At 57.4% G+C, this 57671-nt stretch carries 48 protein-coding genes and 2 pseudogenes (2 of these 50 running past the window's edge); 39 read left to right on the plus strand and 11 right to left on the minus strand.

Translation table 11 applies throughout. The annotated features are described in order from the left end of the window. Both QM780_RS16185 and QM780_RS16190 read right to left on the minus strand, forming a co-directional pair. Positions 1–537, minus strand: the 5' portion of a protein-coding gene (locus QM780_RS16185; protein ID WP_415071467.1) for an NAD(P)/FAD-dependent oxidoreductase. 192 nt of this gene lie to the left of the window's left edge; only the first 537 of its 729 coding nucleotides appear in the window; the start codon lies at positions 535–537; its stop codon lies beyond the left edge, outside the window. A 22-nt stretch (positions 538–559) separates the two neighbouring features. Next, positions 560–1351: pseudogene (locus QM780_RS16190) on the minus strand (FAD-dependent oxidoreductase); the annotation flags it as partial. A gap of 211 nt (positions 1352–1562) precedes the next feature. On the opposite strand from QM780_RS16190, the gene QM780_RS16195 reads away from it, so the two are divergent. Continuing rightward, positions 1563–3017, plus strand: coding sequence for a fatty acid desaturase (locus QM780_RS16195; protein ID WP_415071468.1), 1455 nt, complete (start codon positions 1563–1565; stop codon positions 3015–3017). Positions 3018–3054: 37 nt separating this feature from the next. On the opposite strand, the gene QM780_RS16200 is transcribed toward QM780_RS16195, so the two are convergent. Beyond that, on the minus strand, positions 3055–4890 hold the full coding sequence (locus QM780_RS16200; protein ID WP_415071469.1) for a cyclic nucleotide-binding and patatin-like phospholipase domain-containing protein: 1836 nt from the start codon (positions 4888–4890) through the stop codon (positions 3055–3057). A 677-nt stretch (positions 4891–5567) separates the two neighbouring features. On the opposite strand from QM780_RS16200, the gene QM780_RS16205 reads away from it, so the two are divergent. From QM780_RS16205 to QM780_RS16220, 4 genes are all read left to right on the plus strand, one after another. Continuing rightward, positions 5568–6512: a LysR family transcriptional regulator gene (locus QM780_RS16205; protein WP_415071470.1), complete on the plus strand. Its 945-nt coding sequence runs from the start codon at positions 5568–5570 to the stop codon at positions 6510–6512. 110 nt (positions 6513–6622) lie between these two features. After that, positions 6623–7462, plus strand: coding sequence for a hypothetical protein (locus QM780_RS16210; RefSeq protein ID WP_415071471.1), 840 nt, complete (start codon positions 6623–6625; stop codon positions 7460–7462). Beyond that, positions 7459–8526 carry a putative urea ABC transporter substrate-binding protein gene (locus QM780_RS16215; protein WP_415071472.1) on the plus strand — a complete coding sequence of 356 codons (1068 nt, stop codon included), beginning with the start codon at positions 7459–7461 and terminating at the stop codon, positions 8524–8526. Before QM780_RS16210 ends, QM780_RS16215 begins: the two co-directional genes overlap by 4 nt. A 15-nt stretch (positions 8527–8541) precedes the next feature. Further along, the gene (locus QM780_RS16220) at positions 8542–9576 is read left to right on the plus strand and encodes an isopenicillin N synthase family dioxygenase (protein WP_415071473.1); all 1035 of its coding nucleotides are present in this window, start codon (positions 8542–8544) and stop codon (positions 9574–9576) included. A gap of 402 nt (positions 9577–9978) precedes the next feature. Here QM780_RS16220 and QM780_RS16225 read toward each other — a convergent pair whose 3' ends face one another. After that, positions 9979–10710 carry an HAD family hydrolase gene (locus tag QM780_RS16225; RefSeq protein ID WP_415071474.1) on the minus strand — a complete coding sequence of 244 codons (732 nt, stop codon included), beginning with the start codon at positions 10708–10710 and terminating at the stop codon, positions 9979–9981. A gap of 168 nt (positions 10711–10878) precedes the next feature. Between QM780_RS16225 and QM780_RS16230 the strand changes: the two genes are divergently transcribed. The 9 genes from QM780_RS16230 (at position 10879) to QM780_RS16270 (ending at position 19953) form a co-directional block, all read left to right on the plus strand. Then, positions 10879–13278: a GcvT family protein gene (locus QM780_RS16230; protein WP_415071475.1), complete on the plus strand. Its 2400-nt coding sequence runs from the start codon at positions 10879–10881 to the stop codon at positions 13276–13278. Then, positions 13275–14186, plus strand: coding sequence for a carbohydrate ABC transporter permease (locus QM780_RS16235; protein ID WP_415071476.1), 912 nt, complete (start codon positions 13275–13277; stop codon positions 14184–14186). The genes QM780_RS16230 and QM780_RS16235 overlap by 4 nt, the downstream gene beginning before the upstream one ends. Further along, positions 14186–15019 carry a carbohydrate ABC transporter permease gene (locus tag QM780_RS16240; RefSeq protein ID WP_415071477.1) on the plus strand — a complete coding sequence of 278 codons (834 nt, stop codon included), beginning with the start codon at positions 14186–14188 and terminating at the stop codon, positions 15017–15019. The genes QM780_RS16235 and QM780_RS16240 overlap by 1 nt, the downstream gene beginning before the upstream one ends. Position 15020: 1 nt before the next feature. Beyond that, positions 15021–15860, plus strand: a complete 840-nt coding sequence (locus tag QM780_RS16245; protein WP_415071478.1) for a DeoR/GlpR family DNA-binding transcription regulator — start codon at positions 15021–15023, stop codon at positions 15858–15860. A 173-nt stretch (positions 15861–16033) separates the two neighbouring features. Further along, positions 16034–16984 carry a phosphotransferase gene (locus tag QM780_RS16250; protein ID WP_415071479.1) on the plus strand — a complete coding sequence of 317 codons (951 nt, stop codon included), beginning with the start codon at positions 16034–16036 and terminating at the stop codon, positions 16982–16984. Positions 16985–17223: 239 nt separating this feature from the next. Next, complete coding sequence (locus QM780_RS16255; RefSeq protein WP_415071480.1) at positions 17224–18471, plus strand: extracellular solute-binding protein; 1248 nt, start codon at positions 17224–17226, stop codon at positions 18469–18471. Continuing rightward, positions 18468–18740: a hypothetical protein gene (locus QM780_RS16260; RefSeq protein ID WP_415071481.1), complete on the plus strand. Its 273-nt coding sequence runs from the start codon at positions 18468–18470 to the stop codon at positions 18738–18740. Before QM780_RS16255 ends, QM780_RS16260 begins: the two co-directional genes overlap by 4 nt. Continuing rightward, positions 18737–18898: a hypothetical protein gene (locus QM780_RS16265; RefSeq protein WP_415071482.1), complete on the plus strand. Its 162-nt coding sequence runs from the start codon at positions 18737–18739 to the stop codon at positions 18896–18898. Before QM780_RS16260 ends, QM780_RS16265 begins: the two co-directional genes overlap by 4 nt. Next, complete coding sequence (locus tag QM780_RS16270; protein ID WP_415071483.1) at positions 18895–19953, plus strand: ABC transporter ATP-binding protein; 1059 nt, start codon at positions 18895–18897, stop codon at positions 19951–19953. Before QM780_RS16265 ends, QM780_RS16270 begins: the two co-directional genes overlap by 4 nt. A gap of 321 nt (positions 19954–20274) precedes the next feature. Here QM780_RS16270 and QM780_RS16275 read toward each other — a convergent pair whose 3' ends face one another. After that, the gene (locus QM780_RS16275) at positions 20275–21816 is read right to left on the minus strand and encodes a carboxylesterase/lipase family protein (protein ID WP_415071484.1); all 1542 of its coding nucleotides are present in this window, start codon (positions 21814–21816) and stop codon (positions 20275–20277) included. A 412-nt stretch (positions 21817–22228) separates the two neighbouring features. After that, entirely contained in the window at positions 22229–22906 is a 678-nt protein-coding gene (locus tag QM780_RS16280) for a GntR family transcriptional regulator (RefSeq protein ID WP_415071485.1), read from the minus strand. 124 nt (positions 22907–23030) lie between these two features. Here QM780_RS16280 and QM780_RS16285 point away from each other — a divergent pair, with 124 nt between their 5' ends. The 16 genes and pseudogenes from QM780_RS16285 (at position 23031) to QM780_RS16360 (ending at position 44061) form a co-directional block, all read left to right on the plus strand. After that, complete coding sequence (locus QM780_RS16285) at positions 23031–23618, plus strand: amino acid synthesis family protein (protein ID WP_415071486.1); 588 nt, start codon at positions 23031–23033, stop codon at positions 23616–23618. Next, entirely contained in the window at positions 23611–25383 is a 1773-nt protein-coding gene (locus tag QM780_RS16290) for an alpha/beta fold hydrolase (RefSeq protein WP_415072067.1), read from the plus strand. Before QM780_RS16285 ends, QM780_RS16290 begins: the two co-directional genes overlap by 8 nt. 5 nt (positions 25384–25388) lie before the next feature. Further along, positions 25389–26423 carry an LLM class flavin-dependent oxidoreductase gene (locus QM780_RS16295; protein WP_415071487.1) on the plus strand — a complete coding sequence of 345 codons (1035 nt, stop codon included), beginning with the start codon at positions 25389–25391 and terminating at the stop codon, positions 26421–26423. Positions 26424–26431: 8 nt separating this feature from the next. Then, entirely contained in the window at positions 26432–27907 is a 1476-nt protein-coding gene (locus QM780_RS16300) for an aldehyde dehydrogenase (RefSeq protein ID WP_415071488.1), read from the plus strand. A 79-nt stretch (positions 27908–27986) separates the two neighbouring features. Then, complete coding sequence (locus tag QM780_RS16305) at positions 27987–29102, plus strand: ABC transporter substrate-binding protein (protein WP_415071489.1); 1116 nt, start codon at positions 27987–27989, stop codon at positions 29100–29102. A gap of 13 nt (positions 29103–29115) precedes the next feature. Continuing rightward, positions 29116–30759 carry a choline dehydrogenase gene (locus QM780_RS16310; RefSeq protein WP_415071490.1) on the plus strand — a complete coding sequence of 548 codons (1644 nt, stop codon included), beginning with the start codon at positions 29116–29118 and terminating at the stop codon, positions 30757–30759. Between the two features lie 134 nt (positions 30760–30893). Further along, positions 30894–31655 carry an ABC transporter permease gene (locus tag QM780_RS16315; protein ID WP_415071491.1) on the plus strand — a complete coding sequence of 254 codons (762 nt, stop codon included), beginning with the start codon at positions 30894–30896 and terminating at the stop codon, positions 31653–31655. After that, positions 31652–32470, plus strand: coding sequence for an ABC transporter permease (locus QM780_RS16320; RefSeq protein ID WP_415071492.1), 819 nt, complete (start codon positions 31652–31654; stop codon positions 32468–32470). Before QM780_RS16315 ends, QM780_RS16320 begins: the two co-directional genes overlap by 4 nt. Then, positions 32454–32874 (plus strand): annotated as a pseudogene (locus QM780_RS16325) (ABC transporter ATP-binding protein); the annotation flags it as partial. The gene QM780_RS16320 and the pseudogene QM780_RS16325, both read left to right, overlap by 17 nt. A 471-nt stretch (positions 32875–33345) precedes the next feature. Continuing rightward, complete coding sequence (locus tag QM780_RS16330; protein WP_415072068.1) at positions 33346–33537, plus strand: TOBE domain-containing protein; 192 nt, start codon at positions 33346–33348, stop codon at positions 33535–33537. A 4-nt stretch (positions 33538–33541) separates the two neighbouring features. Next, positions 33542–34972 carry an aldehyde dehydrogenase family protein gene (locus tag QM780_RS16335; protein ID WP_415071493.1) on the plus strand — a complete coding sequence of 477 codons (1431 nt, stop codon included), beginning with the start codon at positions 33542–33544 and terminating at the stop codon, positions 34970–34972. 374 nt (positions 34973–35346) lie between these two features. Further along, positions 35347–36954, plus strand: a complete 1608-nt coding sequence (locus tag QM780_RS16340; RefSeq protein ID WP_415071494.1) for an ABC transporter transmembrane domain-containing protein — start codon at positions 35347–35349, stop codon at positions 36952–36954. Beyond that, positions 36947–39145 carry an ATP-binding cassette domain-containing protein gene (locus QM780_RS16345; RefSeq protein ID WP_415071495.1) on the plus strand — a complete coding sequence of 733 codons (2199 nt, stop codon included), beginning with the start codon at positions 36947–36949 and terminating at the stop codon, positions 39143–39145. Before QM780_RS16340 ends, QM780_RS16345 begins: the two co-directional genes overlap by 8 nt. Positions 39146–39154: 9 nt before the next feature. Further along, positions 39155–40513, plus strand: coding sequence for an HlyD family type I secretion periplasmic adaptor subunit (locus QM780_RS16350; protein WP_415071496.1), 1359 nt, complete (start codon positions 39155–39157; stop codon positions 40511–40513). A gap of 11 nt (positions 40514–40524) precedes the next feature. Next, entirely contained in the window at positions 40525–43047 is a 2523-nt protein-coding gene (locus QM780_RS16355; protein WP_415071497.1) for a hypothetical protein, read from the plus strand. 33 nt (positions 43048–43080) lie between these two features. After that, positions 43081–44061, plus strand: a complete 981-nt coding sequence (locus QM780_RS16360; protein WP_415071498.1) for a hypothetical protein — start codon at positions 43081–43083, stop codon at positions 44059–44061. Positions 44062–44652: 591 nt separating this feature from the next. Here the strand turns inward: QM780_RS16360 and QM780_RS16365 are convergent. Both QM780_RS16365 and QM780_RS16370 read right to left on the minus strand, forming a co-directional pair. After that, entirely contained in the window at positions 44653–45399 is a 747-nt protein-coding gene (locus tag QM780_RS16365) for an SDR family NAD(P)-dependent oxidoreductase (RefSeq protein WP_415071499.1), read from the minus strand. A gap of 10 nt (positions 45400–45409) precedes the next feature. Then, positions 45410–46150 (minus strand): 3-oxoacyl-ACP reductase family protein, encoded by a 741-nt coding sequence (locus tag QM780_RS16370; RefSeq protein ID WP_415071500.1) that lies wholly within the window; start codon positions 46148–46150, stop codon positions 45410–45412. 205 nt (positions 46151–46355) lie between these two features. Between QM780_RS16370 and QM780_RS16375 the strand changes: the two genes are divergently transcribed. Next, positions 46356–47261 carry a LysR family transcriptional regulator gene (locus tag QM780_RS16375; RefSeq protein ID WP_415071501.1) on the plus strand — a complete coding sequence of 302 codons (906 nt, stop codon included), beginning with the start codon at positions 46356–46358 and terminating at the stop codon, positions 47259–47261. Between the two features lie 202 nt (positions 47262–47463). Here the strand turns inward: QM780_RS16375 and QM780_RS16380 are convergent, their stop codons facing one another. After that, on the minus strand, positions 47464–47784 hold the full coding sequence (locus QM780_RS16380; protein WP_415071502.1) for a hypothetical protein: 321 nt from the start codon (positions 47782–47784) through the stop codon (positions 47464–47466). 500 nt (positions 47785–48284) lie between these two features. On the opposite strand from QM780_RS16380, the gene QM780_RS16385 reads away from it, so the two are divergent. The 4 genes from QM780_RS16385 to QM780_RS16400 all read left to right on the plus strand — a co-directional run bounded on the left by QM780_RS16385 (position 48285) and on the right by QM780_RS16400 (position 51067). Beyond that, positions 48285–48719: a GlcG/HbpS family heme-binding protein gene (locus tag QM780_RS16385; protein ID WP_415071503.1), complete on the plus strand. Its 435-nt coding sequence runs from the start codon at positions 48285–48287 to the stop codon at positions 48717–48719. Positions 48720–48808: 89 nt separating this feature from the next. Further along, positions 48809–49687, plus strand: a complete 879-nt coding sequence (locus QM780_RS16390) for a transporter (RefSeq protein WP_415071504.1) — start codon at positions 48809–48811, stop codon at positions 49685–49687. Positions 49688–49872: 185 nt separating this feature from the next. Beyond that, positions 49873–50904: an MFS transporter gene (locus QM780_RS16395; RefSeq protein WP_415071505.1), complete on the plus strand. Its 1032-nt coding sequence runs from the start codon at positions 49873–49875 to the stop codon at positions 50902–50904. Positions 50905–50926: 22 nt separating this feature from the next. After that, complete coding sequence (locus QM780_RS16400) at positions 50927–51067, plus strand: hypothetical protein (protein WP_415071506.1); 141 nt, start codon at positions 50927–50929, stop codon at positions 51065–51067. Between the two features lie 69 nt (positions 51068–51136). Here the strand turns inward: QM780_RS16400 and QM780_RS16405 are convergent, their stop codons facing one another. Further along, positions 51137–52060, minus strand: a complete 924-nt coding sequence (locus QM780_RS16405; RefSeq protein ID WP_415071507.1) for a dihydrodipicolinate synthase family protein — start codon at positions 52058–52060, stop codon at positions 51137–51139. 256 nt (positions 52061–52316) lie between these two features. Between QM780_RS16405 and QM780_RS16410 the strand changes: the two genes are divergently transcribed. Together QM780_RS16410 and QM780_RS16415 are read left to right on the plus strand one after the other, a co-directional pair. Then, complete coding sequence (locus QM780_RS16410; protein ID WP_415071508.1) at positions 52317–53657, plus strand: LLM class flavin-dependent oxidoreductase; 1341 nt, start codon at positions 52317–52319, stop codon at positions 53655–53657. Beyond that, positions 53611–54312, plus strand: a complete 702-nt coding sequence (locus QM780_RS16415) for an enoyl-CoA hydratase/isomerase family protein (RefSeq protein ID WP_415071509.1) — start codon at positions 53611–53613, stop codon at positions 54310–54312. Before QM780_RS16410 ends, QM780_RS16415 begins: the two co-directional genes overlap by 47 nt. On the opposite strand, the gene QM780_RS16420 is transcribed toward QM780_RS16415, so the two are convergent. Next, positions 54309–54758 carry an RrF2 family transcriptional regulator gene (locus QM780_RS16420; protein WP_415071510.1) on the minus strand — a complete coding sequence of 150 codons (450 nt, stop codon included), beginning with the start codon at positions 54756–54758 and terminating at the stop codon, positions 54309–54311. The genes QM780_RS16415 and QM780_RS16420 overlap by 4 nt on opposite strands. A gap of 764 nt (positions 54759–55522) precedes the next feature. Here QM780_RS16420 and QM780_RS16425 point away from each other — a divergent pair. Next, complete coding sequence (locus QM780_RS16425; protein WP_415071511.1) at positions 55523–56683, plus strand: NAD(P)-dependent oxidoreductase; 1161 nt, start codon at positions 55523–55525, stop codon at positions 56681–56683. A gap of 72 nt (positions 56684–56755) precedes the next feature. Then, a protein-coding gene (locus QM780_RS16430) for an ABC transporter substrate-binding protein (protein WP_415071512.1) crosses the window boundary here: on the plus strand, positions 56756–57671 show its 5' portion. The gene runs 305 nt beyond the window's last position; 916 of the gene's 1221 nt are visible here — the first part of the coding sequence; its start codon is at positions 56756–56758; the stop codon falls past the right edge of the window.

Here is a 57671-nt window from a genome sequence, read left to right on the forward strand (position 1 = left end):
GATGCGACCGTTCATGAGAGTCAACGCTATGCCGTGGCCGGTGCAACCAATCGCGTAGACTGCCCTGCCGCCGTCGAGCGTACCGACTTGCGGCGTTGAGTTTGGCGTCACCGAGAATGCGCCACCCCACCGATAGTCAATTCGCAGAGATTTGAGCGCGGGAAATGTCTCGGCAAGGAAGCCTTCAAGATGCTCCCATGCCGTCGGATACGCATCGTTGTCCATATCGCCCGCATAGGGAACCAGCCCGGGTCCACCGCCGACGAGCAACCGTCCGTCGGGCGTCAGGCGATAGAAATGCATGAAGTTGCGTGCATCCTCTATGCCTTCTCGACCTGCCCAGCCGATCGCGGCGCGTTGCTTATCGGAAAGCTTCTCCGTGACGATGATGTACGCGAATGCCGGAGTTTGCTTGGCTTGCAGCGCCGGCAAAAGATGCGAATAGCCGTTCGACGCATAGACGACGCGATCCGCGACCACGGAACCGCCGTCCGTCGTAAGACGAAAGCGGCTTCCGTCGCGCCGAACTTCGCGCACTCTCGTCGACTTCGAACAGCTGAGCGCCGCTGTCCAGCGTCAGCCGCCTCAGAGCATTCAACCATTTTACAGGATTGATGAGACCGCAGCGGGGTTCATAGCAGGCGCCAAAATAGCTCTCCGAATGGACGCGTGCCTGTGTCTGTGCCCGATCGAGCCATTGAAATCCCCCGACGCCGAGGGAGTCGAAAATTTCGATCTCCTTCTGGATGCGTGCGACATAGGCGGGCGATGTCGCGACTTTCAGAAAGCCGCTGCGTTCGTAATCGCAATCGAGCGAGTGGCTTCTCAGCATATCTTCTAGAGCGCCAATGGCTTGCTCCATATAGATGTGGGCATCCCGGACGGCCTGATTGCCGTGCAACGATTTCATCAGGCCGATAGAAGCGCCAAACAAGCTCATCACGAAGCCGGCGTTGCGGCCACTTGCGCCAAATCCAGTGCGCTCGGCTTCGAGCACCGTGACGTCGAGTGCCGGGTCGGCGGACTTCAAATGGTACGCGGCGGAGAGACCCGTATAACCGCCGCCGATGATTACCACGTCGGTTTTTATGTCGGAGCGAAGCGCAGGACTTGGGCCAGGCGCCGATCGATCGGCCATCCAGTAGTTGCTAGCCCAAATGCCAGCCTGCGCGGCCATCCGCGAGTCTCCAGGATATGTGGTCCATTGCATAGCACGCCCATCTACAGCATGTCCCATAGGGTCCTCCCAGCCAATTGAGTAAAGAGCCAATAGTCGGGCACCGACATTGCAGCGGTAACGCAAGGAACAGCATCGACCGCATGAGGTCGGTAATTGGCTGTCAAACGACATTTCCTCCGCGTGCTGCGGCGTTCCGTTGTGTCGCTCCGACCTTCACTCTCAGCACTGCGATGGCGAATGACGTGCCTCTGGGAGCAGACGACTAGCCGTCTGCACCTTCACGACGTCTTGCGTAGTTCAATCTTGGGGAAGTGATATGAGCGAAGACGCGCTCCCGATAGCCGCCACGGAGTTTTCTTCATCCACCGAAACACGTTCCGGTGTGAGCAAAATAAGTTTGCTCCGCGCGATGCTGACCGCGTTTGCCTCCATCATGGCTGGATATTTTGTTCTTGCCGCTGGGATGCTTTATTGGCTGGTTGCGGGAGCCGGAGCATTGGGCGCCAAGATCGTACCTCGGTCGGTTATCAAGCGGCACCCGCTCGGTTGGCTCATCGCCACGACGGTTCTCACTTCGGTAATCTCCCAGTCTGTTCCAGGGTTCTTTCCTGACTATTCCAACCCGCGCGACATCCTTATCGAGATTAGTTTTTGGCTGTCCCTCGGTCTCCTTGCGCGAGCCTATCTGTTCTATACGGAGTGCGCCGAGACTTTCGATGGCCTCAAAGCGTCAATTGCAGAGCGTCCCATCGAGCGTTGGCTCGCGAGCGTTCTCCACCATCCGGTCGACGCGATCTTCACGCGGATCTGGGTAGCGAACTCTATTCTCATGGCTCCGATGACCGTGCTTTTAATTCTGCCCAGCACGATCAACTATTTCGTCATCATGGCTTACGCGACGACGCTGCTATTGGGCCAGTTCCCGCAGGAGATTGTCGAGCACCAGAACATCCACACGCGCGTCTTTGCTCCGAAGATAGGCGCAAGTCCGCGTATCAAGATGCTGCTCGGCGTGCTGCAATTCTATTTCGAGTATGTCTTTGCATTGCTGACCTCGCGCGTGCCGGGATTTTATCGCGTGCAGCACGTCTACGTGCATCACACGGAGGACAATGGTCCGCTCGATACGCAGACAACACTGCCTTACGACCGGACAAGCTTCTTCGATTTCAGCCTGCATGCTTTCTGGCAAAGCGTGGATCTGGTGTCAGGCTGCCTGCTCCTTCAGTACCTCATAAAAAAAGGGAAAAAGCGTCAAATTCGCGAAGTTATTCGTGGACTTGTTATTTGGTACGCATTCGTGTTCGCCGTCGCGATCTTCAATCCAGCGGCTGCCGTGTATCTCTTCATTTCACGCTTCCTTGGTGGCCCCTTCATTACTTTGATCACGTTCTATCAGCATGGCCTCGTCGACCCGAACGATCCGCACGAGGTTCATGGCCACACGATCGACTTCGTTGATGCCGAGCATGGCAATCTCGGATTCGACTATCATGTGGAACACCATCAGAAGCCGGCGCGGCACTGGAGCCACTACTACGAGCAATATCTGAAGTCTGCCGGCGAAGAGGGCGGCCACAAGGCCATCGTGATGCAAAAGGAACAATTTGGTCCGTTGGCGCTGATGGCCGCGCTGTGGCGCAAGGATTACGTTGCCATCGCCCGGCACGCTCACATCCACGACGTCCCCGACGACGATCTCCAAGCGCTAACCCGAATTGTGGACGAACGCACTCTCCCACTCGGCTCGGAAGCACGTGCCGGTACATCGGCGACCGCCGATCGCGTCATATCCCGTCTGATGGCCGCCGCCCTACCGACGTCGTTTGCAGTCTAATCGTTCTGATTTGTGCCTTTGCCAGCGGCATTTCCGGTTAGGTCTTAGACCTCATCCACGAGGCTGGGTCACGCGAAGCTATTGCCCGACGACAGTATTCATAGGCGGCGTCCATAACTTCCGTGTGCCGACGCCAATCAAGTGCGCCCATTCCGGCGGGCGTTGGCGGCACCAACAGCCAATCATCTGGTTCTAAATGGCGATCGAAACGGCCGCGATTAGCCATCAAGCTTCGAACGAGGACTGTTGCAGCGGATGGAGCCGCCGGCAAAGGTTGTCCCGAGAAAGGATTGAGCGTTCGCCAAATCAAGTCACCGCGTTTGGGAAGCGCCGCGTAGTCAACGGCGAATTTCTGTCCTTCAGCCCCGTGGAAACTCACGACGACATTAGGTCCACGCTTCAGAGCATGCATCGACTCGATTGGGACATTCGAGATCACCGAGCCGTCGACGAGCATGCGGCCATCCTCCGTATAGAATGGCGGCAGCAAGCCAGGTATTGCCGCACTCGCGCGGATGGCCTGCCACAAATGACCGGAGCGATGAACCTCGGCTTCGTAATTCGACAGATCAGCCGAAACAGCGAAATAGGGCTTCCAAAGATCCTCGATGCGCACACCGCCATATTCACGTTTGAGGTGATCATCAAAATGAGTGTGATCGAGCAGGCCGTACTTCGGTAGGGTGTAGTGCGAAAGGGCTCTTCCCTCGATAAACATCCGATGCACGCCGGCATCTATCGCAAGCGGATTGAGATCCTTCGCGAACGCTGCAGCCATCGCGGCGCCGCCGGAAGTTCCCCCCAATATATCGAACGCTATGCCCGCTTCGCGAAACGCCCGGTAAACCCCGATATGGGCCGCGCAGTACGCACCACCTCCGCAGGCCACGAAGCCCAAAGCTTCACCTGCCAGGAAACGCCAGAGGCGGCCAATGTCATCGGCACTGTTGAGCGCTACGTGATGATGCATCGCGGGCTCCCTCAGCGCGAGCCAATAGCGCGTGCCCTCCGCAAATCCGCTTTGCGCGTGGACGATCACCAGCCTCCGTGAAGCACGCGGATGCACTGACAGCGCAAAGGCTTCGAGATTTCCCAACGGAACGGTCGCTGATACGCGCTCATCGAAGGAAGAAGCGACAATCACTATCTCATCCGCTTGCCGGATCGATTTTTCGCTCCAGAGGGTCAGTTCTTCATCAGTGATAAATACGATCGTTTCGAAGCGACCTTCGAGTTCATTCAGCGCTTCGGTAAAATCCAGATCGGTATCGCAAGGGCCACCGATGACATCGGTTATCGTCGCGCTTGAGACGACCAGCGTGCCGGATCTGGCCGAAGCAGCTTGTGCAAATTCTTTTAGAAACGGCGGCGCAACAAATCCCGAAGTTGCTCCGATGACGGCAATTGTGCGCGGCCTCGGCCTCGCACGCGGTGCAACGGAACTATGGGTCGTCTCGAAGTTACGTCGTGTTTCTGCTGCTAGGCGCTCGGCGAGCGTTGCCGTGACGGCGGCCCAAGCTGCGGAGGAGTTTTCGGAAATCGCATCGAAGTCGGCGCGTGTCAGACGCACGAGAATTCCGTCTCGAATAGCTCGCACCGTCGCGGTTCTTTTGCCGCCCGCCAAAAATGCGATTTCGCCGATTGTCGAACCGCGCGAAATCTCGGCGACCGTGCCGGAATAGTCGCGGATTTCGACGGCAAAACGTCCCGATAGGACGACGTAGAGAGCGTTTGCGGGTTCGCCTTGTCGGACGACTAACTCACCGCGACGGACATGGATCGGCTGCAAGCGATCTTCGAGAAGCCGAAGCGCCGCGGCGGGAAGATCTCTGAAAATGGCGACGCTGGAAAGCGCAAACCGGTTGGACGACATCGAGGCCGAATGGAGAGCGTTTTAAATAATGATATCACGGCCGCTCGTCGGTTCTCCCAACATTGCATCGCAATATAAAAAAGAAGATGAAAATCGCCGAGCGGAAGCAGCGGGGGTGTCAAACCACCGTCCAAACCAAACATTTCGCTCACTCACACCCGAAGTCTAGGTAGAGAAATGGTCGCTAGACGATCTATCAGCTAATGAGACAATGGTTGGTGCATATCCCTATCACGGTCCACGGCCCGCAAGCCGATCAAACAGGCCGGATACACATCAGCGACTTCCTATCCTCACGCGCGTTTCTCGATTGTGTCGAGAAGCCCGCCCACACTCTCTGCGACGCGGACATCGCGGAGTGTTCGACTCTTGTTCGGGGTGGCGCGCCGGAGGTGATGAAGATGAGAACTTCCGGATCATCGTTAAGTTTGATTGATAGCTGTACTATATAGTGAGCTTAGTGCCTTCCGGCACGATGTCCCCTCTGAAGTCATCAACGGAAATAGACACGACCGGTAATTGCGGTCCGCTTGGGGCCAGCAGCCGACACGGGCCTCGACGCTCTCATGCGAACAATGGGAAAACGCCGAGACAAATGGTCTAGTCGGGGTGGGTTGGCAGGCCGCCAGCACGCGTTATGTTGAAGTGTTTCAAGCGTCGCGGGCAAGCTCAAACACATGGCCGAAGGATCACGCGTCTCGAAAAGCGGCCAGCTTTTTGCGCGAAATCTCGATTGGAACCTCGTTAAACTTTTCCTCGGCATCGTCCGCTCCGGTGGTATCAGCACGGCTGCGCGCGCGCTCAACAAGCAACAGCCGACGATCAGTGCGGGCCTGAAACGCCTTGAAGACCATGTCGGCGCTCCGCTTTTCGTTCGCACTGCCCGTGGCGTCGCTCTGACACCGGCGGGGCGCTCTTTTCTCAAGGCCGCTGAAGACATCGAAGTCTTGATCACAGGTCTGCCGGGGGAGGTCGCGCGCACTTCGGGGCATCTTCAGGGGCTCGTGACCGTGCGCGTGATCTCGGATCTCGTATCTCCCGAATTCGACCACGCGATGGTCGCTTTCCATCAGGTCAACCCCGAAGTGGAGATTCGCCTCGACATTGCTCCTTGGCGCGACGTCGTTCTGTCGGTGAAGGATGGCAGCGCCGATATCGGCATCGCCTGCGATGCGGTAACGAGCACCGATCTTTGTTACCGGCCGCTCATGCGGGAATGGCAGCAGCTCTATTGCGGCAGGGGGCATCCAGCCTTCGGTCAAAGGACATTGGAGCCCGAGGCCGCATCGGACGAAATTTTCGTTCTGACAGGTGAGGACGAGCCAGCGGAGCTTGCGAGCTTTCGGCAGCGATATGGCCTCGGCGAGCGCGCAGGCGGTTCGGCGGAGACGTTGCACGAAGTCAAGCGCCTCATTCAAATCGGCATCGGTATTGGCTTTCTGCCAACAGTGGTTGCTGCGGAGGCCGTCAACGCGGGCGAGCTATGGCCAATGCTCAAGCCGGATATCCTGCCGACATACCATGTCTACCTGGTCACGCGAGATGCCAACCTCGGAGCGCCGGCACGGGCGCTTCTCGACATGATCGACATGCATCTGAAGCCTGCGGACCCTAAAGACTAAGCTGCGCGAGCCGCCGAGCCATAGATTCCATTTATGGCTCGTATCGATATGCAACTGCTTCTGGCGTCGCCTAGCCAATGCCATCGTGCCCTATCGTAGAAGGGGCGCAGATGGTTGGAATTAAGGATACGCTTGGCCTGTGGGAGCGATCGCTTATCGCTTGGCCCGACGGACGTCAGGATACGACGACGTACGTCGCGTGGATGCAGGGGCCGAATTTATTCGCTGATCTGCGCCAGCCGCCCAATGCGCCGTCGTTCGATGGGGTTTTGTGTCTCAACGATCTTGAACCTGCTCATCTCGATTGGCTGGCCGGCCAGGAGGGGTTTGCCGGTCGCTTTGTGGTCGCTGGCGATGCCTTCGAATGGCAGCGGATAATCGATTTTCAATGCCCGAGCGATGCCGCAGACGCCGGGTATCTCGCATTCTCCGAGGGGGTGCTTGTCGAGCGAGGCAGAGATATCCCTTACATCGAGCACTGGCATCAAACTGCGCAGCGCTTTTCCCCGCACTTTGCCATCCGAATGAAGGATCAGCACGGGATTGAGGGATTTCTCGTCCGTATCGGCGATATCTTCATGTACGTCCGCAACCGAGCCGAGACGCTTCCGCATGGAGGTTCGCTCGCGGAATTGGTGGCGAAGCATTCGCTTGCGGAAGCGCGTGCGCTTCTTGATTGCGAAATTTCGTTGGGGCGCATTCACGGCGCATCCTGGTCGATCGGCCGGTCCAGCCTTCCTTTCCGGGTTAAGGCCGATCTTGCGCCATCGTTCTCGCTCGACGGAAAAAATCTGACGACCACCGACATCACCGCAACAGGGACGCCATCCGTACGACATTGGAAAATCGTCGACCTCGACGTCGGCGACGAACAACAAACGATTTCAGGGCAGGAACACGACGAAGGAGCGCTTTCCTTTTTCCGCTCAATAACAGGGAGAGCCTCATGACAATGCGTTTGCTTCTTCGTTTCGTCGTCTGCACCTTTGTTCTGCTTTTTGCCGCGCTGCCTCATCCGGCACGTGCAGAGCCGACCTTCAAGGTCGCGTGGTCGATTTACACGGGTTACCTGCCGTGGCCTTATGCGCAGCACGCCGGCATCCTGCAGAAGTGGGCGAAAAAGTACGGCATCAATATCGAGTTGGTTCAGGTCAACGATTACATCGAATTGATCAATCAGTTCACCGGTGGAAAAGCGGACGCCGTCGCTGCCACGACGATGGATGCTCTGACCATTCCCGCGGTCGGCGGAGTCGACACAACCATTCCGATCCTGGGCGACTATTCGAACGGCAACGACGGAATTGTTCTGAAGGGCGCGAATAAGACATTTGCGGACCTCAAGGGTAAGAAGATCAACCTCGTCGAGTTCTCGGTTTCGCACTACATGCTGGCCCGGGCATTCGAAACGCACCATATGAATATTGATGATGTGAAGCTGCAGAATGTTTCGGATGCGGACTTCGTGGCAGCTTTTCAGACGCCTGACGTCGATGCGGTCGTTGCATGGAACCCGGCTTTCATCGAGCTGAAGAAGCAGCCGAACGTCAGCGTCGTTTATCAGTCCACCGAAATGCCGGGAGAACTGGTCGACGCTCTGCTCGTCAATACCAAGGTGTTGAAAGACCATCCGGAGTTGGGGAAAGCACTGACTGGAGCTTGGTTCGAAACGCTCGACGTCATCAAGGGCAACGACGAGAAAAGTGCGGAAGCACGCAAGTTCATGGCCGATCTGTCGGGGACGACGGTCGAGAGCATCAACTCGCAGATCGGGACGACGGCGTTCTATTACGATCCCGCCTTCGGTGCCAAGTCGATCCGCTCGCCGGAAATGGTGACAGCAATGGACCTCGTGCGCAGCTTCTGTTTCGATCACCAGCTCATGGGTAATGGCGCCAAGTCCAAGGACGCGATTGGCATTCAGTTGCCGGGAAAGACGCTTGGCGACACGTCGAACATCAAGCTCCGGCTCGACGATACGTTCATGCAGCTTGCAGCTGATCACAAGCTTTGAGACGAGAGGACGAAAATGACCACTCCAGCAAACTTTTCCAGCATTCCGATCGTCGATATTGCGAAGCTGCGAACGGGTACGCTTGCCGAGAAAAAGGCAGTCGCGGATGAACTCGGAAAGGCAGCGCGAACGGTCGGCTTCGTCTACGTTACGGGTGCCGGTATCGACGAGTTCCTCTTCCATGGCGTCCTCGAAGCAACCAAGCGCTTCTTCGCTTTGCCTGAGAACGAGAAGATGAAGGTCTATATCGGCAACTCGCGTAACCATCGCGGCTACGTCCCGGAGGGCGAAGAAGTCTTCGCCTCCGGGACGAAGGACAAAAAGGAGGCTTACGACCTCTCGATCGATTTACCCGCCGATGACCCCGATTACGCTTCCGGGAATCCGCTCTTGGGGCCCAATCAATGGCCCGACCTGCCCGGCTTCGCAAAGGCGGTTGACGATTACTATATGGCCGTCTTCGCGCTCGGCCGGGTTCTTTTGCGCGGTTTCTCAATGGCGATCGGCGAGGAGCCGACATTCTTCGACCAGTACGTGACGAAGCCGCCGAGCCAGTTGCGACTCATCCACTACCCATTTGACGCCAGCGCCGAGGATCGGCCTGGGATCGGCGCTCACACCGACTATGAGTGCTTTACCCTGCTGCGGGCGACAGCTCCCGGGCTCGAAGTGATGAACGGTGCCGGTGACTGGATCGACGCGCCGCCTGTACCTGGCGCCTATGTCGTCAATATCGGCGACATGATGGAAATCTGGACGAACGGCGAATTTACGGCAACGTCCCATCGTGTGCGGAAGGTGTCTGAGGAGCGCTACTCGTTTCCGCTCTTCTTCGCGGCGGATTACGATACGGTCGTCGCTCCTTTGCCGCGTTTCGCAAACGGCGACAAACCTCTGAAAGCATCGCTGAAAGCGGGTGAGCACCTCTTCGCGCAGACCATGCAGAGCTTCACCTACCTGAAGGAGCGCCGCGCGCGCGGTGAGATCGTTCTGCCCGAGGGATCGGCTCCGCTATCCTCCTTTGGTCAGGAAGCACGTCAGAAATATTGACGGACTTGAATCGATGATCGCTCTTTTCAAGCCTTGGCTCGCGGGTTTCTCGCGAAAAAATGAGAACCACTGGGAAAATGGAGGTGCATCTAGAGAAAGACTTTCAGAAGTATCATTAGCCACATTCGCTTTTCTTTGAGAGGTGCGTGATCGGGTATGTCGATCGGGAGGCGTTCCATCTCTCGTACATTCCGAGTCAAAGCGGTCGATTGAGAGCCATCAAATGCCTGCCGCTTGCTTGGGTAAGCGGACGATCAACATCAAAATTGGCGTCGCGCCGTGACAGCTTGGGCGTTCCGGCGAAGCGTTCTCCGTGAAGATTAGGAATTGGTTTTTTGGGGAGGGCGATGACGAAATTCTCCATAAAAGCCTATTTACCGTAATCTTAACGATCCACAGCCTTCAGATCTGCGTTGCCGCCTTTGTTGGTAAGTTAAAAAGCGCACCGAGTTCGACGACGCTGTCGATGACAACGTCGGCATAAGGTTCGAGATCGACCTGCCGGTAAGGGCCGGAAAGAACGCCGACACGCAGACCAAATCCGGCGCGGCGGCCCATTTCCAAATCATGAATTGAGTCCCCGATGATTGCGCAGTTTTCGGGATCGAGGCCAGTGTGTTGCGCGAATGCGAGGCCCATTCCCGGTTCCGGCTTTGCGCCGTGGCCGCTGTCGCAGCCGACACAAAACTCAAACAAGTCGAGTATCCCGCTGAAGCGTCCGAGAGAGGCTTGCATGCCATCGAATGTGTCGTTTGTCGCCAATCCCAGGCGGTAGCCCGCGTCGCGCAATCGTTCGATCTCTTCGATCGAACCGTCGATTAACGTCGCATGCTCGGCCCCGCCATCCCGGAAATTGCGCGATACGACTTCGTAAAGATCGGCCGATGATCTGTTTTTCAGAACTTGAGCGAAGTGGTCAGCGATGACGGTAACATCTGAGCCGATCAGAAGTGCACCAGGCTTGACGATATCGGTCTCCGGGTCATGGCCGGATGCCCGCAACAGTTCGGCCGCGACGTCCGGGTCACCGCCTGCAGCGTCCAGCGCCATACGTCGATTGATAGGGATCCAGGTTTTATAGAAGTCCAGAATTGTGCCGTCCTTGTCGAAGAGGAGCCCTTTGATTTGCTGCATCGTTGCTTCCGCTGGTCAGAGTTCCGCCCCGGATAATCTCATCGTCTTTGATTTTGACGAGATATCTGTCAAAAAATTACACATAATTTGTAATTTTTCAACAAAAAGAGTTGCGATGTGCGTTTGTGTGAGGCATCCTGGGGTAGGTTCTCGGATTGGTGCATGCAAATGACGAGTCTTCCTTCACACGCGCGTATCGTGATTGTCGGCGGAGGCATCGTCGGCTGTTCGACGGCTTACCATCTGGCCAAGATGGGCTGCACCGAAGTCGTTCTCATCGAGAAGGGGCAGTTGACGTCGGGGACGACTTGGCACGCGGCCGGTGCCATCGGAAATCTGCGGGGCAACAGCAGTCTCACGCGCCTCGTCAAAGATTCCATCGATCTATACGAGACGCTCGAAGCAGAAACCGGCCAGGCGACGGGCTGGGTGCAGACGGGCTCGTTGCGGTTGGCTTCGTCAGATGGACGGCAAGCGGAACTTGAGCGATTGCTCACGCTGGTGCGCAGCTATGGGATAGAGGCTGATCTCATTTCACCTCAGGAGGCACAGGCGAAGCTGCCGATTATGCAAGTCGACGACGTGCGTTGTGCGCTTTGGCTGCCGAATGACGGCATGGCAAATCCCAGCGACGTCACGATGTCGATGGCAAAGGGTGCGCGCCAGAATGGCGTGAAGATCTTCGAGCGGACTCGCGTTTTGAAGATCGATGTCGTCAACAACGAAGTGCGTGGCGTCACGACGGATCAGGGAACGATCACGTGCGAAACGTTGGTCCTGTGCACCGGAATTTGGACGCGTGAACTCGCCGCTACGATTGGTGTGAGCGTTCCGCTTCAGCCGACGTACGTCCAATACGCCATTACCGAACCGATGCCCGGCTTGCCGCGGCATGCGCCCAGTCTGCGCGATCCGGATCTCGGCACATTTTTCAAGGAAGAGGTCGGAGGTCTTTCGTTCGGAGGCTATGAGCGCACGCCGGTTCCTTATCTCGAAAGCCCGGTTCTTCCGAACGAGGAGTTCAAGCTCTTTGAGGAAAACATCGAGAATTTCGAATACCTGATGGAAGGCGCGCTCCATCGTATCCCGTCACTTGCAAATGTCGGCATAAAAACCTGGATTCACGGTCTCGACAGTTTCACCCACGACGGTACGTTCATTCTTGGCGAAGCACCCGAAGTTCGAAATGTCTTCGTCGGGGCAGGATTCAACGGCTTCGGAATCGCTTCTGGCGGCGGTGCGGGCAAAGCTCTTGCATCTTGGATTCTAGAGGGCGAGCAGCCCTATGATCTTTGGTCTGCCGACATTCGTCGCTTCGGCGCCTACATGCGATCAGACCGGCAAGTTGCCGTTCGCGCGATGGAAGGCTTTGCTAATCACTATGCAAAGGGAGATCCGACGGAGATCTTCAAAGCCGGACGGCCGCTGCGCCTCAGTCCGCTTCACACGCTTTGCGAGGGGGCAGGCGCTGTCTTCGAGCCTATTCAAGCTTGGGAAGTTCCGGCGTGGTATGCGCCGCGTGGCGAGGCGATGGAGGATGCTATCGCCAACGAGCGGTCGGCGGCCGACAACGGAGTAGCTCTATTCGATCTCAGCGCAATAGCGAAGTTTCGCGTTCTCGGGGCCAACGCGACGGATGCCCTGCAAGTCATCGCGACATCCGACGTTGGGCGGGACAGCCGCGCGACTCGCACGCTCTTTCTAAGCAGTCGCGGGCATATTCAAGCCGATGTACTGGTTTTGCCGTTGAGGGCGAACGATCAGCTGGTGTGCGCGCCGGCAAATCGCGCGACCATCGTCGACGCCTATCTTCGAAGCCATTTGTTCGGTCGCGACAATGTTGTCTCCGTCGACGTGACTGCTGGTTATGCGGCCATCGGGCTTGTCGGGCCACGAACCGCAGAAGTTTTGCGCGCGACGATAGATGGCGTATTCGATGCCGTAACGGCCGCTCCATCAACAGTAGCATCCACGACATTGGCTGGCGCGCCGGTGACTTTGGTTTGCGCGCCGGAGGGGCAAGCCCTCGATTGGTTGCTTGTTGTTTCGTCCGAGTATGCCGTCGCCGTGTGGAATGCTCTCGCTGCCGCCGGATCTAAGGCCGCCGGAATTCCAGCCGGTGCGCGCGCTTTGGCACGCATCAAGCTCGAAGCGGGAACGGCCGATTGGGGCCGTGACTTCGGTGCCGACGCGACGCCTTTGGAAGCTGGACTTGCCAATCTCGTCGATTTTGAAAAATCGGATTTTGTCGGCCGCGACGCGCTGATCAGCGCGCGTGCCGCGGTGCCGAGCAAACAACTTATTCGCTTCTCCAGCGCAGATGGCGGTGCTGTCCTAAGTGGTGCTGAAGCCATTTTTTGCGACGACAAATGTGTCGGCTGGACGACGAGCGGGGGCTGGTCGAAGCGTCTTGGTCGGGCGATCGCCATTGGTTTTGTGCGCGCGACGCCAGGGAAGAGCATTAATCTTGGGGGCACCTTTGAGCTTCGCAAGGGCGGGGCAAGAATTCCTGTCCAGGTGATGTCTAGCGAAGCTTTCGATTCTCATTCGGTACGGGCTGCCGAATGAGCAATACGGCCAGCAAACGCCGGATGTTGAACGACCGATCGGTCTTCATTCTCTTTTGCATGGTGCCGGTCGTTCTGTTTCTCACTATCACTTCGCTCGTGCCGAGCGTGATGGCGATTGCGGACAGCCTCACCGACTGGCGACTGACGAGTTTTGGAAGCCACGATATTTTCGTTGGGCTTTCCAATTATCGCCGACTGCTCGGCGACGATCCGCAGTTTTGGAGCGCCGTCATCCGGACCCTCGTTTTCGTGGTCATTGTAGTTCCAGCCGAGTTGGCCCTCGGGATGGCCATCGCGCTATTTCTTGCGCGCGAATTCAAAGGGCGGCGGCTCGTTCTGACATTGCTGATGATCCCAACGATGATTGCGCCCGTCGTTGTAGCAATGACTTGGCGGTTCATGCTGATGCCGAGCTTCGGGCTGTTCACGTATGTGTTGAACACATTCGGATTGTTCAACAATACATCCGTCTTTTCCGGAGAAATCTCAGCGTTCGCCGCGATCATGCTGATCGATATCTGGGAATGGACCCCATTTATGATGCTGATCTTGCTCTCAGGGTTAAACGCGTTGCCGCAAGAGCCGGTCGAGGCGGCGGAGCTTGATGGTGCAACGCGTGCGCAGATATTCTTTCATGTTCAGCTTCCAATGTTGAAGCCGCTGATCGTCATCGCTGTCTTGTTTCGAACGATCGATGCGTCGAAGGTGTTTGACACGATCTATGTGTTGACCGGCGGCGGTCCGGGCGCGAACGCGACGGAATCCCTGACGCTGTTCGCACAGAAGACCATATTCGGGACGTGGCAGCTCGGGTATGGCGCGGCCGTATGTCAGGTGCTCGCCTTTTTGTCGATCGTAGCGGCGGCACTTTTCTATTCAGCCGTTTCGAAAAGCGAGGCTCAGTGATGTGGCGGGGGCGCGGACATCTTCGTGGCTTGGTCTTTTGGGCCATTCCGCTAGCCATCCTGCTTGTTGTGGCGATCGTCCCATATGCATGGATGTTCCTATCGAGCTTCAAGCCACGAGCAGCGATATTCGTCTCGCCGCCGACTTTTCTGTTTTCGCCGACGCTTGGCAATTATGAAACCGTTCTCTTCCGCAAGCACTTCGATGGGTACTTGCTCAACTCGCTGATCATCGGCGTGACAAGCACTGTGTTCGCCGTGTTTATCGGGACGCTTTCGGCATACGCCTTTTCGCGTTTCCGAATTCCGGCCAAGAGCCACTTGTTCTTCTGGATCCTGTCAACCCGACTTGGTCCGCCGGTCGCGTATGCGTTGCCCCTCTATCTGCTCTTTTACCAGCTCGGCCTGTTGCGCGCCGGTATTGCGATCATCATCGCCCATGCCAGCTTCAATCTCGTCCTGGTCGTATGGATGATGCGGGCGTTCTTCGATGAAGTTCCCCGGGAAGTCGAAGAAGCAGCAGAAATTGACGGGTGTGGTCCGTTCGGCGTCTTTTTTCGTGTCAGCTTGCCGATGGCTTGGCCTGGACTGATTACCGTTACGATCTTCGTTCTGCTATTTTCCTGGAACGAACTGCTCTTTTCCTTAATCCTGACGTCCGGCGGAGAGCGTACCATTACAGTGATGATCCCCACGTTGGTTTCTCAGACGAGTACCTTGTGGGGAGAAGTCGCGGCGGCATCAACGTTGCAGTCGATTCCTGTTATCATCTTCACGTTCTTCGTTCAGAAGCACCTCGTTCGAGGGCTGACGTTCGGTGCGGTGAAAGGTTAGCATGGCACACGACTCGGAAAAATCACGGAAATTGCGCGGCGCCGACCGGCTGCAGCGGATCCTTCTGACGTTACGGGCGAATTCTACGATTCGTCTGAATGAGCTTGCGGACGAGTTCGGCGTCAGCAGTGAAACCATTCGCCGCGATCTCGATAAACTCAGCAGCCAAGGTCTAATCAATCGGACGCACGGCGGTGCTTCCGTAGTCCCGCTCGGAACCGATCCAACTTTAAAGCAACGCCTGGAAATGAATAAAGGCGAGCGGGCAGGGATCGCTCGCGAAGCTATGACATTGGTTTCGCCCGGCGAGGTTTTGATGATCAGTTCCGGCGTTACGGCGTTTGGATTTGCTCAGCGCTTGGCAACAAGCGCCGTTGACGTCACCGTGCTGACACCAAGCGTAAACGTAGCGACTACGCTCAGCAGCAATCCTGCGACGCGCGTGCTGCTGATGCCAGGCGAATACTATCCTGGCGAAGCGACCGTGATCGGCCAGGAAACGACAAATTTCGTTTCTCGCTTCCGAGCAAACACTGTCTTCATCGGTGCAAGCGGTCTGACTGAAGAAGGTGCCTTTGAATCGATTCCCGGGATTACCTGGAATCTCCGTGCGATGATGGAGCGATCGGAGCGTGTGGTCCTGCTGACCGATCATACCAAGTTCGGCATGCGTCGTCTGGATCTTGTCTGTCCACTCGACGACATCGATGTCCTCGTCACCGATCGGCTGCCCGAGGGCAACTTGCTCAACGCCATCCGACGAGCAGGGGTCGAATTACGGATCGCACGCGTGGAAGGCGACGACGAAGACGTCGCTCTTTCCGCGGCTCTCTCCAGCTAATTCTTGAATATTCGTGATTGCAGGTCGCCAAATTTGCCCGGCGGCTGCGGGCTTGCGTCCTAATATCGCAAAAAATCCAACTATGTTTGTGGAATTAGTCACAAAAATTGTTGGACTAATTTTATGATTGGCGTATTCTTTGGCAGGCACAGAAATGAGGCAGGGAAATCGGCATGATCGATCCCGGCTGGTCTCAGGACCAGATCAAGGCCTACATCCTCGAACTTCCGCTATGGCGTGCGCCGCGTGCGACGCCGTTGTTGGGCGGCCTGACTAATCTTTCCTGGTTGATCGATGATAATTCGACGCGTTCGGTCGCTCGCGTGGGCTTCGATATCGTGCCGCACGATATGTACGACCGGTTCATTCGCACGGCGATCTGTGCGGCGGCGGACATTGGGGTCAATCCGAGGCTTCGCCATATCGAGCCGTCGCTTGCCGTGATGGAATATGTGCCGGGCGGTTCGCTGTCGCTCGACGACCTGAAGAACTGGGCGCAGGTCGAGCAAGTGCTCTTGCTTCTGCGAACGCTGCATCGCGGAACGTCGAAGCTTATCGGGCCGACACGTTACGTCTCTTATTTTGAAGCGGTCCGAGGTTACTGCCGACAGCTTCGTGCGCTCGGAAGCCGGATTACGCCGGAGCTTCCAGAGCATGAAAAACTCGCGGACGCCTTAGAAGCTGAAGTCTTGCCGTTTACGCCCGCTTTCACCCAGAACGATCCGCTGCCGCAAAACTTCATCCGCGACGGTTGCGGCGGTCTCAAGCTCGTCGATTGGGATCATGGCGGCGTGGGGCATCCCTTCAACGATGTAGCGGGCTTTCTGGTCAACGGCGAAATCCCGCGCGCGCTTTGGCCTGCCGCGCTGGAAGCCTACGGTATCGCGGCGGATCGGATTGCAGTCCGCCAACTTTCGATCTTCGCTGTCATAGCGACGCTGCGTGAATATCTGTGGGCTCCGCTGCAAGAGCTCGTATCGGTAGTTCCAGGTGAGAAAGTTGCGGCCGCCATGGGGAACCTCTTTCCCGGAGAAGCCGCAGACTACGTCGGCTATGGGGCCGTCAATCACCGTCGCTTCCTTCGCGTGCTGGCTCAGCATTGCCAGGAATTCGGAGGTTCGTGAGAGAGCCGCAGCAAGCGGCCGATGTCAGATCGGGAGGCACAATAACGAGGATCGGGCGCTGAAGCCCGGCACACGTCATCCGTCAACAAAGTCCAGGTGCCGTCATGCTTTCGTTCCGCAGATCCATATGTGCCGTCGTACCACTAACGTTATCGTTCTTCATGGGGATCGAATCCGCGCCAGCAAACGCGTGGGATCTCACAGAGGCCTCTAAGCCCTATTCGGGTGCTACCGTAAACATGGCATGCGAAGCATACGCGCCATGCATCGCCTATCAAAAACTCATTCCCGAGTTCCAGAAGGCGACGGGTATAACCGTTCACGTCGAAGCGGGAGACATCGGACAAATCCAGCAGCAGATTTTGACCGATGCGCTGACGGGCACTCAGATCTACGATCTCGTCCAGATCAATCCGTTCTCGACAGGCGTTTGGGGCGGGCAGAAGTTTGCAACACCTGTCCAGCCGTTTCTCGATGATGCCAAGCTAAGAGATCCCTCCTTCAAGATTGAAGATATCGTTCCGGCGCTCGTTACGCAGATGAAATACGAGGGCCAGCTGATCGCGATGCCCTATAGTTTCCTGCCGCCCTTCGGTATCTATCGCAAGGACATCGCTGCCGATAAGGAAGAACAAGCCGCCTTCAAGGCCAAGTTCGGCTACGAGACACCCTTCAACGGCGACAAGATCATCAACGTCGACGATTGGCAGAAGTGGACCGATGCAGCCTCGTTCTTCGGACGCAAAGCCGGCGAGAAACTCGCGGGGCAGACACTGGATCACCCCGTTTACGGAACAGCGGCTGCCTTCAAGCGTCATCTGACCGTCATCTTCGATTACGAGCGCATGCTGCTCTCGATGGGCGGCGAGATGATCTCGGCCGAAGGCAAAGAGGGATTTTCTTCGCCCGTCGCCAAAAAGGCGCTTGATACCATGCTGTCGTGGAGATCCTACTCGCCGCCATCCTACCGGGAATACACCTGGGACGAGGAATATGCCGACTTCTGCGCGGGCAATCTTTTCTCGGTTCCATCGTGGGCGGACTCAACCGCATTCTTCGAGATGCCGAAGGAATGTCCGAAGGTCGCTGGCAAGATCGGATATTTCCTGCATCCCGGCAATCATAAGACCGTTTCTGAAGGTCATGCGTTCGTGATCCCGAAGCAGTCGCAGAACAAGGAAGCCGCGTTTCTTCTGGCGCAGTGGCTCGCGAGCAAGGACGTGCAAGAGCGGTGCGAAGAGTTTGGCTGCGCAACTTTCCGCAAAGATGTGCTTGCCCAGAGCAAGTGGGATGACAGCGGCCCTGTGCAGCTCTTCCGCGAGATGATCGCCAAGGACTATCTCTATCCGCGCCCGGCGCTTCCGGAGTGGATCGAGATGCAGCAGGTTATCATGGAACATCTCAGCGCCGCTGGTGCAGACCAAGAGAAGCCCGATGTTGCGCTGAACGCGATCGCAACGAAAGCAAAAGAGGTCATGAAGAAATGACGGGGGGCGGACGCGCCGGTGGGGAAGAAATATCCTCGCCGGTGCGAACGGAATGGTTCCAGCGCAAATGCTTCCGAGATCTTGTCGGGGGTCGTTATGCGGAGGGATGCTTCGCGTTCCTTTATTCCCTGCTTCTCGTGCTGGGAAGTTGGAGCATGGTTGCGCTCGCAGCGCCGCCGTTCATCATTTCGGCTGTCGATGTCCTGGTTCTGCCGATTTGCGCCTGGGCAATTCAAGCTGCTCTTCGCCGTGTCGGAGGCTCGACATGATTGGCCATCTCGCGACTCTGGCCTGTGCTCTGCCGCTGCAGCTTGGCATTTCTGCATGGAGCTATCGCACAAAACGATTGGAGCCAGGCGAGGCGGCCTTTTGGGGCGTCGCAGTCTTCATCGGCCTTGAACTCATTCATCTCGGAGCATTCGCGTGAGTGGCGTGCAACTTGAGAAGCTCTCGAAGCGCTTCGGTGATCGCGTTATTGTCAAAGACGTATCGATTGACATTGCGGACGGCGAATTTGTCGTCCTCGTCGGGCCGTCCGGTTGCGGCAAGACGACTACGTTGCGAATGCTGGCAGGCCTCGAGGAAGCAACTGGTGGAACCATTAAGATCGGCGATCGCGATGTGACGGATCTCGCACCGCGTCTGCGCAATATCGCGATGGTCTTTCAATCCTATGCGCTTTATCCGCACAAAACGGTGCGCGAGAACATGGAGTTTGCGCTCAAGCTCGCGAAAGTGCCACGATCCGAGATCGCGCAGCGGGTGAATGCGGCGGCGGACATTCTTGGTTTGTCTGTGATGCTCGACGCAAAGCCCAAGACGCTTTCTGGCGGTCAGCGTCAGCGCGTGGCACTGGGCCGCGCCATCGTGCGCGAGCCAGAAGTCTTCCTATTCGACGAACCGTTGTCGAACCTTGACGCCAAACTCCGAAATGCGATGCGCAGCGAGCTGATTCGACTTCATCATCGCCTGGGCGCCACGATGATCTACGTGACGCACGATCAAGTCGAAGCGATGACGATGGGAGATCGAATTGTCGTCATGAACGACGGCGTCGTGCAGCAGATCGGCAAACCACTCGAGATCTACGACGATCCGTCAAACCTTTTCGTGGCTGGCTTTATTGGAACGCCGTCGATCAACGTTATCACTCGAAGCCTGAAAGGCTTCGAGATTGGCGATTGTGCAATTTCGCTGCCGGATGGGCATCCTGCAATGTCGCCGGATGCAAAGTTTGTAGGAATTCGGCCGGAGCATTTGCGCATGACGCAAGCACCCGGAAAAATCTTTGGTGCCGGTCGCGTCGCGGCAGTAGAACATCTCGGGCCCGAGACAATTGTTGAAATCGATGCAGGTGCGAGCGGCCTCACAGTAAGAGGCCCGAGGAGGGAGGAGATCGGTTTTGACGACTGGATCTCCCTCGCCCCGACTCCTGAAAAAATTCTGGCTTTCCGCGAAGATGGCAGCAGATTGCGTGGATAACAGTTGTTATCGCCACATGGTATTGAGGTGCGATCTCTATCCCGCAGTCAGTGTTTCAACGAAGAGTTCTTATCTTCGTCCGCACCTGCAGAGCTTCAAGAGCTGATTCAATTAAGCTTTTTGAAATGGCGAGCCGGAGATGATGAAGATGAGAACTTCCGGATCATCGTCAAGGTTGATTGAGAGGCGACCAAAATGCCTTTGATATGCAAAGTCGGCTTTATCGCCGCCCGCAGAAGAGATCCCGAACGATAATAAGACTGTAGCGCGCGATGGTAATATCGAGGCTGTGAGCCGATTAAGGCCTCGTAGGAAACTAGCTCATTTTCCGAATAGCGTATCGGCGATCTTCGTCACGCCCTTTAGCACATCTAGCCGCGCTTTCATGAAATTGCGCCGCTGTTCAATGTCGTCCTCTCCGAAGACGAGCGTACGGTCGCGCAGCAGCTTGTGATCCTGCCACTCCGCAGCACCGTCGAACGACGGCTTGCCGGTGTCGGCGAACGCAAAGACATAGCCTGAGACTTTGCGAGCATACGCGTGGTCGCGTTTGGCGTAGCTCTTATCCAGTGTATCGAGAAAATAAACGACCTCGCCGCCGTGCGGCACGCCGTTCGGCCAGTTCGGCCGGTCCTTTGCCGCGGCGTAATCGAAATAGAACCGCCACGTGGGCGAATGTCTTGCCCGCCGGTCCGCGATCCAGCGCGTGTTCAGCGTGAATAGGATGTCGCGAAGCGCCTGCCGCGGCAGCTTATCCGCTGGCACTCCCGGATAAAGCAGCTTCAAGGCGAAGCCCGCCGCGCCGAGCTTCTTCATGATCTCATCGGGCGACAGACCGAACGAGGCAACGACGCTCGCATCGTCGCTTGTGTTGCCAATGATGAGCGGGACACGCGCCTCCGCGCCGGACTCGAACGTGTCGGCGATCGAGCGCGGCAGCATGGCATCGCCGACGATCCCGACAGGACCGAGATTTGCTTCCTTGTCGGTAATCTTGAAGAAGCGATCGGGGGGCACCTTGCGCAGATCATCGAGTGAAGCCTCTGCACCGTTGAGCCCGACCGCGCTTGCAACCTTCGCCGCCACGGTACGCGCCTTCTCGAGCTTTACGTCGGGCAGCATATAGACGCTCTCGGCGATACCCCTCTGGAACAGCCCGCGCGACAGCGGCGAAGCAAAATGCCAGAGCACACTCTTCCCTCCCGCGGACTCGCCCATGATCGTGACGCAGTCCGGATCACCGCCAAACTTGATGATGTTCTCTTTGACCCACTTAAGCGCCGCGACCTGGTCATAGAGCCCGAAATTGTAGGGCCCTCCGCTCGCTCCCTTGTCGAGCGCTGGATGCGCGAAAAAGCCGAGAGGCCCGAGCCGGTAGTTTAGGTTGACGGACACGGCGCCCTTTCTACCCATCGCCGTGCCGTCGTAGACCGGCAGGCTGCCGGCGCCGAGCACGTAGCCGCCACCGTGGATCCAGACGATCACCGGCAGCTTGGCCTTGGACGAAAGCGTCGGTGTCCAGACGTTGAGATAAAGGCAGTCCTCGGACAGAGGTCCGGGGTCTCCACCATTTTCCGCCGACTGGTCGGGGTTCTGCATGCAGGCGTTGCCGTAGTGATTTGCCTTACGCGTGCCGGACCACTTGGTGACGGGCTGCGGCTCACGCCATCTAAGGTCACCGACGGGAGGCTTGGCGTAGGCAATACCTTTGAACGAGATGATGCCGTTCTCCGAGACGCCCTCAATGGCACCGTTGGAGGTCTCGACGACCGTATCGCGAGGTGCCGCATGGGTAGCCGCCGGAAGCCAGAAAAGGAGCACGCTGGACGCAGCAACGAGTTCGAGTAAGACTGAACGCGACACTCAAGATCAAATCCCCCAAGGATGGCAAACAGGCGGGGAGCGCTGATGCGGTCACGCTGATCGATGTAGGTCTCCCTACTGTCTAACAGCTGATGCCCACAAGACTCCGATTATGCCAATGCTAGGCCAGAAGCGGTCGTTCACACAATTCGCTGTCGAGCCCCGCTTGCGCGCGGAACACGGACACAGTGACGAGGGATTGGGTGTGAGTCGCGGACTACAGGGCCAGGTGTCCTAACGAAGAGTTCTCATCTTCGCCCGGTCCGGTAGCGCTTCAAGGGCTGAATTATTGGGTTCTTTGCAGTGGCGCACCGGACAGGATGAAAGTTCGAACACCTATGTTATTGAAGTAGCGCTGTAATTTGTGGGCTACTCCTGAGATTTCGCATTGAAAATGCCCGTTTGATCGCTGTCAGAATTCCGATTTCTCGATGGCTAGCCGCGCGAGTTCGGCGACGCGCCGAATGTGCTCAAGGCTTGCCGCTGCTGCAGCTTTCTGGTCGCGCTGGCAAATCGCTTTGTGTAACGCACGCATTTCAGCGATGGCGTGTTGTGCGCGCTCCGGCGTGGCGATTGTCATTGCGCGAAGATGATTGATTTGAGCGTTAAGCGATTGCACGACACTCCAAGCGACCGGCTTCTCGGCGATCTCAAATAGCGCCTGATAAAAGGACGTTGTCATCCGAAGAACGTCTTTAGGATTTTTCCGAGAAAAGGCGCTTTCGATTCGATCAATCGCACCCTTCAGTTCTGCAAATTCGGTTTTCGTCCCTTTTTCGGCGCAGGCCGCTGCGGCTTCGGCTTCAAGTAGGCCGCGAATTTCGTAAATCTCGGCGGCCTTTGCCGCATTGGGCCGCGTGACAGCTGGGCCTTGCGAGGGGATTTGCTCCACAAGCCCCTCGGCCTCCAGGTGCCGAAGAACCTCGCGGACGACAGATCGGCTCACGCCCAATCGCTCGCACAAGGTTCTTTCGACTAATCGTTCTCCGGGGCGAAAGCGAAGATCTAGGATGGCATCTCGCAGCTTATCAAGCGCGAGATTCTTCAAAGTCTTCGCGCTGCGATCGATCCGAAGTTCTTCTGCCTTCATGATTTCCTCCTGCACCTCTTTTGTCTCCATGTTCGGGCCGCGCGGCAAGCCGGTATCGCAAAATGTATTTGACAGTCCGTAAGATGGTATACCATAAGATGCCTAGAAGAGCTTTAGGTGGGTAATGTCGATAAAACCTAGAAAGATCGTTTCGTACGTCGAGGAGACCCTGATTGAAGGGGGGCGCGAAGCCGAAAAGCCGTTGAAGCTCATTGCCGTCGCGGCGGTTATGGCTAATCCGTGGAGCGGCAAAGGCTTCGTCGAAAACCTAAAGCCCGAAATCATGGCGCTGGCGTCGCCCTTGGGAGAGCTGCTCACACGGCATGTGCTCGCCATTGCCGGTGGCGGAGAAGCGGTCGAGGGATACGGAAAGGCTGCCGTCGTTGGTACATCGGGCGAAATCGAACACGCCTCCGCTCTCATTCACACGCTTCGCTTCGGAAATCATTACCGCAAAGCGGTTGGAGCCAAGAGCTATCTTGCCTTCACTAACACGCGCGGAGGTCCGAATTGCCCCATCTCAATTCCGCTGATGCACAAGGCCGATGAGGGTATGCGTTCACACTATCTCACGATCCAATTCTCGATTCTGGATGCGCCGGCGCCGGACGAAATCGTCGTGGCATTGGGCGCGTCCATTGGCGGAAGACCCCATCATCGCATCGGAGATCGCTACCAAGATTTGAAGGAGCTGGGTGGCACCGATGTCTGAACCCGCATACGCCGTACACGCGGATAAGCATGGGAAACGGGTTTCAACGCGGTTCAACCGCGTCGGTCGGGGAACCGCAATCGTCTTTATTCATGGCGTCGGTATGGATGCGACCGTATGGGCGCCGCAGATATCGGCGTTCGCCGGGAGCCATGACGTCATCGCGCTTGATATGCTCGGTCACGGTGGTTCCAGTTTGCCGCCGGCCGGCGCAGAACTCAGCGATTACGCCGGGCAAGTTCGGTCGGTGCTCGATACGTGCGGGATCGAAAAAGCCCACATCATCGGACACTCGATGGGCGCGTTGGTTGCGCTTGAGTTTGCACTCTCCGATGCGAGTTGCGTTCTAAGTGTGACCGCGTTAAATGCAGTATTCCAACGAAACGAAGAGCAAAAAAACTCGGTCTCGGTAAGATTGGCGGCTTTGGAAAGTGCTACGGATTCGGTCCCTTCGGACCAAACCATCGAGCGATGGTTTGGCTCGCCCGTACCCGAGCAATGGAAAAAGGCGGAGACGATTGTTCGTCAGCTTCTCGCGCGAGTAAACATCGGCGGCTACCGCGACACGTATCTTATCTTTGCATCATCAGACGACGCGCACAGCAAGCGTTTGCCCCACTTGAGTGTCCCGGCTCTATTTTTGACGGGAGAACTCGATCCCAATTCGCTGCCCTCCATGTCGCGGGTCATGGCAAGCCTTGCACCGAAAGGGCGCTTCGACGTTATTCAACATGAGCGCCACATGATGGGGCTTACGGCTCCGGAGATTGTGAACGAACGAATTGCTGCGTTTCTCACCTCCTCCGAGGGCATCACCGACGACCTGAAGTCTACCGATCCCGGAAGTTATCGGAAAGCGCTGGGGAATTACCTTACCGGCGTTACCGTTGTCGCAACAATCGGCTGCGACGGGGAGGCGCGAGGGTTCACTGCAAACAGCTTCACATCGGTGTCGCTGTCACCTCCGTTGGTGTCGGTCTGCATCAACAAGAATTCCGCAAGCGCCAGGAGCTTTCGTGAAGCCAAAGGGTTCTCGGTCAATGTGCTCTCGGAAAATCAATCGGACGTGTCGACGATATTCGCGACCCGAGATACAGATCGATTTGCCAAGGTGGCATGGCAAAAGGGGCCGAGCGGCAATCCCGTCCTGGACGGCGTCACCGCCTGGTTCGATTGCAGGCAACACACAGTCATAGATGCCGGCGATCACTTCATTCTCATTGGCGAAGTGGAGGGCTTCGGCAAAGCACCTTTCAATCCGCTGGGGTATTGCAGGGGCGCGCACATCAAGTTTGCCCTCCCTATCACCAGCGACGGCAAGGGCAGCCAGACGCGCGTCAGTGTCGGGGTCATTTTGGAGAGCGACGAGCGGGTTCTTTTTGTCGCTGATCAAAACAAGCACATTACTCTTCCCTCGACGAAGTCACCTTCGGCCGAGCGCAGCCAGGCTGGACTCGCCGATCTCCTGGCGAAACTTGGTGTCGATGCCGAAATCAATTTTCTCTATGCGGTGATCGACGACGCTGCCTCGCAGAGCACATCAATATTTTATCGAGGCAGGCTTCTGGCCGCGACGGCAAGCGACGAGCGTATCCAGCTTGTGCGCTTGGAAGATATTCCCTCCCTTAAAATTGCTGATCAAGCGATCGCGTCGATGCTCGACCGCTACGTCAAGGAGCGGCGGGAAGATCAATTCGGAATTTACGTCGGCACCGCTCACCAAGGTATTGTCCGATCGTTGACAGCTTCGCCGCAGGAAGGTTGAGAACAATGAAATTCTCACTGTTCGTGCACATGGAACGGTCCAGTCCGGACGTCTCCCACAGCCAACTGTTTTCGGATTTAGAGGAACTGGTCCTTCTTTCGGAGCGAGCTGGCTTTGAGACGGCATGGATCGGCGAGCATCACGGGATGGAATTCACCATTGCTCCAAATCCATTCGTCCAATTGGCGTATCTCGGGGCGAAAACCTCAAAAATCCGGTTGGGAACGGGCAATGTCGTTGCGCCGTTCTGGCATCCCATAAAGCTGGCCGGAGAAGCAGCACTCACCGACATCGCCACAGCCGGCCGACTGGACTTAGGCATCGCAAGGGGAGCCTACGTATTCGAGTACGAGAGACTTTCGCCCGGTCTCGACGCGTGGGGCGCAGGACAGCGCATGCGAGAAATCGTGCCGGCAGTCAAACGACTCTGGGAAGGTGATTACGCGCACAACGGTGAGTTCTGGTCATTTCCGAAGACAACCTCAAGCCCCAAGCCGGTCCAAAAAAACCTGCCGATCTGGATCGCTGCAAGAGATCCCAATAGCCATGACTTTGCGGTCGCAAATGGCTGCAATGTCCAGGTCACGCCGTTAGCCTCCGGCGACCAGGAAGTCTCAACGCTCATGGAGAGGTTCCGCGCGGCGTGTGCCGCGCATCCGCAAGTTCCTAAACCGAAAATCATGCTGCTTCAGCATACGTTCGTGTCCGATGGACCTAGCGAAACCCAAGAATACGCAGAGGCACTGAGCCGCTTCTATTGCGAATTCGGCAGTTGGTTCCAAAACAAACGGAACGTATCGCAGGGGTTCCTGGAGCCGCTATCGACCGCAGACCGAGAAGCGATGCCGCAGTTCGCTCCAGACGTGATTGCCCGCAATCTCGTTATCGGAGAGCCGACCGAAGTTATCCGCCGCCTGAAGGCTTACGAGGCTCTAGGCTACGACCAGTATTCGCTTTGGATCGATAGCGGCCTTTCTCATCAGAAAAAGCGGAAATCGCTCGAGCTGTTCATCGAGCACGTCCTTCCCGCATTCGCTTAGGTGTCAAAATGGATCTCGTTCGATTCCAGAATTACATTGACGGGGCATTCGTCGATACCAAGGAAACCTACGAAAGCATAAACCCGTCTAACGGGGTGCCGTGGGCCGTCATCCCAGCAGCCAGCGTGGAAGATGTCGATCGCGCTATCGGAGGGGCTGTTCGAGCTTTCGAAGCGCCCGAGTGGCGCGGTCTGACAGCGACCCAACGGGGCAAATTGCTTATTCGCCTCGGCGATCTGGTGGCGGAGCACGCCCAGGAACTGGCCGAAATTGAGTCTCGCGACACTGGAAAGATCATTCGCGAGACGCGCGCACAAATTGGTTACGTGGCGGAATACTACCGGTATTTCGGCGGCCTCGCTGACAAGTTTCAGGGCGCGCACGTCCCGATCGATAAGCAGGATATGGAGGTCTTCCTTCGTCGTGAACCAATTGGCGTGGTTGCCGCCATTGTTCCGTGGAATTCACAACTCTTCCTGTCTGCGATGAAGATCGGGCCTGCGCTCGCAGCCGGCTGCACGATTGTCCTTAAGGCCTCCGATGATGGGCCGGCGACATTGCTCCAGTTCGCTCGCCTCGTTGAAAAAGCGGGAATCCCAAAAGGGGTCGTCAACATCATCACCGGCTATGGTGAAACGGCCGGTCGGGCACTCACAAGCGATCCGCGCATTGCACGCGTGTCATTCACAGGCGGTCCGGCAACAGCGCGTCATATCGTTCGAAACACCGCTGAAAATCTCTCGCACGTTACCCTCGAGTTGGGTGGCAAATCACCCGTGCTCGTCTTTGCAGACGCGAATATCGAAAGCGTCTCGAACGCCATCGTCGCTGGAATTTTCGCTGCCTCGGGCCAAAGCTGCGTGGCGGGCTCGCGATTGTATGTCGAGCGACCGGTGCACGATAAGTTGGTCGAAATACTCGCCGAGCGCGCGCGCAAAATCAAAATCGGCGATCCGCTCGAACTTGCTACTGAGATGGGGCCTTTGGCGTCCTCACGTCAACGCGATTTCATACAGAAGACGTTGGCCGACAGTGTCGAGCAAGGCGCGAAAATCGTCACGGGTGGACGTATTCCGCCGGGCCACGAGAAAGGCTGGTATTTCGAGCCGACGATTGTATGCGCCGACGAAAACGTAGTCCCTTGCATCAAAGACGAGTTGTTCGGCCCAGTTCTAAGCATCGTCCCGTTCGATCGCGAAGACGATGCGCTGCGCCTTGCCAATGACAGCAGATTTGGACTGGCGTCCGGCGTGTTCACCTCGAACGTCACGCGTGCTCATCGGATCATCGCCAAGCTGCGGGCCGGCATCGTCTGGGTCAACACATATCGCGCGATTTCTCCCCTTGTGCCGTTCGGAGGCTTTGGTCTTTCGGGCTTCGGCCGCGAAGGCGGGCTCGAAGCCCTTCAGGATTATTCGCGGACGAAGTCCGTGTGGATCCGAACCTCCGACGATCCGATTGAGGACCCTTTTGTTATGCGTTGAGCCCGTGCTTTCGCCGTCAGCGCGACGATCGTCGTTCCTTCAATAAAGACACGCTTGTTGTATCCAGAGGAGAATGGGCATGGGAGTATCGGAAGAGAAATTGATCGATTTGGTGCGAACCGGCGATTTGTCACGACGACAGGCGTTGGGTTTGCTCGGCAGTCTTGGGGTCGTTCTTTCCGCGACATCTCTCGGCTCGACGAAAGCTTTCGCGGCTGACGAGCCTACGTTCTTCACGTGGGCAACGATGGACGTTCCAGAATTTTTCCCGACCTACATCGCGAAGCATGGTGCGCCTCCCAAGTTTGCGATCTTTGGGGATCAGGAAGAAGCTCTTCTCAAGGTTCGCAACGGATTTAAACCCGACGTCGTCTACCCCCAATCCTATTCCTGTAAGCGCTGGTTCGAAGCGGGCCTACTGGAGCCCATCGATATTTCCAAAATCTCTCATTGGTCCGATATCTTCGAACCTCTGCGGGAGATCGACGGTGTGAAGGCCGACGGCAATGTCGTTTGGGTGCCTGTCGATTGGGGCATGAGTTCGGTCCTCGTCCGAACGGATCTCGCGCCGGAGTACGAGGGGAAGGATTCGTGGGACATCCTCTGGGACGAGAAATACAAAGGCCGGCTCTCGGTTCTCGATAGCATGGCAGATGCGGTCGGCGCGGCTGCGCTGAAGGCCGGCGTGAACGCTTACGAAATGGATGACGCCGAAATCGCGAAGGTCCGCGAGACGCTCACGGTTCAGCGACCTCTGCTTCGTGTCTACTCTAACGATCCTACGAGCACTCAGCAGTCAATGACATCCGGCGAAATTGTTGCCGCCAACACCTGGAACGATTGTTATGTCGCTCTCAAGGGCGCCAATGTTCCCGTGCACTATATGCGGCCGAAGCAAGGTGTGATGGCTTGGGTGGGCGGACTGTCGATCGTTAAAGGCACGCCGTATCGCGATCTCGCGCATGAAATCATTAATGCGTATCTCGAACCGCGGGCCAGGGCATACAGCATGACACAGTTTGGTTATGCGAGTTCGACAGCGGCAGGCTTTAAGGCTGTCGACAGCGCCACGCTCGCCAAGCTTGGCCTGCCCGAAGATCCTTCCGAGTTTCTAAAGACGAGCGTCATTCAACGGCCGATGAAGAACTACGCGAAGGTCCAAAAGATGTTCGAAGACGTAAAGCAGGGTCTGTAGGCGCTAACAGGCTATGCGGGAATTCGACTACATCATCGTGGGAGCAGGAGCCGCCGGCTGCGTGCTGGCGGCTCGGTTGAGCGAAGAGCCCGACGTGCGCGTCCTCCTGCTTGAGGCAGGAGGTAGCACGCGTGGTTGGCAGACGCGCATGCCTGCCGCTCTCGCGTATCCGATGCAAAATCCAAAGCTGAATTGGGGTTACACGACACTTCCCCAGAAGCATCTCAACGGCAGGGCAATTCATTGGCCGCGCGGAAAAGGACTTGGAGGATCGACGTCGATCAACGGCATGGTCTTCGTGCGGGGGCATGCCATGGATTTCGAACGATGGGTCGGGCAAGGGGCAACGAATTGGGGTTGGGCAGACGTTCTTCCTTACTTCAGAAAGCTTGAGAGCTATACATCTCCGGCCGACGATCGTTTTCGGGGCCGAGACGGGCCATTTAAAGTGCGGCGAGCGGATGCAGAGAATCGACTTTTTAAAGCGTGGATCTCGGCGGGACGGGAAGCGGGTTACCCGGAAAGTGATGACTTAAATGGAGAGCGTCAAGAAGGCTTCGGTCGTTTTGACATGAACGTTCATGACGGCGAGAGATGGAGTGCTCAGAAGGCATATCTCGATCCGATTTCGAATCGCCCTAACATCGCGATTGTTGCAAACGCGCTGGCATCGAGAGTGGTTTTCGCTGGGAAACATGCTACCGGCGTCGAAGTCACAGCCGGCGGTCGTTCCCAAACGTATAATGCCACGCGAGAGGTCATCCTCGCGGCCGGCGCGATCAACTCGCCGCAACTCCTGCAATTGTCCGGTATTGGTGATCCGGATCACCTTCGTGGACTTGGCGTTGAAGTCGTTACCGAACGTCCTGCTGTGGGCGCCAATCTTCAAGATCATCTTTGCATCTATATCCAGCACGCCTGCCGTACCGAAGATTCGATCGCAAAATCTCTGTCGCTTCTGGGCAAGGCTCGAATTGGTGCGCAGTGGCTTTTCACCCGGAAAGGTCTTGGAGCATCCAATCAGTTCGAGGCAGGCGCCTTCATTCGATCGAAGTCAGCCATAGCGCATCCCGATCTCCAGTTCCATTTCCTGCCGATCGCAATTGGCTACGAGGACAAGGGGAAAAAGCTGCCTAGCAGCTATCAGGTCGATGCCGATATTATGCGTCCACGGAGCAGGGGCTGGCTAAAGCTGACTTCACGCGACCCCTCGGCGCACCCGCTCATCGAGCCAAACTATCTCGCCGAAGAAGCAGACCGCCAGTTCTTTCGCGATGCCGTTCGGGTAACACGGGAGATTTTCGGGCAGGAAGCATTTTCGCACTTCGACGCGGGAGAGATTCTCCCCGGAAGGTCGGTGCGGACAAATTCCGAAATCGATCAATACGTCGCGAACACTGCTGAGAGCGCTTATCATCCTTCGTGCACGTGCCGAATGGGAACAGACGCTGACGCGGTCGTGGATCCGGAATGTCGGGTAAAAGGCGTGTCCGGGCTTCGCGTAGTAGATGCGTCGATAATGCCTTCGATCATCAGCGGCAATCTTACCGCGTCCACCTTGATGATCGCGGAAAAAGCCTCCGATCACATCTTAGGCCGCAAGCCTCTCAAAGCTCATTCAAAGGATATACGGGTCCAGAGCGAGCTTCGCCAATGAAGCTGTTCCCTCTAGGCCCTCGATCGGCGGTCGCAATACTCAAGGAGAGCGAGCCAGCGCGCGGATGTCTGCTCGCTATACCGGCATTGCTTGTAGCTGCCGTGGGACTCCTCGCGCCAGCCGCCCTTTTAGTCGTGTACAGTTTTTGGACGCAAAACGATCTGTCTCTGGACAAGACGCCGACAATCGCAAACTACACGACCTTCCTCACGAATCCGGTCTATCTCGAAATATTGGCTCGCTCAGTGACAATCTCCTTCGCGGCTACCGCTTTGGTTATCGTCACGACCTATCCTGTCGCGGCGTTCATCGCATTTCGTGTGACCAAGCGAAAAGCGTTGTTGCTTCTTCTCATTACTGCGCCGTTCTGGACCAGTTACCTCGTCCGTCTGTTCGCGTGGAAAGTCATCCTCGGATACAATGGCGTCATCAATTCCGGCTTGATATGGCTCGGCCTCATTGAAAAGCCACTGAGCATTCTTCTGTACAATCCTCTTGCCGTGGTGATCACGCTTGCACACGCGTGGGCCGCATTCGCCCTTCTGCCCATTTACATCAGCCTCGAACGCATTGACCGATCACTGATCGAGGCATCCCGTGATCTCGGGGATGATTGGTGGGCGACGTTCTATCGCGTTGTGCTGCCACTTTCGATGCCCGGTGTGGTCGCTGCGAGCCTCATCGTCTTCGTCCCAACTGTTGGCGATTATATCACCCCGCAGCTCGTCGGCGGTCCATCCGGCATGATGATCGGGAATGTTATTCAATCCATGTTCGGAAGGTCGAACAACTGGCCGCTGGGCGCGGCGATGTCGATCATTTCTATAGCGGTCGTCACGGCAATCGTTTGCGCCTTTCTTTGGAGCACTCGTTCCTCGAAAGGTGTTTCCCGATGAAATTTTTTCGGTACATCTGGGAAAGCTATGTCGTTCTCTATTTGCTGATCCTCTACGCGCCTATTTTGTTCCTCGCTATATTTGCTTTCAACGCGAGTGTCACACCGGCATTTCCTCTGAAAGGATTCACGACGCAGTGGTTCGCGCAAATGACCGAATCCCGGCAGTTGGTCGATGCCTTATGGAATAGTTTAAAAGTCGCGACGTCCGTTTCCATCATCAGCACAATCCTCGGTGGCCTGGCGGCGAAGGCAATTGCGAGAAAGCGGCTCCCCGGAAAGGGCGTCATTGCTGGCTTGCTCGGATTGCCATTAATCGTGCCGGCGGTCGTGATCGGCATTGCGCTGCTTATTCTTTTAAGCTCCGTGGGTCTCCCTCTATCGTTGAACGCCATCAGGGCTGCGCACGTTCTTTTCTGCATCCCCTTCGCGATGCTGGTCATGCTGCCGCGTTTCGAAGCAGTCGATCCGAGTTTGGAGGAGGCTTCACGCGATCTTGGCGAAGGATTGTTCATGACGTTCGTGAGAGTTGTCGCGCCGATGTCGGCCCCGGCGATTATCGCGAGCCTCCTGCTAACGTTCACCGTCTCGCTCGATGAATTCATGCTGGCGTTTTTCCTCGCAGGCAACGAAACGACGCTGCCACTCTTCATCTGGTCTCAGCTCCGGTTTCCGGGCCGACTGCCGAGCGTCTTGGCGTTGAGCACCTGCATCTTAGTCTTCTCGTTTGTTCTCGTCGGCGTGGCTGAATGGTTCCGTCGGCTGGGCAACCGAAACATTCGGAGAAACGGTGAGGCCGATGTGTATCTCGATTGATCACGTGTCAAAGCACTTTGGGGACTTCGTCGCTGTCGACGATGTATCGCTCGACATCAAGCCGGGAGAGTTTTTCTCTTTGCTTGGGCCTTCTGGTTGCGGGAAGACGACGCTTCTGCGAATCCTCGGCGGTTTCGAGCTTCCAAGCTCTGGCCGAGTTCTTGTTGGAGCAGGACAACATTACGGCAAAGCCGCCGAACCGCAGGCCGATCAACACAGTCTTTCAAAGCTACGCGCTGTTTCCGCATCTCAATATCGAAGAGAACATTGGGTATGGCCTTCGCACCTTAACGGCGTCGAAGGAAGAAAAGCGCAAGATTGTCGAGCGCTCGCTCGCCATGGTGCGGCTGACGGCCAAAGCGAAAGCCCGTCCTAGCGAGCTTTCCGGAGGCCAGCGCCAACGCGTAGCCCTGGCGCGAGCGTTGGCGCGGCAGCCAAAAGTGCTGCTTCTGGACGAACCGCTCTCCGCCCTCGACAAGCAATTGCGCGAGGAAATGCAGTTCGAGCTTCGAGAACTCCAACGTCGTGTCGCAATTACATTTATCTTCGTCACGCACGATCAAGATGAGGCGCTTGCCCTCTCCGATCGGGTGGCGGTGATGTCTGCCGGAAAAGTTCTCCAGGTCGATACGCCGTCCGATATCTACGAATCTCCCAATAGCCGTACCGTCGCGGCCTTCATCGGTACGATGAACTTCTTTGATGGCGTGCTGCGGGGGGTCGATAACGGCAGCGCGTTGGTCGACGCAGGCCCTGCCGGAAGACTCATTGTTCCATATGTGCAGGGACGTGGAGAGATGAAGCAGGGGGGGCCTGTGGTGGTCGCAATCCGACCAGAGAAGATACGGCTCGGCGCAGTGGACGATAGCGACGGCATGCGGGGAAAAATCGCCGCTCGCTCCTACATGGGCGAGAGGAGTCAGATCCTTGTAAACGTCGAAGGACTGACTAAACCGGTCTCCGTTGCCCTTCAAAACGCCGGACGGAATACGTCCGACCTTCCCGACGTTGTGGGATTAAGCTGGGAACCTGAGAACGCTGTGCTGCTGCCGGCCGGCGGCGAGTGAGCGGATGAATATTTCAGAGAACCGCAAACGCTTCTATATCGGCGGGCAGTGGGTACCGCCAACTGGCTCCGCATCGATCGACGTGATCAATCCTTCCACCGGTTCGCCGCTTACGGCGATCGCCAGTGGAACGGAGCATGATGTCGAAAAGGCCGTGCTGGCAGCGGAATCGGCTTTTACTGGCTTCGCAAATTCAAGCAAACACCACAGGATCGAGCTTCTCGAAGCGCTTATTGCCGCCTGTCGGAGCCGGGCGGAAGAGTTTGCTGAAATGCTGACGCTCGAAGTCGGCATCCCGATAACGTACGCACGCGACGTTCAGGTCTCATCCGCGCTCGCTCATCTCGAGCACGCGATTGCGACACTCAAAACCTATCCCTTCGACAAGTCTCGCGCTTCCACACGAATTCGCAGAGAGCCGATTGGGGTCGTGGGTATGATCACGCCGTGGAATTGGCCTCTTGTTCAGATTATCTGCAAGGTAGCACCAGCACTGTCAGCAGGCTGCACGATGGTTCTCAAGCCTAGTGAACTGGCACCCATTACCGCGATCATGTTTGCGGAGGCCGTGCACGAAGCGGGAATTCCTGCGGGGGTGTTCAACCTCGTGAACGGGCATGGTCAGCCGGTGGGCGAGGCGATTGCGCGGCATCCTCGAATCCAGATGGTATCGTTCACAGGGTCGACGCGTGCAGGTATCGCCGTTGCAAAGCTTGCCGCAGATAATGTGAAGCGTGTAACGCAAGAACTCGGTGGAAAATCTCCGAATATTATTCTCGCGGACGCGGATCTGAAAAGTGCTGTAGAGCTTGGTGTTATGGCTTGCTTCGATAACAATGGGCAGACATGTGATGCACCGACCCGCATGCTGGTTCCTGCAGGGCGCATTGAGGAGGTCGAAAAAATCGCTCGGGCAACTGCCGAGGCATACATTATAGGCGAGCCGTCTGCGCCCGCGACCAAGCTTGGTCCATTGATCAGTCAAAATCAGTTCGACAAAGTTCAGGCCCTCATTTCGAAGGGAATTGATGAAGGTGCTCGACTGGTTGCCGGTGGATTGGGCCGTCCTGAAAATTTTGATCGTGGCTATTATGTAAGGCCGACAGTATTTTCCGGGGTGACCAGCTCGATGACGATTTTCAAAGAAGAAATTTTTGGACCCGTTCTTTCAATCATACCTTACACTGACGAGCGAGAGGCTATCCGCCTAGCCAACGATAGCAACTTTGGATTGGCAGCGTTTGTCCAAAGCGCCGACCGTGAGCGAGCACAACGCGTTGCCGACGAGGTACGTGCCGGAACGGTTTACATAAATTATCCCGATTACGACCTGGATGCGCCATTCGGCGGATACAAGGAATCCGGCAATGGCCGCGAATTCGGCACCCACGGGCTGGAAGAATATCTTGAGACCAAATCCATTATTTCAAATTGAGTGAATGCAGATCCAGATATCCGCAAGTCACGGAAAGACGCACATCTCAGCTATGGCTCCTCATAAGCCCCCTTGTTCAAAAGGGACACAGAGGTCGAGCAAACAAGTGTGTTCGAATCTTGTTTGGTGAAATGGCGCGCCGGAGAAGATGAAGATGAGAACTTTTGCATCATCATTAACATAGCTCGCGGCTGCGCTGGAAGACGACCGGCGGGGCCTTGATGCTAGCTGCATCTTAAAATCCGCTCGGATACGCGCGATCCTTCGACCTTTTCTAAAATCCGTCGCTTCTTGCACCGATAATTTTAAACGGCATCCAGTACGCCATTCTTGTTTTGATCAGCCCCGAAAATATTGGGGCGGAGTTGCGTATTGTGACGCCTCTAGCAGACGATATCAGACCACCCAGCGTCACCATGTTGGCAGTGACGGCTTCCGTCTGCGCGCACATCCTTTCGCTTGCCGTTCCGCTCGCGCTTCTCCAAACCTATGATCGCATTCTGCCGAACGAAGCCTATTCGACGACATTCGTGCTGGCCGCCGGCGTAACCGTTGCGATTATACTAGAAGCGCTGCTCCGCTATGGCCGTGCCGTTCTCTTTGCCCATGTGGGCGCGGCTTTCGAAAGCCGGATGACGCCGCGTCTGCTCGACCACGTCCTCAGGGCCAATGGAAAAGCGGTGCATGCGCTCGGCACGCCCGCGCTTTCGGATGCGCTGCGTGCGGTCGGCCAGGTGCGCGAATTCTGGTCCGGCAGCGCGGCCGCGTCGCTGCATGAGCTGCCGTTCGTGGTGATCTACATTGGTCTCATCGCCTACATCGCGTCCTGGATTGCCCTGATACCTCTCGCGCTGACGGTCATCGCGTTGATCGCTGCGCTGCTCGTCGCGCGCGCCATCAATGATGCTGTTAGCGACGTGGAGGCCACCGAGATCGACCGCCGGAACCTTGTCTGGGGGATCTTCAAGGGCATCGTCGAGGTGAAGGCGATGGCCGCCGAGACGACGATGACGCGGCGCTATCGTGACTCTGTCGCCAAGACGATGGATGCGAGCGCACGCGTCGAAAATCTCATGGCGTTGATCCGCGAGAACGGCTCCCTGCTTGCCCAGATCTCGACCATCGGAGTCGTCACGGCCGGCGCGTTCATGATGGTCGCCGGGCAGCTGACGACAGGCGGGCTGGCCGCCTGCACGCTGCTTGCCGGAAGGTCGATTGGGCCGGCGATGGGCGCATTTTCGTATCTGGCGCGTCTGGCGCATCGCAAAGGTGAGGAGCGCAAGATCGCGGCGGTGCTGTCGCTTCCCGAAGCTCCACTGTGGATTGCAGGCAGCGGCGAGAAGACATTTCACGGCGGCACAGTCGGTATTGCCGGTGACGCAATCGAAGGAAGTCCGCGATCGATCCGTCAAGGCAGCGTCGTCCACGTCGAGTCGCTCGATGCCGTTGCCGCGACGGCTTTGTTGGAAGCGGTCGCCCAGCTCGACAATTCGCTGGGGTTGACGATCACGTTCGATAATGAGCCCTGCGCGGCTTTCAATTGCCTCAGCATCAAGAACCGGATTGCGATGGCGACCGCCAACACCGAGCTGATCCGCGGTTCGCTGCTGGACAACCTGACTTTGTTCAGTCCGCAATTCGACGCCGAGGCGATCCGGCTCACGCAGCAATTGGGCTTAGCGCCGTTCGTCGACGGGTTACGCCAAGGGTTCATGACGCCGATCGGCCCGGCCGCTTCGGAACTCGTCAGCCCCGGAATTGCCGTTCGCATCGATCTGATACGCGCGCTGGTGCGGCGCCCGTCGATCCTGTGTCTTGATGAAGTCGGGGGCGCTCTCGACCTCGACGGCACCCGCAGGCTTCTGGAAATACTGAAAGGACTGAAGGGGCAGACGACGATCTTCCTGGTCTCGGGAAATCCCTCGTTGCTCGCGCTCGCAGACGAAAAAATCCGTGTTACGCGGAGCCCTGACCATGACTAGTGCGGCCATCCCAGTCGCCACGCTGCGATCGGCCACGCCGCCGATGCCGGCGGGCTGGAGTGAGACGGTCTGGCTCAACCGTCTGAACGCCGTCGTCGGGCCGGAGCGGCAGGCGAACTCCCCGATCGCTGCGCTCCTCCCGTCGATGCTTGTGGCGCTTGGGTGGCCCGGAACGATGCGGACTTTGGCCGCTCTGCTGCCGCCGCCCGAAGTTTCGATGTCGCTCGTCGATCTTGAGCGACTGCTGTCGGACCTCGGATTTCATGCGCGCCGGATCGTCGCGAAGAGTAATTCCTCCGATACGGCGCGGCTCAGGGCGGGGAGCCTGGTGCAGAGGGCGAATGGCAATGAAGCCGCCGTTTATCTCGGGCAACCGAACGGCAAGGATCGCTGGCTGACCGAGGGAGCGCAACAGACCTTCGCACCTGCAGCCGGCGACGCGATCCTGGTCGTCGATCCGGCGCTCGATTTCCTGCCTGTCGACGAGGCCCGGCCGAACTGGTTCCGCAGTCTTTTCGAACGAATTCGCGACGAGTTGTTCGCGATCTTCGCCATGAGCACGTTCATCAATTTTCTGGCGTTGACCGTCTCGCTCTATACGCTGATCGTCTACAGCGTCGTTATTCCTTCCGGAGCTGCGAACTCGATCTGGGGTATCGCGGCGATCGCGACGGTCGCAGTTATCGGGGCCTGGGCGCTCAAGGTCGGGCGTCAGGTCGTCATTTCGCGATTGGGTAGTTGGACCGGCACGCGCATCGGCGAAGCTGCGATGCGCAAGATGCTGAGTTTCCCGCTCGACGTCTCGACGAAGTACGGTGTCCAGAACAACATCACGCGCATGCGGAGCTTCGAGAACGCGCGGCAGTTCTTGAGCGGCACCGGCGGCGCGCATCTGATCGACTATCCATTCGTCGCGATTTTCCTTCTCGCGATCGCTTTGATGGGCGGATGGCTTGTTGTCGTGCCGATCGTGTCTCTGCTCGTCTATACGGCGTTGGCGTTTCCGACCGCCGACTATGTCTCCAACAAGGCCACGGCGGCGGGTCTCGCCACGACGCGGCTCGAAGAGAACGCGACCGCCGCCTTCGTCGGCATCGATGCGTTCTATCATGCGGGATCGGGCAGCCAGTGGCTCGGAAAATTTGCCGACTACGCACGCGAGGCGGCAAAGCGCAATTGCGAATACTCGATCGCCGTTGCCCGGGCGCAGGCGATCGGGCAGGCACTCGGATCGCTGACCGTGCTTGCAACCATGTGCATCGGCATCCTGCTCGTGCTCAATGGCTCGATGGCGGCCGGTGGCCTCGTCGCATCCATGATGCTGATCTGGCGGATCGTTGCCCCGGCGCAGGAGGCGTTCAGCTCGCTTGTGCGGCTGCGTCAGATCAAGAGCTCAGTCCTCCAGCTCGATAATCTCATGGCCACCACGACCGAGCGCGCGGGCGTCGAAATCGCAAGTCCGTTCGGGCTCGCCAATGCGGCCGTTGCCGTCGAGCGCCTTTACTACCGGCCCGATGCGGACCAGGAAGCGGCGCTCAATGGCGTATCGTTTGCAGCGCGTGCCGGGGAGCGCGTCGCGGTCGTCGGCCCGAATGGCGGCGGCAAAACCGCATTGCTCGAGTGCCTGGCCGGCTTGCGGCGGCCACAGTCGGGCCGCGTGCTCGTCAACGGACGCGACATCCGGCAATTCGATACGATGGAGTACCGGGCGTGGATCGGCTACGTGCCGCAGCTTGTCCCCGCACTGCCGATCACGGTTCGCGAATACCTCCGCCTTCGTGTTCCGACGCTGCGCGACGAGGACGCTTTGCGCGCCTTTGGGGAGACGCTCGGCCCCGATTGGGACGGACAACGAACGTTCGCGTGCGTGCGCGAGCCGGTGCTGGACCGGAAGCTCAATCCGTTCAACGAAACCCTGATCGAGCTAAAGTTCCGCTACATGGTCGCCTTCGTTGCGGCGACTCTCAATGAGCCCGCCATCCTGCTGCTGGACGGACTCGGCGTCTATAGCGACCCGGCGCTCGACGAGAGGATCGAACGCTATCTCGATGCCATTCGCGGCCGGACGACAGTGATTTGGGCGCCATATGCGGCCGACCAGATCCGCCGCAGCGACCAACTCGTCATCATCGAGCGCGGCACCGTTCGCCATGCCGGCCCGACCGCAAGGCCCGTAGCGAAAGCCGGATGAGAGGTTAGCGTGGAGATTCAGCCCAACAAGAACTTCGCGATTTCGATTTCCCGGGAGGTTGCGCACGAGCGCCGACCGGCGACGCAAATCGGCAGCGACGTCGATTACGTTGGAATCACGCGCGGCGTTCGCGCCCTGCTGCTTGCCGTCATCGCCCTGGTCGGAATTCTGGTCGCTCTGGCCCTTGTCGTCAAAGTCGAAGAAATCGCTCGCGCGCGGGGCGAGTTCATACCCGTGCAGCGCGTGCAGGTCATTCAGACGCCCGAAGGCGGCGCGCTCGATTCGGTGCTTGTGCGCAACGACGATCACGTCAAGAAGGGCGATCTGATCGCCAAGTTCCGGGCGTCCGATCTCGTTCGTGACATCGAGCGCACGCGCGTTCGCATGGCCTATCTCGCCATCGAGATGGAGCGTCTCGACGCCTTCGCCAGCAGGCGCACGCCTGACTTCGAGCAATTCAAGGTGGAATATCCGCAGATGGTCGCCGAGGCGCTGTCGCATCATACTGAGCAGGTGCACCAACTCGACCAGACGCTTGAGCAGAAGGAACGCGAGATCGACGAAGAGAAGACCGCGCTCTCTGCTGCCCAATCGGAAATTCCCGCCGCTGAGTCCAGCTTGAACGCCACGCGCGAGCTTCTGGAGCGCACACGCTATGGCGTGAAAAAGGGTTTCATTCCACTCAACCGCCTCGCGCAGATCGAAGAGCAGGCCGCCCAGTCCGAGCGTACCCACACGCAGCTCACGGCATCGCTCGATCAGCACGCAGCGCGCATCAAGCGGCTTCAGGCCGAGCGCGCCGCCATTCTTGCAAAATCCGCGGCCGATGCGCGCAACGAGCGCGCGGGTGTCATCGTGCAAATGGATGAACTGAAGGCAACGCAAGCCGCCTTCCAAAGCCGGTCGGGCTTCATTGAAGTCCGGGCCCCTGTGAACGGCATCGTCGAAAAAATATCGGAGACGCCGGTTGGAACCGTCATCCCGGCGGGTGGGACAGTCTGCGAGATCGTGCCGACCGACGGCGGCGTGCTGATGCAGGCGCACGCGTCTCCGCGCGATATTGGCTTCATTCACGTCGGTCAGAAAGCCATCGTAAAATCCGATGCCTTCGATTTCGGACGCTTCGGCACGATCCCGGGTCGCGTCGCTCGCATCGCCGCGACGAACACGACGGACGCGCAGGGACAGATGCCTTACATCGTGGTCGAGGTCGAACTCGACCAGCCTTATGTCGGCACCGACAAGGACCATGTCGTCACGCCAGGCATGACAGGAGAGGCAACCATCCTGACCGGCGAGAAGACGATATTCCAATACCTTTTGAAACCCATCTACCTCACGTTGGACACAGCGCTGCGTGAACGCTGAGGAGAAGCGTCATGGCCAAGTTCATGAAGGAGATCGCGGACGCGATCAGAAGTACGTTTTTTGGTGAGTCCAAAAGCGAGCCGCAAAAAGAAATTCCCATCACGCGCCTTAGGAAAGTGATCGACAGGCCGATCGGGCAGCCAGAGAAAGCGCGCGAGGAAGCACCGATCGGCTGGGACTTCGGTCCCGACGGACCAGCGCACGTCGAACAGCAGGCCGACATCGTCGTGACTCCGAGCCCCGGGGCGGGAACGCAGTGGTCCGACGTCTATCCTGAAACTGAAGATTCGAGTGGGAGCGCGACGGCTGCGCACGCGGGCCCCGAAAGTCACGGCGGCGACGCCGGCGCAGTCTCCGCCGGGACGACAACGAGTGTTCCGTTGACGTCATCGGACTCGCTGCGCTCGATCCATCCCGACCCCGAGATCACGTCGCACAGTGAAAGCGGGCCCGGAGCGACGCCTCCCCGCAGTGGGACGCCTCCTCCCTCGGAGTGGGGCCGAGGCGGCTACGACGATGCGATCGACGCCGGTCGTCCGCAGGCGCCAGGGTCGTCGCAAACAATCGAAACGGGCCATGATCTAGGCGTGGGCGGTCAAACTGGTCAGCCGAGTTCAGAGCTTGAAACCGGCGGTGCGACTTCTCCGCCTGCGGGAGAGATCACCCCCCAAGCGCCGTCTGGATCGGACGGCTCCGCCGCTCCATCATCGCCGACCGAGGAAGGAAGTGCGCTTCCGTCGGGCGAAGCGGCGCCGCCGATTGATGCAGGTGGGACGGATGTGCCGCCGATCACCGGCGGCGAGACTTCGACGCCGGATGGCGGAGGCGGTGACACGCCATCGACGGGCTCGGGAGAAACCACACCTCCGATCGATGCGGGTGGGACCGACGTTCCTCCGATCACGGGCGGGGAGGCTTCGACTCCCGATAGCGGCGGCGGCGATACGCCATCGACGGGCTCGGGAGAAACCACACCTCCGATCGATGCGGGTGGGACCGATGTGCCGCCGATCACGGGTGGCGAGACTTCCACTCCCGACAACGGAGGCGATGACACGCCGTCGACAGGTTCTGGCGAAACGACGCCGCCGATCGATGCGGGTGGGACGGATGTGCCGCCGATCACCGGCGGCGAGACTTCGACTCCGGATAGCGGCGGCGATACACCATCGACGGGCTCGGGCGAAACGACGCCGCCGATCGATGCGGGTGGGACCGATGTGCCGCCGATCACGGGCGGGGAGGCTTCGACTCCTGATAGCGGCGGCGGTGACACGCCATCGACGGGCTCGGGAGAAACGACACCTCCGATCGATGCGGGTGGGACCGACGTTCCTCCGACCACGGGTGGCGAGACTTCCACTCCCGACAACGGCGGCGGTGACACGCCATCGACGGGCTCGGGAGAAACGACACCTCCGATCGATGCGGGTGGGACCGACGTTCCTCCGACCACGGGTGGCGAGACTTCCACTCCCGACAATGGAGGCGGTGACACGCCGTCGACAGGTTCTGGCGAAACCACGCCTCCGATCGATGCGGGTGGGACCGATGTGTCGCCGATCACGGGTGGGGAGACTTCGACACCGGATAGCGGCGGCGGCGACACGCCATCGACGGGCTCGGGAGAAACCATACCTCCGATCGATGCGGGTGGGACCGATGTGCCGCCGATCACGGGCGGGGAGACTTTGACTCCTGATAGCGGCGGCGGTGACACGCCGTCGACAGGTTCTGGCAGTGAAACGCCAACCGATCCAGGACATACCGATCTTCCGCCAATTGATGCCGGCGGAACTGAGACGCCACCGTCCACGGGCGGCGAAACGTCTGTCCCCAGCGGAGGCGACGACGCGACGTCGAGCGGCGGAGGCGAAACAACGTCTGGCTCCGGCGACAGCGTGGGCACAGACACGCCTCCGATCAATGCCGGCGGAACGGATACTCCATCGCTCGGCTCGAGCGGCGAAACGACGTCCGGTTCCGGAGATTCTACTACTCCGCCCGACAATGGCGGAGAGACGGATACGCCGCCCGTCACTGGTGATGGTTCGACGCCGCAAACCGGTGGCGGCGACGAACCGATTACGGGTGGCGGTTCCAACACATCGAATGGCGGAGACAATTCGCCGAGTCTCGGCGGTGGCTCATCAACGGGCGGTGACGAGGGATCCAACACGACCGCGCCGAGCGGCGGGACAGGCAGTGAGACTGCGCCTCCGGTCGCAGGCGGCGGCGAGCCGGTCGACGCGGGCGGTCATGTCACGTTGGTCGGCGTCAACGACTGGTACAATCCGAGCTGGGGCGGCGGCTATAATGTGACGTTTCAGCTGACCCTGACGGACGAAATGCTGAAGGGCGGGAGCGTCGAGGAATGGGCGCTTCAAGTTGGCATCAACAATCCGAATGGGGTTGTCACGACAGGCTGGCTCGATGGCTTCAATGGCACGGTCAGCTTTGATCCCGCGACGGGAACGTTCACCAATGCGGGACAGGACTACCAGCCCGAGCTCCATGCCGGGGATACGATTTAGTTCTCCGTCCAGGTGCAGGGCACCGCCTTCAACATGAGCGATTGGTCGTTCTCCTATAACGATCTCGATCCGATGGCGACCAGCAGTTCGCAGCCCACCGCAGCAAGCCTCGCCGACGCCGCGACGGATACGGCGAGCGTTTCTACCGACAGTTTTGCCGATCAGAGCAATGATGCTGCGGTCACCGCGGGTGCAGCGGACATTGGCGACGTTCAGGCGGCGGCGCTGCACACGAGCCTGGCGGAGAGCCCGGCCGCATCGGATCAAGCTACGGCTTCGATCTCCGATGCCGATTATGCGACGGCTGCAACGAGCACGGACCAACCGGCAACGGACCAAGCGGCAGCTTCCGGCGAAGAAGCCGATCACACGGCAGCCGCACAGAGTTCGGACACTGTCGCTTCAGATCCGAACGCCGGTATCGACAGCCCTGATCTCGTGCAGGCCGATACGCAAGCGAACGCCATCGATACGACCGACGCAGGCGCGGGCGGTAATGGCGTGCTCCACGAGGATGCATCGAACGCCGATCCGCTGCAGCCTTATCACGATCTCGCGGCCGAGCTTCAAACGTCGACTGACGAGCACGCAGTGCACACGAACGATACGAGCGCGCCGGACTCTGGAGTCGTTGACAACACTCCGCTGGACCAGCAGCCGGGATCCGAGAGCAGTGACGGCGGTCACGACGCGCTTGCGTCGCACTCGGCCACGGACGACTACATGGCGCTCGCTGAACAGCATACCGATCATCCGCCGGACCCGGCGCCTCAGAGCGTAGATCACGCCGCTGGAAACGCCGATTATTCGCAACTTGCTGCGGATTCGAGCGGCGCGGCCAATGATCAGCAGCCGCTCTCGCCGGACGAAATTGCAGCGACCACAACGACGCCTGACGCGCCTGCCGGGGGCGACCTCGCTCACCCCGCCGTGCAACCCGACGACTCTCATGTCGTTCCCGACACGACGCTTGATCAGCCGATCTCGACGGATCACGAGCATATGGGTGTGTAAGCATTAGCCGGAGACCTTTATGCCGAATTTCCGGCACGGTGGTGCGTATGCGCTCAAGTTCTCATCTTCGTCCTGTCCGGTGGCGCTTTCGACGGCTGATTTAATTGTGTTTTTTGTTATGGAGCGCCGGGAAGGAAGACGATGATGATGGAGAAACAAAAGACTTAGTGACCCAGATTTGTTTTGATCTTCCTTCGCTTTCTCGTAGTTTTTATGCGCCGTTCCCAAACCTTCGCTCTGGGGTCTCGCTAAGCAGGGAAGGAAGGATATTCATGGCTGGTCGGCGCGGCGGGTCTATCGGGTTACGAACATGTTCGCCAATTGCCGCTAGGCGGGTGTAGCACGCTTGTAAGCGATGTGGCAGAAGCCGGCTCGCTTGGCAATCAGCTCTGTAACGACCGCTTCGTCCCATTAGCGGAAGTCGCTCGCCACATGAAAGGCGCTGTCGAAACCGCCGCCGACCATGTCCGCTAAGTAAGGTATTGCGTCGGTCTTCTCCGCGATTTCGATCGCATGTCTACCGCGATGCCAAGGTAGCGAGTCGCGCTTTGGATTCTCGGAGTGGTTGGAAACCGATGTCTCTAGCCCACTTCAAAGCTTGGAGCCGCCATCGACACGGAGCGTATCGCCACTGATCCACCGTGCTTCCTCCGAGGAGAGAAACACCACGGCCCCGGCGATGTCCTCGGGCTTCGCTACACGTTTCAGCGCCTGAAGGCTCAACGCTCCCGCTCTTCCCTGCTCGGTCTTGGTAAAGCTTGACATGTCGGTATCGACGACGCCAGGGGCGACCGCATTAACGCGTATTCCGCGTGAGCCCAGCTCGGCCGCGAAATGTTTGACCAAAGTATCGATCGCGCCTTTGGTGGCCGCATAAGCCGAAAGTGTTCCCACTGCAGCGTGCGCAACCAGAGACGAGACGAAGATTACGCTGCTGCCGTCGCCGAGGATCGGCAGAAGCTGCTGCACCAAAAAGAATGGCGCACGGACGTTCACCGCGAACAACCGATCGAAATCCTCGACTTTCGTGTCTGCGATGGTGGCGGAATTCGATATGCCGGCATTTGCGACCAGAATGTCGAGTCGCGCCCCGACGATCTGGCAAACCTGTTTTGCAAGTATATGGGGACCATCGTGCGCCCCCATATCCGCTTTGACCGCTTCCGCGCGACCGCCATTTGCACGGATCGCAGCGACGGTTTCCTCCGCCTGTGCGGGACTCGAGCCGTAATGAACGAGTACCTGGGCCCCCGCCGCAGCCAACGCCTGGGCACTGGCGCGGCCGATGCCGCGCGAAGCGCCGGTAACGAGAGCTGTCTTGCCGGAAAGATCGGCCATGACCTTCTCCTCAAGCGTTGGTGCCGCCGTCGACGGTCAGGTTGGCCCCCGTGATGTAGCCGGCTTCCGGCCCCGCTACGAAAGCGACGAGTGCGGCGACTTCGTCAGGGCGGCCGTAACGCTTCAGCGCCGTAACCGCAATCTGAGGCTCGGCCCAGTCACCGGCGGCCGGATTGAGGTCGGTGTCGATTGGGCCCGGCTGGACGTTGTTGACGGTGATACCACGCGGGCCAACTTCGCGGGAAAGGCCCTGCGTGAACATCTTCACGGCGCCTTTCGTGGCGGAATAAGCCGCGAGGCCTGGCGTCATCATGCGCTCACCGACGCACGAACCGATGTTGATGATGCGTCCGCCTTCCTTGATGTGCTTCAACGCCGCTTGAGTGGCGATGAACACACCACGCAGATTAATATCGATCACGCGGTCCAGGTCTTCCAGCGTGGCTTGTTCGAACGGCGCCGGGATCGCCGTGCCGGCGTTGTTCACCAGCACATCGAGGCCGCCGAAGGTCGCGACTGTCTTGTCGACCGCGGCGCTGACGGCTTTGGCATCAGTGGCGTCGGCCTGGATAGCGATCGCCTTGCCACCTTTGCTCTCGATGTCCTTGACGACCTGAGCGGCAGCGTCGGCGCCCTTGGTGTAGGTGATGGCGACCTTGGCGCCGTCGGCCGCAAGCCGCTTGGCGATGGCCGCACCTATGCCGCGCGAGGCACCCGTAACGAGAGCAGTCTTGTTGGTCAGATTTGCCATGGAGAAATGTCCTTTGGTTGAACGTGAAGCCAAACTCGATGACCGAGAACGTGGGCCGAGGGCGCCGCAAAGAAAAAGACTTTGTAGGTTTCGGCCATACCTGATAGGCATGGGACTTTGGGCATGCTGCAGATATGTGTCCGTTTTATTGCAGCTGGGCCGGCGGACGTCTGGCATTCAATGCCTTTCGCGTATGGGACGGCAAATGGAGCTGAGGCATCTCAAGTTTTTCGTCGCCGTCGCCGAGGAGGGAAGTCTAACCACCGCGGCTCAGAAGCGTCTGCACACTGCCCAACCTTCTCTCAGCCGGCAGATCCGAGATTTGGAATACGAGGTCGGCACCGAGCTCTTTAGCCGAAGCGTCAAAGGCGTTGAGCTTACCCCCGCAGGTCGCGCCTTCCTGGATCATGCACGATTGGCGCTGGCTCAGGTCGAGGCGGCGGTGTCGGCGGCGCGGCGGGCTTCGGAACCGGCGCGCACATCCTTTGCGCTCGGATTCCTGACCGGCATGGAAATGGAATGGCTTCCGCAGGCCATGCGCATTTTGCGCGATGAACTCCCGAACATCGATGTCACCGTTTCGAGTCAGTATTCGCCCGATCTTGCCGATGCGCTGATGCGCGGAAAACTCGATCTGGCATTCATGCGCCGCGAGACGGGCATGCCGGATCTCGAATATCGGCTTGTGCTCTGTGAGCCGATCATGGTGGTGATGCCGAGTGATCATCGCTTGGCGAAGAAGAAAAGCGTCACTGCGAAAGAGATCGCCAAAGAACCCTTCATCCATATGTCGGGTACGGCGCCGGTGTTTCGCCAGGTGATTGACGATTTTTTCGCGAAGCACGGCTTTTCCGTAAAAACCGATCTGAAGATCGACAATCTCGGCATGGCCATGTCGCTGGTAGCGTCGACCCGCGCGCTGACGCTATTGCCGAGATACGCGAAAAACTTCCTGACCTGGTCGGTCACCAGCCGTCCGATTGAAGGAGACGATAGTCCGACGATTGATCTCGTCGTCGGTTACAACAAGGCTAACCGCTCGCCGGTCTTAAAACTCTTTCTCTCGCGTATCGACGATCTCGTCTCACGCGTGGCCGAAAGCCCCGCCTAGGGAATTGGGGAGATTCCGCGGCCGCTATAAATTTACGGACGTTGCTAGGGATCGCGCTGCCCATGTGAAAGCGTGAGAAGCTTGTGTCCATTTGCGAGCGAAGCCTGGAGGAAGTCGCTCCGTCCCAATAGCTGCCATCGACGCCCCATTGTCTGCGATGCGGAAACCGTCGCCGACGATGTCCGCTTGCGGAGGTGTCGCGTCAGATGTCGATCTTCTCGGCTATCTCAATCGTGTCATTGGCCTCGATGCCGAGGTAGCGCACATTGCTCTCGATTTTCGTGTGTCCGAACAAGAGCTGGACGGCTTGCAAGTTTCGGGTGTGCCGATAGATCAGCACGGCCGGTCCCAAACTTGACCGGGTTTTAGCCGATTCTCGCAACCCACTCCTGAACCAGCCGTGCACTGCCTTGTCGTCGGCTCCCCTGCCCCCGCGATCGGTGAACAAGAACTGGCTAGGCTTGCACCCCGTCAAGCGCAAGTACTCGTCAATGGCTTGTTGAGCTTGGTTGATCAGCTCCATGTGTGCCGGCCGCTCCGTCTTTTTCTAGCGAATAGTTGGCGGGTTAAAGGAGTGTTCGCTCGGAGCAACGTCACTGACGCAAACGGTGACCAGTCATCTGCGAAGTTTTCTGTCGATCGCGAGGCATAAGGAGTGCAAGATCCGTCTTCTTGCCCCGGATTTGACCGTCAATTTTAACCCAATCGTTCATAGCCAGTGGGCTGAGAGAAGTTTCGCAGACATGCCGATCACTTGAGCAGAGCTTCGACAAATGCGTCGCATCTCAATTGTCTACTAAAACGATAGAGTCTATTGATTAAAATAAAACGCGATGTTATTGGCCTAATTGGGGAGTCGTTGCCGCCTAAGCGCGACTAAAGGTTGGGATTGCACATCGGAATGCCGAAATTTCGAATTCGTCAGCCAGGGCAACTCGTCTCTGTGCTGGGTCAACGCCTGCGTCTTGAAGAACTCCGTGCCGACGCGTTCGGCTCGATCCTTTCTCATGCAAGGCTCTTTCGATGATCGAGGTTCGCAGACTTTCACTCGCCGATGCCGCGGTTCTCATCGACGGTTCCATCGCATCTTCCAACGACGTCGGCGTGCCAATGTGCATCGCGGTTACGGATGAATCCGGTCATCTCATCGATTTCAAGCGCATGGATGGCGGCAAGATCAGCAGCATATCGATCGCCGTCGATAAGGCATTTACGGCTGCTGTCGCTCGCAAGGGAACGCACGTCTACAACCAACTCTGCGTCCCGGGTCAGCCGACGTTCGGCATTCATATCACCAATGGCGGGCACTTCTCGGTTATCGGCGGCGGTCTTCCCGTGTTCGTCAATGGCGAGATTGTCGGCGGTATTGGCATTAGTTCCGGCACTGCCATTCAAGATCAGCAAGTGGCCGAAGCTGCTCTGACTTACTTCTACGAGCACACTGATTACCGACCCTGATTACGATCGCGCTGCATCATCCGACTGAACACTGAAGAACCTAAATCCGCCCGTGGGGGGCCTTTAAAATTCGCTTGAAGGGGACGACGATGACAAACAATGGCAATAAATATCTTGCTGGTGCAGTGAGCTTTGCTGTTTTCGCGGGAGTCGTTGGTCCGGCGGCTGCAGTCTCTTGGACGCCGCCCGGGGTAACCATGGGTGTTCCACTCGGCGCTGCTTTCGCTCCCGGGATCTACGTCTCAAATCTCACGCATTACGGCGACGGGCCAGATAAAAGCATCACAGCGGATGTTCCCGCCTTCACGTGGTCTACGGGATGGAAAGTCTTTGGAGCATCGTACTCGGCCGTCGTGATCCCTGAAGTTCTCAAAGTACAAAATAAGGTAACGTCAAAAGACTTCGCTGGTATTTTCAGCCCGCTGCTCATTCCGGTGAGTTTGTCATGGAACCTCGGCCAAGGTTTCTTTGTCTCTGTTGGCGAAGGTATCTATTTTCCGTTCGACAGCGACGTTTCTTTTACTACTTCTGGTCAGACGAGCGGATGGGCAGCTGAAACCCGTGTTGCCTTCAGTTATCTGAAAGACGGCTGGATCGTTTCAGCGAACACGATTTACGGCGTGACAACGGCGGACGATATCGGACGGCGTCAGCCCAACTATTTTAACGTCGACTGGACCGTCGCACGTACCTTCGGCAAATGGCAGGTTGGGGCCGTCGGCTATGGCGCTTGGGATCTAGAGGAAACCGTCACGAATGCGGCTGTCGGCAAGGGTCATATTGTCGGTGTCGGCGGTATGGTCGGATATGATTTTGGCGGCTCCAAACTTTTGCTTGAATTGACCCGTGCGGTCGAGCAAGGCGGAGCTACTAACTACTCTCGCAACGACACTCATGTCTGGGCCCGGTTGACATTCCCCATTTGGAAACCCGCCGAGCCTGGCGAAGAGCACACGGCGTTGAAATGATGGCCCGTTGGTTCCTCATGCATTGGTGAGGGTGGTCAGAGCAAACTTGCCACACGAGACTGCCGCTAATGCAGTATATGTAGTCTGCTGATGCGCGCTGAAGCTGGGAGCAACAGGTATTTGCCCATGCTTTCCGCTTCGCGCGTTTATTTGTTGAATGACTCTTACATGATTTCAACGTTATCTTGAGTAGCAAAGATCCAACTCGCGGCTCCGGTATCGCTGTTTCGGAACCCTCAACGGTGCTGATCGCGTGTATCGCCGTTGCAACCGGGGCGCTCGTTGCAAATATCTACTATGCTCAGCCGCTCATCGACATCATCGGAAGAGAGTTTAGAATTCCCGCGCATCTTGCGGGATCCCTAACAGGCATCACGCAGATCGGTTATGGCGCCGGACTGTTTTTTCTAGTTTCGCTCGCGGACCTCGTCGAGAATAAGCGGCTTGTCCTTGTCAATCTAACGCTTACAACGATCGCTCTCGTTTGGGCTGCATCGGCCAATTCTGCTTTTTCCTTCTTTCTCGCATCGTTTTTCATCGGCCTTTGTTCGACCAGCGTCCAAATTCTTGTTCCGTATATTTCGCATTTCGTTCCCGACGCAAAGAGGGGCCGGATCGTTGGTAATGTCATGGCTGGGCTCCTGGCCGGGATCATGCTCGCGCGGCCCGTCGCATTGATCATCTCGGCACACTTTGGCTGGCGCGCGATTTTCCTATGGTCTGCATTATTGATGGTTGGCATCGGCCTCGCCCTCTTGCGCCTTATGCCAAGACGCCAACCACCGAAAAGTGAGCGCTACTTCCGAATTTTGCAATCAATGGTCGGGTTACTTCGCAAAAACGCTAGCCTGCGAAGGCGCTCGTTCTACCAATCGTCGATGTTCTGCGTATTCAATCTATTTTGGACAGCGGCGCCCATCATGCTCACGCGTCAGTTTGGGTTGAGTTCACATGGCATCGCGCTGTTTGCGCTTGCTGGAGCCGGTGGTGCTCTGGCAGCACCGATCGTGGGGCAAATGGCTGATCGTGGCATGACGCGTATATTGACGATTGGAGCTATGACAGCGCTTGGTCTTACAAGTTACGCGGCGGGCTTGGCTTCCTATTTCCATTGGCTCACCGCACTAATCATTCTGACTGTCGCTTTTGACGCCGCCGTGCAGGCAAACCAGATCACGAGTTCAACGCATCGTATTCTCGGGCCCTCAAGAATCTAGGGGGCGCGCCAACGCCATCTTCATGACTATAAATTTCATCGGCGGAGCGATTGGATCGGTTCTCGGCGCCCTGACCAACGACGCCGGTGGCTGGACGTTGACGATGATAACCGGCGGAACAATTTGCGTTTTGTTATTGCTGATCTTTCTTCTCACCGATTGAAACCCGCATTTCCTCCAATTCTCCAGGCCACTCTTCCAAGGTGAATGCGGATTGCATCAACGCAAGGTCTCAAGCCTGTGCGAGATTTTCGATAGGACTGAAATGGAAGGAGAGAAATCTCTGTAGCTCATCAAGATCAGACCCGTGGACGGCATCATAGGGTGGGTACGGCCGACCGACGGGAACGCCGAGGCATTCGACCGACGCTTTCATCACCGCGGCTAACCCGTATGGCATCCATCGCGAAGGATATGTCGCAAAGATCTGCTGAAGCTCGATCGCTCGAGGCAAGTTCCCAGCCTCATAGGTATCGATGATGAGCCTTGCAATTTCCGACGCGGGTGGCGGAAGTGTCACGCCGGCGCCACCGAGCTGTAGGGTGATCAACAGCATCTGCATAGTGGTGTAATAGCGTGCATATCCCGTGTGCTCGATTTCGGCGATCAAACGAGAAACGCGAGAAAGATCGCGCGAGCTTTCTTTGATGAATTTGATGTGCCCGAGTTTCGCAAGTTCGATCGTTGTGGCGATCGAGACGTCGGCGCCCGGTCCGGCGTTTAGATAGAGCACGAAGGGAAGCCGTGTTTCGCGGCCGATCGATTCAAAATAGCGGACGAGTTCAGATGTGGTCGGTGCCCCGCCCGTTGGCTTTTGCGGCGCCAATAACTGGACGGCGCTTGCCCCGTGCTTCTCCGCAAAGTGCGCAAGTTCGATGGCGACTTTGAACGACGGGTGAGAAATGCCGACGGCGACGGGAGCGCGTCCGTCAGTCGCATCTATCGTCGCGCGTACGAGATCGAGCCGCTCCTTGAAAGGCAAGAATTGATATTCCTGCGCTTCGACGCCTGCAGCGATGATTAAAGCCGGCTTGCTTCGTTCAATCACGGCATCAACGCCATTTTTCAAGGCGATATTGTCGACTTTCAATTTCGCAGTGAAAGGCGTCAGCGGCGGGACAAGTATTCCCGGCCGACGAACATCAAAGTTAGGCATTCGAGACGTCCACCTCCGCGATGCTGCCGTTGCCATTTGCCAACGAACCCATCTTGGGTCGGCGATAACATCGACAATGCTCTATATCAATAGACTACATCGGAATTATAGACTAATGCTGTTTCACGTTTTGATCGCCATTCAGAAAGGCCCGTCGGGCGGGCATCGATCGACTTCTAAAATTATGGACCGGCCCCCGACATTTCCGGGGAGACGGTCCGCGATTGGAAAAACACGAGGTACGAAAGGCACGATTATGAGCGACCTTATCCTCAATGCTGCGGTCTTAGGCGTGGGTATGCACCTCGGCGCGTGGCGTCATCGTCCCGAAAGCGCTACCTCATACGTCGATCTCGATTTCTATCGTGAGATTGGAGAATTGGCCGAGGCCGGTCGCCTTCATGCTATTTTCCTTGCCGATACACTCGCGGTGAGCGAAGAGAATTTTGAAAGGCCCAATCTCGGCGCCATGGATCCAACCACTGTTCTTGGTGCTGTTGCTGCGGTAACGAAGCACGTTGGTCTCGTCGCAACGGCCACGACGTCATATAGCGAGCCGTATAATCTCGCCCGCAGAATCGCGTCGCTTGATCATTTGAGCCGCGGTCGCGCCGCTTGGAACATCGTGACGACGTTCATTCCTGACGTTGCTGCAAACTTCAGCAAGACCCCGTTGCCGCCACATGCAGAACGTTATGCGCGCGCCGAGGAATTCGTCGATATCGTCACCGGACTTTGGGATTCATGGGAAGACGGCGCACTCGTCGGCGATAAGGCTTCTGGCCTCTTCGCTGACCGCGACCGCGTTCATGCTCTCAACCACGATGGCAACTTTTTTGCCGTCCGCGGGCCGAGCACGCTTCCGCGTTCTCCACAGGGTCGGCCGATACTTTTTCAAGCGGGCTCATCCGAGCAGGGACGCGCGTTTGCGGCTCGCGTCGCCGATGCCGTCTTCGCAGTTCAAAACACGCTTTCGGCTGCAATAGCGTTTCGCGACGATCTCCGTCAACGCGCCGTAAATTTTGGCCGAGATCCAAACAGCCTGAAAATTTTGCCGGGTCTACTACCCGTTATCGGCGGAACTGAGGAAGAAGCGCAAAAGAGAAAGAAAGAACTCGATGAACTTGCGGGCGATGCCGAGCTTAGAAAGCTGGCTTCCCGCGTCGGCGTCTCAGTCTCCGAACTCGATCTGGACAAGCCGCTTCCTATCGACCGTATTAAAGCCAACGACCGGTTCAATTCTTCCCGTGGCTTCCAAGCCGCAGCCGTGGAACTCGCGACGTCAGGAAATCTGACTGTGCGCGAGATACTCTACCGCAATGGCGGCGGACATCCTCAGGTCGTCGGTACACCGGAACAGGTTGCCGATTTCATCGAAAGTTGGCATCGCGCGGGCGCTGCCGATGGATTCAACATCATGATCGATGAGTATCCGTCCGGGCTTCGCGCCTTCGTCGGCGAAGTCGTGCCGCTACTGCAGAAGCGCGGCGTCTTCCAAAAAGAATATCGTGGCACCACACTGCGAGAAAACCTCGGTCTAGAGAAGTCGAATGATACGCTACGAACTCACGAACAACGTCGCTCGAATTACGCTTGATACGCCAGAGACCGGCAACAAATTCACCTATCAGCTGATGCTTGATTTCATCGCGGCCTTGACGGCCGCGGGGAAAAGCGGCGCCGCTGTTCTCATTCTTCAGGCAATAGGCAATGATTTCTCGCTCGGGCGGGACCATGGAGAGAAGCTCGAGAACGTCAGTCGGAGAGACAACCTCAAGCTAATCCTCAAAGCCAACAGCTTGCTCCGGCAATTTCCTGGCGTGAGCGTCGCGCTCATTCAGGGCCGGGGCATGGCGTTCGCCAGCGGTTTGGCGCTTCAGTCAGACATTTCCATCGGTGCCGATAACGCAGTTCTCGGCTTCAATGAGATCCGCCATGGATTGGCACCGCTGGTGGTGGTGACCTATCTTGCAGACTATGTCGGCCCAAAGGTTGCGAAGGAACTCATCTATACGGGCCGTGACGTCACCGCTGAGGAAGCCGTCCGGATTGGACTACTCAATCGGATTGTCCCGGCTGGAGACCTCGCATCGGAAGGTGAACGGCTTGTCTCAGAACTCACGACGTTTCCGCCGGGCGCTCTCCGGTTGATCCACAATTTTTATGAAGATCTGAAAAATATCAACGATGAGGATCCTGCATTGGTCGGCGTTGACCGTCTCGTGACTTGGATTGAAGCGGGCAAGCCTTAGCGCGCTACTCGGCGTAATTTACGCTGCTGGCGCGGCAGATCCCGAAGATCTGCGAGCGTTTGGCGATCGAGAACATCGGAAATGGCATTGCGAACATTGAGCATCGTGAGGCGGACGGCGCATGTCTTATCGTCGACGCAGTCATCGCATTTCTGAAAGAAATTCGAGGATGCGCAGGCGATGGGAGCCAGTGGACCATCTAGCGCTCTGATGACTTGCCCGACGTAAATCTCTTCCGGCGTGCGCGCGAGCAGGTAACCTCCGCCCTTGCCTTTCTTGCTGTGGACAAAGCCAGCTTTTTTTAAGTCAATGAGGATGGCTTCGAGGAATTTCTTCGGAGTTTCGTCAGCCTCGGCAATGCTGTTGATCAGCGCAACTTCGCCCGGCGCAAGACGCGACAGATAGATCAGGGCCTTGAGCCCGTATTTTCCCTTTTTGGTCAGCATGAAACAGATTTTGCCAATGTGGACAGGTAGTGTTGGAGAACACAGAATTAGTTCTTAGTATAGAAGAAAAATGTATTTGACTTGTCATTTGAGCGAACGCTGGTCTTGTCTTCCCCAGTTTTCAAAACGATTCGGGCAGGCCTCAAGTCACACTTAAACATCCACTTTAAGCCCGTCGCCTGCAAGCGAGTGCGTCCGCAAATCGATGCCGCTGGCCGCGTGCAGTCTTGTTCCTTTCGTCGAGGTCGGATTCTAGCGCCGGCTCGTACAACGACCGCGGGCCAAGCATGTCGGTAAAATCGGGTCGGCAGCGGCGAAGTGATAATAGCTCGCAGCCAACCGGCATTTCAGTATCGCACTCGAGCGCAATTACTCCGCAATAAATTAGCGAGATGGAACCGCCAGTGCGTCTCCAAATCGCGACCAACTTAACGGAATCAAAGAGACGCGATCTTTTGCCTACTTTATCTATAGACTTTTAGTATTTAGCGCTGCAATCGTATCGAGAGCAAGGGTGGCCAGGTGCTGACCTAAGGCTTTCTGTCTACGAGTTGGGGAAAATGAAGTTTGTGTGATCGACTGCGATGGTCAGGTTGGATGGGCGATGGCGTTCGCATCGTACGATCAAATCCTGCTCCGAATTTAGTGGCTCAAGCAAAATAGCGACCACGCGGCGACAACTACGCCCTCTCGGTGATTTTGTTGTCGAACTGAAGCGACGGCGCACAATCACACAACTTATCTGATCGAAACGGAAACGTGCGATGAATGAAGCGTCCATCCATGTTGTCTTCGCCGAGGAGGACACCCTCTTTCGACTCATGGAAGTCGCGCTCCTGCGGAAGCTGACGCCTGCCGGAGAAAAATCCCTGTGCTACTTCTTCGGTGACGACTATGGAAGCGCGTCCAAAGCACTGATGCTGATGGCTGACGAACTTGGCCTACCGCGCTCCTTAGAAACCACGGTTTGTACCAACGCAGAACAACTCGATCATCGACTTCCCACTGCTGACTTTCTCGTCCTCGAAAGCTCGAAATTGAATGCTGAGAAAATCAAATTGTGCCTTCCGCGAACGCGCCTTGTGCAGCAGTTTGGTCATGCCTATCGAAACATTGATATCGCGTTCGCGCAGAAGGCAGGATTGCGCGTCGCAAACTTGAATCGGCTGAGTAGCCAATCATCTTGCGATCACATCACGGCCTTGATCCTCGCATTAGCGCGCAGGCTCATGCCAGCGCATCAGGCCGTTGTTTCGCGCGCAGATTTTAATCTGCCATCGCACTTCTCGAACGAACCGGTGCGCAACAAATTTAATTGGGGCGAGATCCGGGCGCTAAAACTTCTTGGAAAGAGTACAATCGGATTTGTTGGTCTGGGCGAAAACTCAGGTCTTGTTGCCCGCAGGGCAAGCCAACTCGGTCTGCGTGTTCTTTACTTCAAACGAGCACCGCTAAATGCGGAGGAAGAAGCGGCGTTTGGCGGCATTTCTTATGCGCCTCTCGATGAACTGCTTGCACAGTCGGACTTCGTTTCTCTCCATCTTCCCTATAACGCCGAGACTGAAAAGTTCGCGGATGCCAGCTTTTTTTCAAAGATGAAACGAGGAGCGTACTTAATAAATTCTGCGCGTGGCGGCCTGGTCGATGAAGAAGCGCTCTATCGTTCGCTTAAAGCTGGCCAAATCGCGGGAGCAGCTTTGGATGTTTATCGGTACGAGCCGATACCACCCGACTGTCCCTTGCTGGAACTCGATAACATTATTTGGACGCCGCACATGTCCGGAGGCGAGCCCGAGTATTTGATCGAAGAAGTCAGAGACGTTCTGACCAACATTGCGCGTGTATTGCGCAGGGAACTACCAGAAAATCTTATCCAAGAGAGTTTCTCGGAAAGATTCAGTGAGAGGCGTGCTGCCACTCTTTAGACGACACGAATGGAATGCGCAGATCAAGGCTTATCTGCTGGTTTGGAATTATCAGAGGTGAAGGGGACAAACGTGAAAACCGGAATTTCGCACTTCGGCAAGCTGAAGACATTGGCGTTTGGATGTTTGGTGGCGTCATCTACCGCTGCGTTGGCCACCTGCGCGGTGGCTGGCGATGCTTCGACCTACAAGCTTGGATATTTGGTCGATGCGTCTGGTCCACAGCAGACGACAATGCTTCCTGCCTATAATACGTTCCGAACATATGTCGACCTCGTCAATCTGAGCGGCGGCGTAAACGGACGGCAGATTGAAATCATCGGACGCGATACGCAGAGCGACGTTCAGCGTTCGCTCGATGCCGTTCAGGAATTTGGGCGCGACGGCGCCCTAGGAATTCTAGGATTACCAGCTACGAATACGCACGCGGCTGTTTTTGCAGCCGCAAAAAAACTCGATATCCCCGTGCTTGCTGGTTATCCCATCAACACGCCGCTTGTGCTGCCGCCTGCAAAACCAGGAGCGTTTGGAGTCGGACTCGAGCTGTCGCTTGCCGGCACCGTCGGCGGATATCTGGCAAAGGAAGTGGCCCCCAACGGCAAGAACACAATTTGTGTGGCGTTCGAGGTTCCAGGCTCAATTCTCTCCTGCAAAAAGATTCTCGCGACTGCAAAGGAGCATGGCTTTTCTGGGGGAGAAGTCCTCACCGTACCGATCCAGCAACGCGATTTCCGCACGGTTGTTGAGCGAATTGTCAACGATAAGCCGGATGTGGTCACCATTTGCCTGGGACAGGCGCATGTCGCTGCATTCCTGCCAGCGCTCGCGACGTCAGGATATCACGGCATTTTTCTCTCAATGGACACAGGCATTGGTGAAGACACACTACTGAAAGCAACGCCTGCAGATTCCAAACTGACTGTCTATTCCTTTGCTCGTTACGTAAAACTTGAAGAAGTATCGAAACCCGAATTTTTGGCCTTGCGCA

This window comes from Hyphomicrobium sp. (assembly GCF_047600905.1).
In the GTDB taxonomy this organism is placed as follows: Bacteria; Pseudomonadota; Alphaproteobacteria; order Rhizobiales; family Hyphomicrobiaceae; genus Hyphomicrobium_B.

What these genes read in the sequence shown, in the direction of transcription:
- QM780_RS16200 (WP_415071469.1), bottom strand. Translation starts at nt 4,890, where the DNA reads ATGTCGTCCAACCGGTTTGCGCTTTCCAGCGTCGCCATTTTCAGAGAT.
- QM780_RS16205 (WP_415071470.1), top strand. Translation starts at nt 5,568, where the DNA reads ATGGCCGAAGGATCACGCGTCTCGAAAAGCGGCCAGCTTTTTGCGCGA.
- QM780_RS16210 (WP_415071471.1), top strand. Translation starts at nt 6,623, where the DNA reads ATGGTTGGAATTAAGGATACGCTTGGCCTGTGGGAGCGATCGCTTATC.
- QM780_RS16215 (WP_415071472.1), top strand. Translation starts at nt 7,459, where the DNA reads ATGACAATGCGTTTGCTTCTTCGTTTCGTCGTCTGCACCTTTGTTCTG.
- QM780_RS16220 (WP_415071473.1), top strand. Translation starts at nt 8,542, where the DNA reads ATGACCACTCCAGCAAACTTTTCCAGCATTCCGATCGTCGATATTGCG.
- QM780_RS16225 (WP_415071474.1), bottom strand. Translation starts at nt 10,710, where the DNA reads ATGCAGCAAATCAAAGGGCTCCTCTTCGACAAGGACGGCACAATTCTG.
- QM780_RS16230 (WP_415071475.1), top strand. Translation starts at nt 10,879, where the DNA reads ATGACGAGTCTTCCTTCACACGCGCGTATCGTGATTGTCGGCGGAGGC.
- QM780_RS16235 (WP_415071476.1), top strand. Translation starts at nt 13,275, where the DNA reads ATGAGCAATACGGCCAGCAAACGCCGGATGTTGAACGACCGATCGGTC.
- QM780_RS16240 (WP_415071477.1), top strand. Translation starts at nt 14,186, where the DNA reads ATGTGGCGGGGGCGCGGACATCTTCGTGGCTTGGTCTTTTGGGCCATT.
- QM780_RS16245 (WP_415071478.1), top strand. Translation starts at nt 15,021, where the DNA reads ATGGCACACGACTCGGAAAAATCACGGAAATTGCGCGGCGCCGACCGG.
- QM780_RS16250 (WP_415071479.1), top strand. Translation starts at nt 16,034, where the DNA reads ATGATCGATCCCGGCTGGTCTCAGGACCAGATCAAGGCCTACATCCTC.
- QM780_RS16255 (WP_415071480.1), top strand. Translation starts at nt 17,224, where the DNA reads ATGGCATGCGAAGCATACGCGCCATGCATCGCCTATCAAAAACTCATT.
- QM780_RS16260 (WP_415071481.1), top strand. Translation starts at nt 18,468, where the DNA reads ATGACGGGGGGCGGACGCGCCGGTGGGGAAGAAATATCCTCGCCGGTG.
- QM780_RS16265 (WP_415071482.1), top strand. Translation starts at nt 18,737, where the DNA reads ATGATTGGCCATCTCGCGACTCTGGCCTGTGCTCTGCCGCTGCAGCTT.
- QM780_RS16280 (WP_415071485.1), bottom strand. Translation starts at nt 22,906, where the DNA reads ATGAAGGCAGAAGAACTTCGGATCGATCGCAGCGCGAAGACTTTGAAG.
- QM780_RS16285 (WP_415071486.1), top strand. Translation starts at nt 23,031, where the DNA reads ATGTCGATAAAACCTAGAAAGATCGTTTCGTACGTCGAGGAGACCCTG.
- QM780_RS16290 (WP_415072067.1), top strand. Translation starts at nt 23,611, where the DNA reads ATGTCTGAACCCGCATACGCCGTACACGCGGATAAGCATGGGAAACGG.
- QM780_RS16295 (WP_415071487.1), top strand. Translation starts at nt 25,389, where the DNA reads ATGAAATTCTCACTGTTCGTGCACATGGAACGGTCCAGTCCGGACGTC.
- QM780_RS16300 (WP_415071488.1), top strand. Translation starts at nt 26,432, where the DNA reads ATGGATCTCGTTCGATTCCAGAATTACATTGACGGGGCATTCGTCGAT.
- QM780_RS16305 (WP_415071489.1), top strand. Translation starts at nt 27,987, where the DNA reads ATGGGAGTATCGGAAGAGAAATTGATCGATTTGGTGCGAACCGGCGAT.
- QM780_RS16310 (WP_415071490.1), top strand. Translation starts at nt 29,116, where the DNA reads ATGCGGGAATTCGACTACATCATCGTGGGAGCAGGAGCCGCCGGCTGC.
- QM780_RS16320 (WP_415071492.1), top strand. Translation starts at nt 31,652, where the DNA reads ATGAAATTTTTTCGGTACATCTGGGAAAGCTATGTCGTTCTCTATTTG.
- QM780_RS16330 (WP_415072068.1), top strand. Translation starts at nt 33,346, where the DNA reads ATGCGGGGAAAAATCGCCGCTCGCTCCTACATGGGCGAGAGGAGTCAG.
- QM780_RS16335 (WP_415071493.1), top strand. Translation starts at nt 33,542, where the DNA reads ATGAATATTTCAGAGAACCGCAAACGCTTCTATATCGGCGGGCAGTGG.
- QM780_RS16345 (WP_415071495.1), top strand. Translation starts at nt 36,947, where the DNA reads ATGACTAGTGCGGCCATCCCAGTCGCCACGCTGCGATCGGCCACGCCG.
- QM780_RS16355 (WP_415071497.1), top strand. Translation starts at nt 40,525, where the DNA reads ATGGCCAAGTTCATGAAGGAGATCGCGGACGCGATCAGAAGTACGTTT.
- QM780_RS16360 (WP_415071498.1), top strand. Translation starts at nt 43,081, where the DNA reads ATGAGCGATTGGTCGTTCTCCTATAACGATCTCGATCCGATGGCGACC.
- QM780_RS16365 (WP_415071499.1), bottom strand. Translation starts at nt 45,399, where the DNA reads ATGGCCGATCTTTCCGGCAAGACAGCTCTCGTTACCGGCGCTTCGCGC.
- QM780_RS16370 (WP_415071500.1), bottom strand. Translation starts at nt 46,150, where the DNA reads ATGGCAAATCTGACCAACAAGACTGCTCTCGTTACGGGTGCCTCGCGC.
- QM780_RS16375 (WP_415071501.1), top strand. Translation starts at nt 46,356, where the DNA reads ATGGAGCTGAGGCATCTCAAGTTTTTCGTCGCCGTCGCCGAGGAGGGA.
- QM780_RS16380 (WP_415071502.1), bottom strand. Translation starts at nt 47,784, where the DNA reads ATGGAGCTGATCAACCAAGCTCAACAAGCCATTGACGAGTACTTGCGC.
- QM780_RS16385 (WP_415071503.1), top strand. Translation starts at nt 48,285, where the DNA reads ATGATCGAGGTTCGCAGACTTTCACTCGCCGATGCCGCGGTTCTCATC.
- QM780_RS16390 (WP_415071504.1), top strand. Translation starts at nt 48,809, where the DNA reads ATGACAAACAATGGCAATAAATATCTTGCTGGTGCAGTGAGCTTTGCT.
- QM780_RS16400 (WP_415071506.1), top strand. Translation starts at nt 50,927, where the DNA reads ATGACTATAAATTTCATCGGCGGAGCGATTGGATCGGTTCTCGGCGCC.
- QM780_RS16405 (WP_415071507.1), bottom strand. Translation starts at nt 52,060, where the DNA reads ATGCCTAACTTTGATGTTCGTCGGCCGGGAATACTTGTCCCGCCGCTG.
- QM780_RS16410 (WP_415071508.1), top strand. Translation starts at nt 52,317, where the DNA reads ATGAGCGACCTTATCCTCAATGCTGCGGTCTTAGGCGTGGGTATGCAC.
- QM780_RS16415 (WP_415071509.1), top strand. Translation starts at nt 53,611, where the DNA reads ATGATACGCTACGAACTCACGAACAACGTCGCTCGAATTACGCTTGAT.
- QM780_RS16420 (WP_415071510.1), bottom strand. Translation starts at nt 54,758, where the DNA reads ATGCTGACCAAAAAGGGAAAATACGGGCTCAAGGCCCTGATCTATCTG.
- QM780_RS16425 (WP_415071511.1), top strand. Translation starts at nt 55,523, where the DNA reads ATGAATGAAGCGTCCATCCATGTTGTCTTCGCCGAGGAGGACACCCTC.